At 69.2% G+C, this 53,532-nt stretch carries 43 protein-coding genes and 1 pseudogene; 17 read left to right on the top strand and 27 right to left on the bottom strand.

The genetic code is table 11. The annotated features are described in order from the left end of the window. Window positions 1–193 precede the first annotated feature (193 nt). Window positions 194–403: pseudogene (locus tag VG296_RS20370) on the bottom strand (hypothetical protein); the annotation flags it as partial. Window positions 404–616: 213 nt separating this feature from the next. Between VG296_RS20370 and VG296_RS20365 the strand changes: the two are divergent. After that, window positions 617–1,681 carry a polyprenyl synthetase family protein gene (locus VG296_RS20365; protein WP_325567923.1) on the top strand — a complete coding sequence of 355 codons (1,065 nt, stop codon included), beginning with the start codon at window positions 617–619 and terminating at the stop codon, window positions 1,679–1,681. On the opposite strand, the gene VG296_RS20360 is transcribed toward VG296_RS20365, so the two are convergent. The 5 genes from VG296_RS20360 to VG296_RS33260 form a co-directional block, all read right to left on the bottom strand. Beyond that, a complete protein-coding gene (locus VG296_RS20360) occupies window positions 1,659–2,342 on the bottom strand; it encodes an alpha/beta hydrolase (protein ID WP_325567921.1) in 684 nt (227 codons plus the stop codon). The genes VG296_RS20365 and VG296_RS20360 overlap by 23 nt on opposite strands. Before the next feature lie 42 nt (window positions 2,343–2,384). Continuing rightward, window positions 2,385–5,153, bottom strand: coding sequence for a helix-turn-helix transcriptional regulator (locus VG296_RS20355; RefSeq protein WP_325567919.1), 2,769 nt, complete (start codon window positions 5,151–5,153; stop codon window positions 2,385–2,387). A 21-nt stretch (window positions 5,154–5,174) separates the two neighbouring features. After that, window positions 5,175–6,620, bottom strand: coding sequence for an aromatic amino acid lyase (locus VG296_RS20350; protein WP_325567917.1), 1,446 nt, complete (start codon window positions 6,618–6,620; stop codon window positions 5,175–5,177). Further along, entirely contained in the window at window positions 6,617–7,729 is a 1,113-nt protein-coding gene (locus tag VG296_RS20345) for an LLM class flavin-dependent oxidoreductase (protein ID WP_325567915.1), read from the bottom strand. Before VG296_RS20345 ends, VG296_RS20350 begins: the two co-directional genes overlap by 4 nt. 84 nt (window positions 7,730–7,813) lie before the next feature. Continuing rightward, window positions 7,814–7,912 carry a putative leader peptide gene (locus VG296_RS33260; RefSeq protein WP_414641114.1) on the bottom strand — a complete coding sequence of 33 codons (99 nt, stop codon included), beginning with the start codon at window positions 7,910–7,912 and terminating at the stop codon, window positions 7,814–7,816. A 198-nt stretch (window positions 7,913–8,110) separates the two neighbouring features. On the opposite strand from VG296_RS33260, the gene VG296_RS20340 reads away from it, so the two are divergent. The 5 genes from VG296_RS20340 to VG296_RS20320 are packed head-to-tail and all read left to right on the top strand — an operon-like array spanning window position 8,111 to window position 11,372. Then, a complete protein-coding gene (locus VG296_RS20340) occupies window positions 8,111–8,245 on the top strand; it encodes a putative leader peptide (protein WP_325567929.1) in 135 nt (44 codons plus the stop codon). Between the two features lie 25 nt (window positions 8,246–8,270). Beyond that, window positions 8,271–9,125: an amino acid ABC transporter permease gene (locus VG296_RS20335; RefSeq protein WP_325567913.1), complete on the top strand. Its 855-nt coding sequence runs from the start codon at window positions 8,271–8,273 to the stop codon at window positions 9,123–9,125. Next, window positions 9,122–9,904 carry an amino acid ABC transporter ATP-binding protein gene (locus VG296_RS20330; RefSeq protein ID WP_325567911.1) on the top strand — a complete coding sequence of 261 codons (783 nt, stop codon included), beginning with the start codon at window positions 9,122–9,124 and terminating at the stop codon, window positions 9,902–9,904. Before VG296_RS20335 ends, VG296_RS20330 begins: the two co-directional genes overlap by 4 nt. A gap of 47 nt (window positions 9,905–9,951) precedes the next feature. Next, window positions 9,952–10,932 carry a transporter substrate-binding domain-containing protein gene (locus VG296_RS20325; RefSeq protein ID WP_325567909.1) on the top strand — a complete coding sequence of 327 codons (981 nt, stop codon included), beginning with the start codon at window positions 9,952–9,954 and terminating at the stop codon, window positions 10,930–10,932. Between the two features lie 35 nt (window positions 10,933–10,967). Beyond that, window positions 10,968–11,372, top strand: coding sequence for a nuclear transport factor 2 family protein (locus VG296_RS20320; protein WP_325567907.1), 405 nt, complete (start codon window positions 10,968–10,970; stop codon window positions 11,370–11,372). A gap of 95 nt (window positions 11,373–11,467) precedes the next feature. On the opposite strand, the gene VG296_RS20315 is transcribed toward VG296_RS20320, so the two are convergent. Next, entirely contained in the window at window positions 11,468–11,839 is a 372-nt protein-coding gene (locus VG296_RS20315) for a helix-turn-helix domain-containing protein (RefSeq protein ID WP_325567905.1), read from the bottom strand. Window positions 11,840–12,047: 208 nt separating this feature from the next. On the opposite strand from VG296_RS20315, the gene VG296_RS20310 reads away from it, so the two are divergent. Both VG296_RS20310 and VG296_RS20305 read left to right on the top strand, forming a co-directional pair. Next, entirely contained in the window at window positions 12,048–12,695 is a 648-nt protein-coding gene (locus tag VG296_RS20310; protein WP_325567903.1) for a TetR family transcriptional regulator, read from the top strand. Window positions 12,696–12,819: 124 nt separating this feature from the next. Further along, the gene (locus VG296_RS20305) at window positions 12,820–13,827 is read left to right on the top strand and encodes a cation:proton antiporter (RefSeq protein WP_325567901.1); all 1,008 of its coding nucleotides are present in this window, start codon (window positions 12,820–12,822) and stop codon (window positions 13,825–13,827) included. A gap of 9 nt (window positions 13,828–13,836) precedes the next feature. Here the strand turns inward: VG296_RS20305 and VG296_RS20300 are convergent, their stop codons facing one another. Next, window positions 13,837–14,769, bottom strand: coding sequence for a GRP family sugar transporter (locus tag VG296_RS20300; RefSeq protein ID WP_325567899.1), 933 nt, complete (start codon window positions 14,767–14,769; stop codon window positions 13,837–13,839). A 61-nt stretch (window positions 14,770–14,830) separates the two neighbouring features. On the opposite strand from VG296_RS20300, the gene VG296_RS20295 reads away from it, so the two are divergent. After that, the gene (locus tag VG296_RS20295; protein WP_325567897.1) at window positions 14,831–16,018 is read left to right on the top strand and encodes an ROK family transcriptional regulator; all 1,188 of its coding nucleotides are present in this window, start codon (window positions 14,831–14,833) and stop codon (window positions 16,016–16,018) included. Here VG296_RS20295 and VG296_RS20290 read toward each other — a convergent pair. After that, a complete protein-coding gene (locus VG296_RS20290) occupies window positions 16,015–18,225 on the bottom strand; it encodes a DEAD/DEAH box helicase (RefSeq protein WP_325567895.1) in 2,211 nt (736 codons plus the stop codon). The two genes, VG296_RS20295 and VG296_RS20290, sit on opposite strands and share 4 nt — an antisense overlap. A gap of 48 nt (window positions 18,226–18,273) precedes the next feature. Next, on the bottom strand, window positions 18,274–18,981 hold the full coding sequence (locus VG296_RS20285; RefSeq protein ID WP_325567894.1) for a response regulator transcription factor: 708 nt from the start codon (window positions 18,979–18,981) through the stop codon (window positions 18,274–18,276). 265 nt (window positions 18,982–19,246) lie between these two features. Between VG296_RS20285 and VG296_RS20280 the strand changes: the two genes are divergently transcribed. Further along, window positions 19,247–21,550, top strand: a complete 2,304-nt coding sequence (locus VG296_RS20280; protein ID WP_325567892.1) for a glycosyltransferase family 39 protein — start codon at window positions 19,247–19,249, stop codon at window positions 21,548–21,550. A 70-nt stretch (window positions 21,551–21,620) separates the two neighbouring features. On the opposite strand, the gene VG296_RS20275 is transcribed toward VG296_RS20280, so the two are convergent. Both VG296_RS20275 and VG296_RS20270 read right to left on the bottom strand, forming a co-directional pair. Beyond that, window positions 21,621–24,620: a choice-of-anchor D domain-containing protein gene (locus VG296_RS20275; protein WP_325567890.1), complete on the bottom strand. Its 3,000-nt coding sequence runs from the start codon at window positions 24,618–24,620 to the stop codon at window positions 21,621–21,623. Between the two features lie 22 nt (window positions 24,621–24,642). Then, a complete protein-coding gene (locus tag VG296_RS20270; protein WP_325567888.1) occupies window positions 24,643–27,537 on the bottom strand; it encodes a choice-of-anchor D domain-containing protein in 2,895 nt (964 codons plus the stop codon). A 393-nt stretch (window positions 27,538–27,930) separates the two neighbouring features. Between VG296_RS20270 and VG296_RS20265 the strand changes: the two genes are divergently transcribed. After that, window positions 27,931–29,484, top strand: coding sequence for a hydrolase (locus VG296_RS20265; RefSeq protein ID WP_325567886.1), 1,554 nt, complete (start codon window positions 27,931–27,933; stop codon window positions 29,482–29,484). Window positions 29,485–29,542: 58 nt separating this feature from the next. On the opposite strand, the gene VG296_RS20260 is transcribed toward VG296_RS20265, so the two are convergent. From VG296_RS20260 to VG296_RS20250, 3 genes are all read right to left on the bottom strand, one after another. Then, window positions 29,543–33,583 carry a glycoside hydrolase family 3 C-terminal domain-containing protein gene (locus tag VG296_RS20260; protein ID WP_325567884.1) on the bottom strand — a complete coding sequence of 1,347 codons (4,041 nt, stop codon included), beginning with the start codon at window positions 33,581–33,583 and terminating at the stop codon, window positions 29,543–29,545. 194 nt (window positions 33,584–33,777) lie between these two features. Then, window positions 33,778–34,530, bottom strand: coding sequence for a sigma factor-like helix-turn-helix DNA-binding protein (locus tag VG296_RS20255; RefSeq protein ID WP_325567927.1), 753 nt, complete (start codon window positions 34,528–34,530; stop codon window positions 33,778–33,780). Window positions 34,531–34,682: 152 nt separating this feature from the next. Beyond that, window positions 34,683–36,398, bottom strand: coding sequence for an acyl-CoA dehydrogenase family protein (locus VG296_RS20250; protein WP_325567882.1), 1,716 nt, complete (start codon window positions 36,396–36,398; stop codon window positions 34,683–34,685). Between the two features lie 127 nt (window positions 36,399–36,525). On the opposite strand from VG296_RS20250, the gene VG296_RS20245 reads away from it, so the two are divergent. Then, on the top strand, window positions 36,526–37,695 hold the full coding sequence (locus VG296_RS20245) for a hypothetical protein (RefSeq protein WP_325567881.1): 1,170 nt from the start codon (window positions 36,526–36,528) through the stop codon (window positions 37,693–37,695). Between the two features lie 81 nt (window positions 37,696–37,776). Here the strand turns inward: VG296_RS20245 and VG296_RS20240 are convergent, their stop codons facing one another. From VG296_RS20240 to VG296_RS20220, 5 genes are all read right to left on the bottom strand, one after another. Beyond that, complete coding sequence (locus VG296_RS20240) at window positions 37,777–39,003, bottom strand: FAD-dependent monooxygenase (RefSeq protein WP_325567879.1); 1,227 nt, start codon at window positions 39,001–39,003, stop codon at window positions 37,777–37,779. 237 nt (window positions 39,004–39,240) lie between these two features. Then, complete coding sequence (locus VG296_RS20235; RefSeq protein WP_325567877.1) at window positions 39,241–39,888, bottom strand: PadR family transcriptional regulator; 648 nt, start codon at window positions 39,886–39,888, stop codon at window positions 39,241–39,243. Between the two features lie 311 nt (window positions 39,889–40,199). Beyond that, a complete protein-coding gene (locus tag VG296_RS20230) occupies window positions 40,200–40,766 on the bottom strand; it encodes a YbhB/YbcL family Raf kinase inhibitor-like protein (protein ID WP_325567875.1) in 567 nt (188 codons plus the stop codon). 12 nt (window positions 40,767–40,778) lie between these two features. Continuing rightward, window positions 40,779–41,363: an isochorismatase family cysteine hydrolase gene (locus VG296_RS20225; RefSeq protein ID WP_325567873.1), complete on the bottom strand. Its 585-nt coding sequence runs from the start codon at window positions 41,361–41,363 to the stop codon at window positions 40,779–40,781. Then, the gene (locus tag VG296_RS20220; RefSeq protein ID WP_325567871.1) at window positions 41,354–43,093 is read right to left on the bottom strand and encodes an MFS transporter; all 1,740 of its coding nucleotides are present in this window, start codon (window positions 43,091–43,093) and stop codon (window positions 41,354–41,356) included. The genes VG296_RS20225 and VG296_RS20220 overlap by 10 nt, the downstream gene beginning before the upstream one ends. A gap of 70 nt (window positions 43,094–43,163) precedes the next feature. Here VG296_RS20220 and VG296_RS20215 point away from each other — a divergent pair, with 70 nt between their 5' ends. Further along, window positions 43,164–43,619, top strand: a complete 456-nt coding sequence (locus VG296_RS20215; RefSeq protein ID WP_325567869.1) for a MarR family transcriptional regulator — start codon at window positions 43,164–43,166, stop codon at window positions 43,617–43,619. A 66-nt stretch (window positions 43,620–43,685) separates the two neighbouring features. Here VG296_RS20215 and VG296_RS20210 read toward each other — a convergent pair whose 3' ends face one another. Together VG296_RS20210 and VG296_RS20205 are read right to left on the bottom strand one after the other, a co-directional pair. Next, the gene (locus VG296_RS20210; protein WP_325567867.1) at window positions 43,686–44,675 is read right to left on the bottom strand and encodes a hypothetical protein; all 990 of its coding nucleotides are present in this window, start codon (window positions 44,673–44,675) and stop codon (window positions 43,686–43,688) included. 2 nt (window positions 44,676–44,677) lie between these two features. Continuing rightward, entirely contained in the window at window positions 44,678–45,235 is a 558-nt protein-coding gene (locus VG296_RS20205; RefSeq protein WP_325567865.1) for a SigE family RNA polymerase sigma factor, read from the bottom strand. Between the two features lie 175 nt (window positions 45,236–45,410). On the opposite strand from VG296_RS20205, the gene VG296_RS20200 reads away from it, so the two are divergent. Together VG296_RS20200 and VG296_RS20195 are read left to right on the top strand one after the other, a co-directional pair. Further along, on the top strand, window positions 45,411–45,839 hold the full coding sequence (locus VG296_RS20200; protein WP_325567863.1) for an Ig domain-containing protein: 429 nt from the start codon (window positions 45,411–45,413) through the stop codon (window positions 45,837–45,839). A gap of 206 nt (window positions 45,840–46,045) precedes the next feature. Then, entirely contained in the window at window positions 46,046–47,158 is a 1,113-nt protein-coding gene (locus VG296_RS20195) for a hypothetical protein (protein ID WP_325567861.1), read from the top strand. A 121-nt stretch (window positions 47,159–47,279) separates the two neighbouring features. Here VG296_RS20195 and VG296_RS20190 read toward each other — a convergent pair whose 3' ends face one another. The 3 genes from VG296_RS20190 to VG296_RS20180 form a co-directional block, all read right to left on the bottom strand. Next, the gene (locus tag VG296_RS20190; RefSeq protein ID WP_325567859.1) at window positions 47,280–47,954 is read right to left on the bottom strand and encodes a cytochrome b/b6 domain-containing protein; all 675 of its coding nucleotides are present in this window, start codon (window positions 47,952–47,954) and stop codon (window positions 47,280–47,282) included. Further along, complete coding sequence (locus VG296_RS20185) at window positions 47,938–48,672, bottom strand: molybdopterin-dependent oxidoreductase (RefSeq protein WP_325567857.1); 735 nt, start codon at window positions 48,670–48,672, stop codon at window positions 47,938–47,940. Before VG296_RS20185 ends, VG296_RS20190 begins: the two co-directional genes overlap by 17 nt. 97 nt (window positions 48,673–48,769) lie before the next feature. Further along, window positions 48,770–49,249 carry a GNAT family N-acetyltransferase gene (locus VG296_RS20180; protein WP_325567855.1) on the bottom strand — a complete coding sequence of 160 codons (480 nt, stop codon included), beginning with the start codon at window positions 49,247–49,249 and terminating at the stop codon, window positions 48,770–48,772. Window positions 49,250–49,429: 180 nt separating this feature from the next. On the opposite strand from VG296_RS20180, the gene VG296_RS20175 reads away from it, so the two are divergent. Next, window positions 49,430–50,536: a catalase family protein gene (locus VG296_RS20175; protein WP_325567853.1), complete on the top strand. Its 1,107-nt coding sequence runs from the start codon at window positions 49,430–49,432 to the stop codon at window positions 50,534–50,536. Between the two features lie 54 nt (window positions 50,537–50,590). On the opposite strand, the gene VG296_RS20170 is transcribed toward VG296_RS20175, so the two are convergent. Beyond that, complete coding sequence (locus VG296_RS20170; RefSeq protein ID WP_325567851.1) at window positions 50,591–51,367, bottom strand: enoyl-CoA hydratase; 777 nt, start codon at window positions 51,365–51,367, stop codon at window positions 50,591–50,593. A gap of 135 nt (window positions 51,368–51,502) precedes the next feature. On the opposite strand from VG296_RS20170, the gene rpmG reads away from it, so the two are divergent. After that, on the top strand, window positions 51,503–51,667 hold the full coding sequence (gene rpmG, locus VG296_RS20165) for a 50S ribosomal protein L33 (protein WP_325567849.1): 165 nt from the start codon (window positions 51,503–51,505) through the stop codon (window positions 51,665–51,667). Here rpmG and VG296_RS20160 read toward each other — a convergent pair. Beyond that, window positions 51,664–53,271 carry an AMP-binding protein gene (locus VG296_RS20160; protein WP_325567847.1) on the bottom strand — a complete coding sequence of 536 codons (1,608 nt, stop codon included), beginning with the start codon at window positions 53,269–53,271 and terminating at the stop codon, window positions 51,664–51,666. The genes rpmG and VG296_RS20160 overlap by 4 nt on opposite strands. Window positions 53,272–53,532: the final 261 nt, after the last annotated feature.

Genomic DNA, 53,532 nt, shown 5'->3' with positions numbered 1-53,532 from the left:
CCACGCGCGTCCGTCCTTGGGTGACTTCGGCGGCTCGGGGCTAAAAGTCCCCGGCCTCATAGGTTTGACTGAAGACAGGTTAACCCGGTTGGGTGTCGGCCTCGTAATCGGGCGGATGTGATGTCCGACTCCCGGCCGAATGTTCATCTGGCCGTGCGGCCGCGTTCGATCGGATGTCCGATCAGATGTCCGATCAGGTGCCCGATGCGGACCCGGCCGCGAACCCGGACAGGTCCCGCCGTTCGATCGCCGCGGCCATCAGCGGGCCGAAGCGGTCGGGGGTGCAGGCGAAGGCGGGGACGCCGAGGGCCGCCAGGCCGGCGGCGTTGTGCCGGTCGTAGGACGGAGTCCCATCGTCGGACAGCGCGATCAGCACGATCACCCGCGCTCCCGCGGCGGTCATCCGGCGTCCGGAGCCAGGGCATGTATCTGTGCCACCGACCACCGTTGAGGTGAGCCGGAGCCGGTTTCCGGTGCCATGCCGAAGACTCTACGGGACTCCTCCGACAGAATCTGACGGGTGATGGAATCCGCCGGAATCCGACTGGAAACGACTGAATACGGCTACGTCATTCGACAGAAGCGGCTCGGCCGCCGACCGATCTAGAGTGCTGACATGACGCCCAGCACGCCCACGCCCGCCACGCCCACGCTCAACCAGTTCTCCTTCGACGCAGCCGTCCTGTCCACCGACCTGGGTCGAGTGGAGGCGCGGCTGCGTGAGGCGTGCACAACGCGGCACGGCACCGTGACGGGAGTCGTACGCCACCTCGTCGACGCAGGCGGCAAGCGGGTGCGGCCCCTGCTCGCGCTCGGCGCCGCGGCGGCCGGGAGCGCCACACGACCGCTACCCGACCAAACGATCGACGCGGCGGCCGCCATCGAGTTGCTGCACATCGCCAGCCTCTATCACGACGACGTGCTGGACTCGGCTTCGACGCGGCGCGGGGTGCCGAGCGCGCACCGGCTTTGGGGAAATCACCGAGCGATCCTTGGCGGCGATTACCTGCTCACGCTCGCCTTCGACTCAGCCGCGCGGTTAGGGGCGGACGGAACGGCGCGTCTCAACAGCACTCTCGCCGAGGCGTGCGCGGCACAGATCGACGAGGCGATGACCCTGTTCGACCATCGGCGCACTCCTCAGCAGTACAGCGATTGTGTCGCCGGCAAGGCGGCCTCCGCGCTGGCCACCGCCTGCTGGCTCGGAGCACGCAGCGTCGACGCGGGGTCGGCCGCGACCACCGCCGTCACCGAGTTGGGCAGCGCGCTCGGCCACGCCGGGCAACTGATCGACGACCTCCTCGACCTCGAGGCGGACGAGCAGGTCATCGGCAAGCCCGCAGGCAGCGACCTACGCGAGGGCGTCTACACCCTCCCGATCATCTTCGCCCTCGAAGACGACCCCGGCATCGCCGCGCTCCTAGTCGACGGAATCGACCCGACCGCCGTCCACGAGGTCCGCGAACGCGTCCGCGCGACGACCGCCTACGACCGCTGCCAAGCGCTCGTCCTCGAACACATCGCCAGCGCCCAGCACTGTCTCCAGGAGGAGACCCTGACCGGTGACGGCGTCCTGATCATGCAGGAGATCCTCAACACACTGCTCAAGGCAGCACCGCGCCAAGCGATACACAATGCTCCTGGCGGTGGTGTGCGGTTTAGGCGGCGGCCTCGCGGATGATGTCGGCGACGGTCTTCGGGTGGGAGACGTAGATGGCGTGGCTGCCGGGGGTGTCGCGGATGGTGGCACCGATGCGGCCGGCCATCGACTGCTGGGCGGACGGCGGGATCATGCGGTCGTCGGTCACGTGCAGGTACCAGCTCGGCTTGGTGCGCCACGCGGCCTCGCTGATGGTGGCGCCGACGGCCTCGAGGCCCCAGGGGACCTGCGAGTCGGCCAGGAAGGTGGCGTCGGCGGCCGACAGGTCGCCGGCGAAGGACTCGTGGAACTTTTCCCGGTCCAGGAAAAGGAACCCGTCGCGCGGCGGCAGGATCGGCGGCTGCGGGCCGTCCTGCGGGAAGCCGGAGATCAGGGAGTTGACCGACTCGTCCTTGTCCGGCGCGAAGGCCGTGATGTAGACCAGCTTGGTCACCGCCTCGTGCACACCCGCTTCGGTGATGACCGCGCCGCCGTACGAGTGGCCGACCAGCACGGCCGACCCCTCCACCTCGTCGAGCGCGGCTCGCGTGGCGGCCACGTCGGCTGCCAGCGAGACGGTGGAGTTCTGCACCACCTTCACCCGGAAGCCCGCGCCGGTCAGCTCGTCGTAGACGCCGCGCCAGCCGGAACCGTCCACGAAACCGCCGTGGACCAGCACGATGGTCGTATCGCTTGCAGACATGACCTGTCTCCTTCGTTCGAGTCCTGTCGGACACGATCGAAGCTAATACGGCCGACGCGTTTCGGAATCCGTCATATGACGTAGCCGCTGCAGCGCATCCCGCAGGGCGGAGCGGCTGGAGATGCCGAGTTTGTGGAACACGCGGTGCAGGTGGCTGGAGACCGTGCGCGGCGAGAGGAACAACCGCTCGCCGATCTGCTTGTTCGTCAACCCCTGAGCAGCGAGTTCGGCCACGGCCATCTCCCGCTCGGTCAACTGCAGGCCGTCCTGAGCCGCGGGTCCTCCGATGGCGCGCAGTTCGGCGCGGGCTCGTTCGATCCACGGCGCGGCCCGCAGTTCCTCGAAGCCGCGCAGAGCGGCGGCGAGATGGACCTTGGCGGCGCCGATCGCGGGTTCCCGGCGCAGGTGCTCGCCGTAGAGCAGCTCGACGCGCGCCCGGTCGAACACCCATCGCTCGGAGTCGGGCACCGCGAGAGCCTGCTCGAACAGCTTCCGCGCGACGTGCGACTCCGGCGTGCCCAGAGCAAACGCTGCCGTGCAGACCATGGCCTGCCGCGGGGAGATCAGCGGCAGACCCGCGGCCTGAGCCGCCTCGGCGTGAGCGAGAGCCTCGGCGGACCGGCCGCTGCGGGCGGCGGCCTCGGCCAGGTCGAGGACGAGCCAGCGGGCATGCGGATTGTGCGCGTGGAACGAGCCCGGCGCGTTGATCGTCGCCGCGTGCCGATAGGCGACGTCGAACGCGCGGTCTCCCAACGCGGCCAGGCAGTGCAGGTGGGAGACGTACCCCGCCACGGTCTGCAGCTTGCGTGGCGCCGCGAACATCAGCAGCTGCTCCACGGCCTGATCAGCCAGGACGGACTCGCCTCTGACCGCCGCGACCAGCCCGCGCGCGAAGCGTCCGAGGCAGCCGGTCAGCCCGAATCCGAGGTCGGCGGAAAGCCGCTCGCCTTCGGCCGTCGCCTCGATCAGTTCGTCCCAATGGCCGATGCCGAAGCTGTGCAGGGCGAGGAGGAAGAGCGCCTCGAACGTCGCGGTGGTCGCTCCGGCGTCGCGGCTTTCCGTGGCCAGCTGACGCAGCGGCCCGACGACGCCCTCGGCTCGATCCGAGTACAGGCCCGCGACGCCGACCCGGATGACGCGCGCGGCGTCGGTGGACCACCGAAGCTCGTCGACCGCGCCGTCCAGACGGTCGAGCAGCCGCGGGTCGACAGGCAATCGGTTCTTCACTCCCGCGTGCACGAGCGGCATGATCTCGGGCTGGTGCGCGCGCAGGCGCTCAAGCGCGGCGTCGATCTCGGTCCACAGCTCCGGCTGCCCGGCGTAGTAGCCGGCATAGATGAGCGTGTACATGGCTTCGACGATGTCGGATTCCTGATCGTGCACGTCGACGATCTGATTCAGGGCCGCGAGCAGCAGCCGGCTCGCGGTGGCGACATCGCCCTCGGCATTGAGCAGGTGATAGGCCGTGGCCAGCGCGACGGCCAGCGATTGCGAGGCGGACGCGATGTCGGGCGCGTTCCGCAGCAGCCGACGCATCTCGGCGAGATCGCCGGTGATCGCGGAGCCCAGATACGCGGCTCGGGCGGTCCGCCGGGCCCGGTCGGCGGCGGCCGGGCTGAGCTCGGCCGCGCGCAGCATCGCCATGGCCGCGCGGACGCTGTCAGCGCCGCCGTCCCGCAGCATCCGCAAGGACACGGCCTCCAGCAAGCCCGCGACCTCCTCGTCGGGCTCCACCGCGGCTTGGCCGAGGTGCCAGGCCCGATGCTGCGGCGACTGTGCGGAAGCGTCGGCGAGCACGCGGTGCGCGGCACGCCGTTCGTCGCTGGTCGACAGCTCGAATACCGCCGAGCGGATCAGCGGATGCCGGAACTCGAGCCGACCCGTACGCGGGTTCCGCTGCAGGATCCGTGCGCGTTCGGCCGGAGCCAGCGCACGTTGGCCGTCGGGCGTGGGCACGACCTCCTCGATGGTGACGCCGTTGCCCGCACCGGCCAGGACGACGAGCAGCAGCGTCCGCCGCGTGTCTTCCGGCAGGTTCTTGAGCCGGTCGGCGAAAACCGATTGCAATCTGCGGGTCAGCGGCAGCACCTCGGGGACGGACGGCGTCGGGCCCGCTGTCTCCAAGACCGTCGGGAGTTCCAGCAGGGCCAGTGGGTTGCCCTGTGCGTCGGCACGCAGCCGGCGCCGGACGTGCTCTGGCAGGGCGGGAAACGCGGCGACCAGCAGTTCGTCCGAACTCGCGTCATCGAGCGAGGCCAGGTCCAGCACCCGGAATCCGCTGCGTACGAACGCGTCGCCGGATTCCGACCGTGCCGCCACGATCATCCTGACGTCGGCGCCTTCCAGTCGCCGCATCGCGTAGATGACCGCCATGCCGCTCGCGAGATCTAGCCACTGCACATCCTCGACGACCAGCAGTAATCCGGTTCCTTCGGCGGTGGCGGCCTCCTTCAGCAGGGCGAGTGTCGCGGCACCGGCGATCAGCTGCGAGGGCATCGCACCGGATTCCAGGCCCAGCAGGACCTGTAGCGCTTGGCGGTGCTCGTCGCGCAGACCGGTGACAGAGCCGGCCAGGGGATGCAGCAGCTGATTGAGGCTGCCGAAATGCAGCTCCGCCTCGTACTTCAGCGCGGCCGCCCGCAGCACGCGGCGTCCGGTCCGGGCGGCGATCTCCGCGCCCGCGTCGAGCAGCGCCGACTTGCCCGCGCCGGGCTCACCGGCCACGACGAGCACGGGCCCGAAGTCGGTTCGTCCGGTCACGAACGACTCGACCAGGTCAATCTCGCTCGCGCGGCCGAACAGCACAGACACACGATATCCCGGATATCCCGGTCAGCCGGTGACGAGCCCCGCCAGCTCGGGAAGCAGCTTCTCGGCGGCCTCTATATCGGGGCCCAGATCGCGATCGGCGATGCCGGAGGGCAGGTCGGCGCACAGGTCCAGCGCGCGGCGCGCCGTGGGGTCGGCCGGGACGAGACCGGCGAGCCGCAGCGCCCGGACGGCGGCCACGAGCTCGCAGCCGAGCAGTGTTCTGAAATGGGCCGCGGCGTCGAGCGCCTGCTCGGCGGCCAGGGAGGCGAAGCTCGCGTCCTCCTCGACTCCCTGGGAGAGCACGACGGACTGCAGCCCGGCGGGGGTCGCGGCCGCGCGCAGCCTGCCGAGCGCCGAGGCCCCGACGTACTCCAGGATCATCGTGCCGGAGGAGCCCGCGTCGCCGTCGCCGAGGAAGGCCGGCAGCGCGCTGAATTCGGGGTCTCCCAAGGTGGTGAGGCGGGCCAGAATCAGCTTCGCCGACTGCGCGACGGTGATGACGGCCGTGTCGAGCGCGGTGGCGAGATACGCGGCGTGGAAGCCGCCGTGGTGCGCGAGTTCGCCGCCCTCGCCGTCCGGATGCCCCCAGAGCACGGGGTTCTCGGCGGGCGCGCTGGCCAGGCGGGCGACGACGTCGTCCAGGGCGTCCAGGGCGTCCAGGGCCGGACCGAGCGTCTGTGGAAGCGTGCGCAGGCCGAAGGGATCCTGGATCCGGGCGGCCGGGGCCGCGCCGTGAATCAGGGCTCGCATCCACTTGGTCACCCGCCGGGAGCCGGTGAACGGCGTGACCCGGTCCACGATCTCGGCGAAGGCCTCTGAGTTGCCGCGCACCGCGAGGAACGTCAGAGCCGCGACGATCACCGAGGCACGGGCCAGCTCCCGCAACCGCACGCAGGCCAGCGCCGCGTCCGCGATTGTGGCCGCGTTGCTGCTGATGAACGGCAGTGCGTCGTTAGCGCCGAAGTCGGTGAACGACGGCAGCGGTCGGCTGGTCGGCACCTCGCCCATCAGCGCGAGCGCGGTCGTGGCGAGCGCCGTCAGGTCGCCGGTGCCGATGCCGCCGAGCTCGCGGACCTGCGGCAGTGCGTCGGCGGCGAGCATCGCGGCCAGGCCTTCGAGCACCGCCTCGGACGCTCCGCTGCCGCCGGCCGCCAACTGGTTGAGCCGGACCGCGAGCATGGCCCGGACCCGTTCGGCCGAGCGGGTCCGGCCGCCCGAGGCGGCGTGGCTGCGCAGTAGGGCTTGAGCGTGCGCGTGTGTGGCGGCGTCCTCGATCCCGATGGAACGGTTCGCCCCGACTCCCGTCGAACGTCCGTAGACCGGACGGGTGACGGAGACCCGTTCCGCGTATCTCCGGGACCGGCCGACGCGCAGCCACGCCTCGCGAGTCACCGCGCAGCCGTCCCGCCGTTCGGCGAGCGCGGCGATGTCCGCACACGTGAGGTGCTCGCCGTCGATTTCGATCATCTGGAGGCCGAGGCTTCGGGGATCCGCGGATGTACGGGGTCTGAGGTCGGGTCCGGGACGACCGGAGCCCAGGCGAACGGCGGGTCGGGGATCTCGCGGCGCAGCACGGGCGCGATGTCGGACTGGAACAGCGCGAGCGAATCGGCGTGCTGCCGCTGGGTGAGTCCGCCCGCGTCGGCGTGCAGGTGCAGCACGCTGTGCCCGAGTTGCTCGTGGTACTTGTGCACCTTGTCGATGATCTGCTCCGGGCTGCCGATCAGCGCGGAGCTGCGCTGCACGTAGTCGTCGAAGGTCTCGAACACGATCGGCAGCCCGAGGCGGCGCTGGAAGCGCAGGTTCGCCTCGAAGACGGGGCGGTACTCGGCGAGCGCGTCCTGCGAATTGCGACGCGTGAAGAATCCCGCCGTTCCCGCGCCGACTGTCACGAGCGCGGGGTCGTGCCCGTAGTGCTCCCAGCGTTCGCGGTAATGCCGGACGAGCTCGGCATACGGCTCGATCGGGTTCGTCACGTTGGCGGAGAACAGCGGCTCTCCGTAACGCGCGGCCAGGTCGACCGACTGCCGGCTCGTCGCACTGCCGTGCCAGATGCGGACCGGCTGCTGCAGCGGACGCGGCCAGGTCTCGGCCTCGTGCAGGTCGGGCCGGAAACGCCCGCTCCAGGTGACCTTCGGCTCTCGCCACAGCCGCCGGAACAGTTCGTAGCTCTCGATGTTGCGGTCCCACTGGTCCTCGGTGGTGACGTCGAACAGTTCGCGCTGCGCCGAGCCGTTGCCCTTGCCGATGATCAGATCGAGTCGGCCGTCCGAGAGGTTGTCGAGCGTCGCATAGTCCTCATAGGCACGGACCGGATCGAGCAGGCTGAGCGTGGTGACGGCCGTGAACAGCCGGATGCGGCTGGTGCGGGCCGCGATGTGGCTGAGCACGACCGGCGGCGAGGAGGAGACGAACGGGCGTTCGTGCCGCTCGCCCACGCCGAAGCCGTCGAAGCCGAGGTCCTCGGCCAGCTCCGCATCGGCGAGCAGGCGCCTGAACCGCTCACGCGTCGAGACCAGTTCACCGGTGATCGGGTGCGGAGCGTGCACGATAAGGCTGATGGCCAGGAACTTCACGCCGCGACCTCTTCCGGTGCGATGGTGAAAGACGTTGAAAGGGCGGGTGCGGACCCGCGGGAGTCAGGCGGTCGAATCGGGCGATCAGCGACACAGCGCGCTGCTGACGCGCGCGAAGTCGACGTGCCGCCGGGCGAAGAAGTGAGGGGAGAGGGGCGCGACGGGGCACTCGGTGCCGTTCATGCGCGCTCACCACCAATCCGCTCGGGCCCTGAAACCGCTTACGTCTGCCTTTGACCGTAGGCAAGGTCGCGAATGCTGTCAATCAATGTCCGTCCGTCGGCCCCTGGAACGCTCTTGACACCCTGTCGAACCGCTCCCTATCGTCAGCCGGGAGCCGACCATCCGGCCCGGGGACGATGAGAGACGGGGGTGAGCAGCATGCAACCGTGCAGCAACACTCCCGGCGTGCGCGTGTCCGCCCGCCTCGTCGCCCGGCGCCACGTCGATCTGCTGCGCGTCAACAGCGCCCTGTGTAGCCGAGTATCTCAGTACTCATACAACTACAGCCGTTAGATCTCGAACTCACAGGGTTTTCAATATGTCGCTCACCGATGCGGCGTTGCTCGAAGCAAAGCTCGTTCCGCCGCGCCGCCCTGCCCGCTGGGTCACCGGCGCCGTGACGCTCGTGCTCGCCGCAATGCTCGTACACACACTGCTGACCGACCACCGCTTCCAGTGGAGCGTCGTCGGCCGGTACTTCACCGAATCTTCCGTCGTCGACGGGCTCGAACTCACCTTGTGGCTGACGGCCGCGACCATGGCGGCGGGCTTCGCGCTCGGCGTCGTGCTCGCCTACGTCCGATTGTGGGGCAGCCCGATCCCGCGCGCCTTCGCCTTCGGTTACGTCTGGCTGATCCGCTCGGTTCCGCTGCTGGTCCAGTTGTTGTTCTGGTACGAACTCGCCTCGCTTTATCCGAAGCTGTCGATCGGCATCCCGTTCGGGCCGTCGTTCGCCTCCGCCGACACCGCGCACCTGTTCTCCGGGGAACTCGCCGCGTTCGTCACGCTGACGCTTGACGTCGCGGCGTTCTCCTCGGAGATCGTGCGCGGCGGCATCCTGTCGGTCGATCGCGGCCAGTCGGAGGCGGCACAGGCCCTCGGGCTCGGCCGGTTCCGGGTGTTCCGGCGGATCGTGCTGCCTCAGGCGATGCCCGCGATCGTGCCCGCCGGCGGCAACCTGCTGATCGGCACGCTGAAGTCCACCTCGCTGGTCAGCGTGATCGCGGTCGTCGACCTGCTCTACTCGGTGCAGCTCATCTATAACGCGAACTTCGAGGTCATCCCGCTGCTGCTGGTGGCAACGCTCTGGTACGTGATTCTGACGACGCTGCTCTCGATCGGCCAGCACTACGTCGAGCGCTATTACGCTCGGGGCAACGGAGGCAGGAGATGAGCGCGCCGCTGCTGCGCATTCGCGGGCTGCGCAAGAGTTTCGGTGCGCACGCCGTACTGCACGGCATCGACCTCGACATCCCGCGCGGCGGCGTCACGGTGCTGCTCGGGCCGTCCGGCTCCGGAAAGAGCACCCTGCTGCGGTGCATCAACCACCTGGAGAAGCCCGACGCGGGTTTCGTCGAACTCGGCGGCGAGATCATCGGCTACCGGCCGGACCGTCCGACCGGGGGAAGGATCAGGCATCTGCGAGAACTGCGCGACCGCGATCTCGCCCGGCAGCGTGCACGCATCGGCATGGTCTTCCAGCAGTTCAACCTGTTCCCGCACATGACCGCCCTTGAGAACCTCGTCGAAGCGCCCGTGGCTCTGCGCCGGGCCTCGAAGAAGCAGGCTACTGATACGGCGCTCGAACTGCTCGACCGGGTGGGCCTGTCCGGGCGCGAACACGCGTACCCCAAACAGCTCTCCGGCGGCCAGCAGCAGCGCGTCGCCATCGCCCGCGCGCTGGCCCTGCGACCTGAACTGCTGCTGTTCGACGAACCGACCAGCGCACTCGACCCCGAACTCGTCGGCGAGGTCCTGCACGTCATCAAGGATCTGGCGCTCGGCGGCATGTCGATGATCGTGGTCACGCACGAGATCAACTTCGCCCGCGAGGTCGCCGACACCGTCGTGTTCCTCGACGCCGGACGCGTCCTCGAGACCGGACGTCCTGAAGACGTCCTCGACGGCGCGGCGCACGAACGCACCCGCGCCTTCCTCGAAGCGGTCCTCTGACCCCGCACTTCCGTCTTCTCCAGGCCTTCTCTCACCAAGGACGCATCATGCCGATTTCCCGTGCCCTCCGCCTGTTCCCGCTAACCGCCCTCGCCGTCGCGGGCGCCCTCTCCGCGTCAGCCGTCCTTGCAGGCTGCTCTTCGTCATCGGATACGAGCGCTGCGAATGCCGGCGCCGACGCGGGCGCTGCGGCCAGCACCGGATATCCCACGCAGGACGTCGTCGCGAGCGTCGCGGCGGACTCGAAACTGCACGCCGCGCTGCTGGCCGCGGACCCGAGCGCCGCCAGCGGACTCACGCTCGGCACGACCTACTCCCCCGGCCTCACCAGCCTGCCGCACGTCGGCGAGAACTCCGCCGGCCAGAGCATCGGCGCCGACATCGACCTGCGCAACGCCGTCGCGAAAGTCCTCGGCGTCACCTGGAGCGTGCAGAACGGCACCTTCGACACGATCATCCCCGGCGTGCAGAACGGCAAGTTCGCCGTCGGGCAGGACAACTTCGGCGTCACCGCCGCGCGCGAGAAGATCGTCGACTTCGCCACCTACCTGACCGACGGCCAGGCCCTGCTCGCGCCGAGCGGCAGCACCCTGAACAAGGTCACCGACATCACGCAACTGTGCGGCCTGACCGTCGGCACCGGCGCGGGCACCACCTTCCAGACGATCCTGACCTCGAATGCCGGCAAGTGCGCCGCCGCCGGCAAGAAGTGGTACACCGTGCAGTACTTCTCCGACAACGCGGCGATCTGGCTCGGCCTGAACAACGGCAGGATCGACCTCTACTTCGGCCCGACCCTCGGCCTCGAATACGACGCGGCGCACGTCCCGAACGTCAAGTTTCTCGGCCAGATCAGCTCCACCGCCGTCGGCTTCGTCACCGCGAAGGGCTCGCCGATCGCCGGGCTGCTGACCGAGGCGGTCAATGAACTGATTCGGAACGGCGAGTACGCCAGGATCCTGGCCAAGTGGTCGATCACCGGCAACGGGATCGCGAGCTCAGCCCTGAACCCGAAGGCGAACCTGTAGGATAGACAAAAAATTGTCTATTCAAGGTGGCGAGTATGGCGACGAAGCACCCGTTCCGCGCGGCCGTGGAGGCCGGGGACGAGGCCGCGCTGAACGCGTTGCTGGCCGATGACGTCGTCTTCACCAGCCCGGTCGCCTTCAAGCCCTACCCCGGGAAGCCGATCACCGCGGCCATCCTGCGCGGCGTGCTGCGCGTGTTCGAGGACTTCACGTACGTCCGCGAGATCGCCGACCCGGACGGGCGCGACCACGCCTTGGTCTTCACCGCGACCGTGAACGGCAAGAAGCTCACCGGCTGCGACTTCCTGCACTTCGACGAGGACGGCAGGATCGACGACCTCATGGTCATGGTCCGGCCGCTTTCCGCGGCCAACGCGCTGGCCGAGGCCATGAACGCCCAGTTCGACCGGATCGGCCGCGAGGCTGCCGAGGGCGTCTGAGCACCGACCGTCCCGGAGCGGCGGTCAGAGCGCGGGTGAGGTTCGGCGGGTCAGCCGTTCGCAGCGCGCCGCCTCGTCCATGACGTGGGTGGAGATCAGCAGCGTGGCCTGCCGCCGGTCGCGCAGGTCGAAGAACATCTGAGCAGGACGCGCACCAGCCGCTCCCCCAACTGCTCGCGCGGGCCGTTGCCGACCAGCGCGGGCAGCAGTTCAGCGGGGTTGACCGGCAGTTCCATGGTCGCGGTGAACACGCCCTCCTTGGAGCGGAAGAAGTGGTAGACGAGCGACGGATTGACCCCGGCGTCGGCCGCGATCGCCCGGATCGTGGTCGCGTCGTACCCCTTCCCGGCGAACAGCCGGCGGGCCGAGGTGACGATCTCGTCCCGGGTCTGCGTCGCGCCCGGGCGGCGGCCCGCCCTGCCCGGGGGCGCCGCGTCCTGCGCCGCATGCCCGCTCTGCTGCGTCATATAAACCCTATATCTTCAAAGTTCTGCGACCGCGCCCGCCGCACCGGCCCTCGTATCGGCATTCTCGCACCGCCGCGCCGTCGGCACGGGCGGACCTCCGATCTCCGCGGAAGCGCCGGGAGCCGGGGGGCGGTTGCGACACGGGAAGCCCCGGGTGCTACGTTATTCTGTATTTGATGAATTTAATCACGTCTCGGAGGTGTCCGCAGTGGCAGTCTCGAAGTCTCCGGCCGATTCGACACCCGCGGCCGGCGGCGGCCAGCCGCGGACCGGACGCCGGCCGGGCGAGAACTCCACGCGCGCCGCGATCCTGAAGGCGGCCAGGGAACTGTTCGCCGAACTCGGATTCGCGGGCACCAGCACCCGGGCGATCGCGCGCAAGGCCGGGGTGGATCCGGCGCTGGTGCACCACTTCTTCGGCAACAAGGAGGGGGTCTTCGCCGCCGCCGTGCGGGAGACCGTCTCGACCGACACCGTCCTGGACAAGCTGCCGGAGACCGCGGGCGAGAACCTGGCCGAGGAGCTGCTGCGGGCGTTTCTCGGCCTGTGGGAGGAGCGGGAGACCGCGGAGGCGATGGTCGCGCTCTACCGCACCGCCGTGGCCGCCAACAGCACGACGAACCTGCTGCACGACGCGGGCATGGCCCCGCTGATCGAGCGGATCGCGAAGCTGATCGGCGGCCGGGACGCGAAGGCGCGGGCCACGATGGTCTGCTCGCAGCTGATCGGCGTGGCGCTGCTGCGCTACGTGCTGCGGCTCGAGCCGCTGGCCTCGATGAGCCTGCCCCGGTTCATCCGGTACTCCGCGCCGGCCGTGCGCGCCACGCTGAGCGGCGAGATCGCCCCCGCGCGGTAGAAAAAATTCATCATGCGTTGAGTCTTCTATCAGAGCACGAACGCTTCAAGGATGGGCAGCGAGCTCAGGTCCCCGAATCCCACCTCGCCTCGTTGACGCTCCCCGGTCCGGCGGCTTCGCCGCGATGCCGCCCCTCAATGCCCTGGCACAGCTCGGGGTCATCCTGCTCATGTTCCTGATCGGCGCGGAACTGGCGCCAGGCACCCTGCGCCGCAGCGGTACCCGGGCGGCCGTGGTCGGGCACGCCTCGATGGCCCCGGCCCTGCCCTGCGGGGTGCTCGCGGCCTGGGCGCTGCGCTCGCGCTTCCCCTCGCCGCAGTCCGGCACCCTGGTGTTCCCGCTGTTCATCGCGCTCTGCTTCGCCGTCACGGCGTTCCCGGTGCTGGCCCGGGTGCTCGGCGAGGAGCGGCTCGTGCGGACGCGGATCGGCGGGCTCGGCATCGCCGCCGCCGGAATCGGCGACATCACCGCCTGGTGCCTGCTCGCCCTCGTGGTCGCGGCGGCGCGGCAGTCCTCGCCGGCCACCGCGGGCGTGGCGCTGGCCCTGGTGGCCGGCTTCGCAGCGGTGATGTTCGTGGCCGTGCGCCCGCTCGTGGCCCTGGCCGTCGAACGGATCGCGGGGGCCACGCCGCCGGGCCCCGGAGCCCGCGGCACGCTCTCGGCGCTGCTGGTGTGCCTGGTCCTGGCCGGCGGTCTGATCACCAACGCGATGGGCGTGCACTCGATCTTCGGCGCGTTCCTGGCCGGCCTGGAGATGCCCAGGGACAACCCGCTCATCAGGGATCTGACGCAGCGGGTGGAGGGCGTCGTCTTCTGGGTGATGCTCCCGCTGTTCTTCATGACCGCCGGCCTGCAGACGGACCTGAACCCGCTCTCCGCCTCCTCCTGGCTGATCTGCCCTCGGCGCGATGATGAACTGCCGCGGCCTGACCGAGCTGATCGTGCTTCAGCTCGGTCGGCAACTCGGCGTGCTCGACTAGGAGCTGTTCTCTATCTTCGTGCTGATGACGCTCGTGACCACGGCAATGACCGGCGCGCTGCTGCGCCGCCTGCTGCTCTCCGAGGAACGCGCCGTCATCGCCTTCGGCCAGTCGGTCGACGAGCCGGAGTCGGTGCTGGCGTAAGGGGCTGACGCAGAGCGCTAACGCACGGCGCCGATTATGGTGCCGCTGACGCCGGCCAGCAGGATTCCCGCGACGGCCTTCTTCGCGGCAGGGGTTCCGGGTTCGGGCACCTTGAAGATCCAGATGCCGACGCCCGCGGTCGGCAGCAGGCTGAGTTGCGCGATCGTGAACCCGACTCCGGTTCCCACCCGCGAGACCAGCCCGAGCAACGCGACGCTGCCGATGCCGAACAGCAGACCGGCCGCGAACAGGGCGGACATGTGACGCGGCGGCAGTTTCACGATGCCGCCGTCGCGCGCGGCGAGCGCGGCCGCCGCGACGAACATGCCGATCCCGAGCGGGAAGTTGGCGAGCTGGGATGACACGTGGGCCCATTGCGCCGGGACGAAATATCCTCCCCACAGAATTCCCGCGCCGATCGCGTAGCTGAAGCCGACGCTGTGGGCTCGCGGCGGCGCGGGAGCTAGCCGGCCGCTCGTGACCGTGCCGCTCGTACTGCTCGCACTGCTCGTATCCTGAGAGCCGATGATGAGGAAGACGCCGGCGAGCACCAGCACGAGGCAGCCGCCGAGGATCGCGTACCGTGCCGCGCTGGTGCCCTTGAGCTCGCTGAACAGCACTGCTCCGAAGGCGAACGCGACGATGATGTTCAGCGGTGTCCACGTGCCCGCCGACCTGGCAAGCCCGATCGTCTCCGTGGCCCGGAACGCGCAGAAGCTGCCGGCCGTCCAGACCATTCCGCCGGCGAGCGGCAGCCAGAACTCCCGCCAGCCGAGGCCGATCTGCCCGCCGCTGCCGCCGGCGAGCAGCGCGACCGTCGCGAAGACGAGGTTGCCGGCGGTGATGTAGAACGTCCTGGTGGACTGCTTCGCTCCCGGGATCGACTGCGCGATCGGGATCCACGAGCCCCAGGAGAGCACGATCACGAGCGAGAGAAGGAGTGTCGTCATGCGCCCCGCCCGTCTATCGACTATTATCCTCGATCACCGAGCATAAAAGGGAGCGGGCCGGATGACAAGACCTCGCGACGCGCGCTGGCCGGGAGCGCTCGGCGTGCTGGGCGAAGTGCGCCGCACGCCCGGCGTCACCCGGGCCGAGGCCGCGCGGCGGCTCGGGCTCGGCAGCGGCTCGGCGACGGAGATCACCGCACGCCTGCGCGCGCTCGACCTGCTCGACGAGGTCCCCGCGCCGGTGATCGGGCGCGGGCGGCCGACCACCTCGCTGCGCCCGCATCCGCGCGGGCCGCTCGTCGCCGTCGTCGAGGTGCGCTACGAGAGCTGGCGCTGCGCGGTCTCCGAGATCGATGGCCGACCGTCGACGGTGGTCACTCGTCGGCACGGGCACGGCGACGGGCACCAGGCCGTCCGGGAGATCGCCGACGCGCTGCGGGATCTGAGGCGGCGTCACGGCCGCCGGCTGCGCGCGGTCTCCGTCTCCGTGGCCGGCGCCGTGCGCCACGGAAGGCTGGTCCAGGCGACGACGCTCGGGTGGGACCCGGCCGACCTGTCCGGCATCCTGCCCGACGAGTCCGTTCCCCTGCTCATCGGCAACGACGCGACGCTCGCCGGACTGGCCGAGGCGCGCGGCGGCGCCGGTGTCGGGGCCGACACCGTGCTGCATCTGACGGTCGAGGTCGGTCTCGGCGGGGTGCTGATCGTCGGCGGCCTCCCGGCGACCGGAGCGAGCGGCGCGGGCGGCGAGTACGGACACCTGCCCTTCGGCGACCGGGCGACGCGCTGCCTGTGCGGGGCGCGCGGCTGCTGGGACAACGACGTCGACGGCAGAGCCCTGGCACGCCACCTCGGGGCACCGCCGCCCGAGGACCCGCGTGCGTACGCCCAGGAGGTGCTGGCACGCGTCGATCGCGATCCGCGAGCCGCCGCCGCGGCACGGCGGGTGGCCGAGGCGCTCGCGTCCGGCATCGCAGGCCTCGTCAACGCCCACGACCCGGACGCCGTCACGCTCGGCGGCATGGCCCCGCTGATCAGGACGGCGGCAGAACCCGCCTTCGACGCCGCCTACCTCGACGGCCTGATGGATTTCCGCCGCGCCGACCCGATCCCGCTGCGCGCCGTGTCCCTGGGCGAGGACGGCGCGCTCATCGGCGCCGCCGCGGCGGGCCTCGATCTGGTGCTGAGCGAGGCGGGCCTGAACGACTGGGCCGCCGACCTTTTCGTCACGGATCGCTCGGCTCGCTAGCGGCCGAGCCCCAGCCGCTCGCGTTCGGCCGCGATCACCTGGCGGGCGACGGACGGGCCGATCTCCACCGCCTCGGGCATCGTCTCCGCCGTGTCGCTGCGGCGGGCGAAGGCGTCGAAGAGCTCTTTCTTGGCCTCGAGGATCTCCAGCATGCGCTGGTCGACGCTGTCGGCGGCCAGCAGCCGGTGCACCTGGACGCGGCGGATCTGGCCCATCCGATGCGCGCGGGCGATCGCCTGGGTCTCCAGCGTGGGCTTGACCTGCGGTTCGCACAGGATGACGACCGAGGCCGCCTGCATGTTCAGCCCGACCCCGCCGGCCTGGATCTGGCTGGCCAGCACCGCGTGCCGCTTCGCCGCGCTGAAGCCGTCCACCATCTCCTGGCGCCTGGTCGGCGGGACGCCGCCGGTCAGCGGCCCCACGGCGCGCTCGCCGAGCGTCTCGCAGACCAGGTCGAGCACGTCGCGGAAGTAGGAGAAGACGACCACCTTGCGGCCGTTCGCCTCCGCCTCGTCGACGATCTCGACGAGCCGCCGCAGTTTGGCGCTGACGGCCGGATCCCCGGACGCGTACGCTGCGCGGCGCATCGCCATGAAGTTCCGGGCCGCCACCGCCTCCCGGTACGCCTCCTCGTCCTCGGGCCCGCATTCGCACCACTCGTCCACCTGAACGAGCTCCGGCAGTTCGGACAGGACGTCCTCCTGGTTGCGGCGCAGATACGCCGGCCCCACCGCGCGGCGGAACGCCTCGGATCCGGCCACCGCGTCGATCTCGCCGATCGAGCCGACGAGCTCGGGCTGGAGGTAGCCGACGAGATTGCGGAACTCCTCGACGCGGTTCTCCATCGGCGTGCCGGTCAGGAACAGCACGCGCTCCACCCGGTCCGTCCACGCCCGCACCGCGGCGGAGCGCAGCGTGTCAGGGTTCTTCACATAATGCGCCTCGTCGACCACGAGCATGCTCACGGTCACGTCCCGCGGCAGCTCGAGTCCCTGCAGCGCCTCGAACGTGGTCACGCCCACTCCCCCGCCGCGGATCCAGGCGCGCACGCCCGCCTCGCGCTTGCTGCCGTGCAGGCGGTGCGCCCGCAGCGAGCTGTGCGAGGCGACCTCGCGCATCCAGTTCACCAGGACGCTGGCCGGGCAGATCACCAGGAAGTGCCGGGCTCCCCCGGCCCGCAGATGCGCGAGCGCCGCGATCGCCTCGACGGTCTTGCCGCAGCCCATCTCGTCGCCGAGCACGACCCGCCGCTGGGCGAGCGCGAACCGCGCGCCGAACGCCTGGTACGCGCGCAGCGAGACGCGCAGGTGCGTCTCGTCGAGCTGCTGCGCGGAGATCCGGCCGGCCAGGTCGTCGGGCAGGAAACCGCGCGCGGCCCCGGGGCGCTCGTGGTCGCCCACGATTCGACTCAGGGTGCTGAAATAGTCGGCCGAGTGCTTCTCGAAGTCGTTGCGCGCCGTGGCGGGGCGCGGCGGCTTGGCCCGCAAGCGCAGCCCGGCGGCCTCGATCCGCTCCAGATCGCGCACCGTGCGGGGATCCGCGAACAGCCCGTCGAGCTCGGCGAACGCCTGCTGCGCCGCCGTACGCCGGGTGCGGCCGAGGAAGATCCTGCGCACCCGGCCGCCCAGCGGCTTGGCCGCGGCCGCGAGCCCTGATATCGCGCCGCCGAGCCGGGCCGCCGGCTCCCGTACCCGTTCGAGCACCCGGTCCGCGACCCGGGCCCGGTAGAGCGAGGAGAGCAGCGCCGCGCCGTCCGGGCCGCGCAGGTCCATGTCCGCGGTGACCCCGGTGCTCTGCTCGGCCGCCTCGGCGATGCGGCCCACCGCCTCGACCGTGCGCTCGGCGCCGACCGCGCCGATGCCGGGAACCTGCCGCAGCGTCTCGGCGCCGACGCCGACGAGATCCGCGACCGTCCGATACCCGGCCTCCGCGAGCTTGCCCGCGGGCAGCCTCGCCCCGGACACGTCGCGGAGCCGGTCGACCGGGATCCCGGTCAGCCGACCGCGCACCGCCGTCGCGTGAGAGGCCTGATAGGCGACACGTACCGCGTCGTGGAGCTCGTCCTCACCCGACCGCAGCCCGCCGATCGCCGCTCGGGCGCCCGCGGCCCGCTCCAGCAGTGCCCTGACATCAGACGCGGCGGCCGCGCGCTGCTCCCCGGCTATGGTCTCCTCGGCCACGGTCTCCCTGCCTGTCGTCGGCGGCACCGGCCCAGGCTACTATCCGCGCGGTCGACAAAGCGGGCTGAGCCGCCGTCACAGGTGCGGCACGAGGTTGTTTCTGCCGCCGGGCCTGACCAGCCCGCTCTCGTAGGCGATAACGACGAGTTGGGCGCGCTCGCTGACCCCGAGCTTGGCCATCGCGCGGTTGATATGGGTCTTGACGGTGTGCGGGCTCAGGCTCAGCCGCCGGGAGATCCCGTCGTTGGTCAGGCCGCCGGCCACCAGGGCGAGGATCTCGCGTTCGCGCGGGGTGAGCGGCGAGAGCAGTTCGGGCCGTTCGCGCCAGCGGGGCTCGGAGATCTGCTGGAAGCGCTCCATCAGCACGCGGGTCGCCGACGCGGACAGCAGCACCTCCCCGGCCGCCACCGTCTCGACGGCGCGGACCAGTTCGGCCGGGTCGGCGTCCTTGCCGAGGAATCCGCTCGCCCCGGCCCGGATCGCCTCGGCGACGTACTCGTCCACCTCGAACGTGGTGAGGATCAGCACCTTCACATCGGCGGTGCGGTGGTCCGAGGCGAGCAGCCGGGTGGCCTCGATGCCGTCCATCTCGGGCATCTGGACGTCCATCAGCACGACGTCGGCCCGGTGCTCGCGCGCCAGGGACACCGCGTCGGCGCCGTTGTCCGCCTCGCCGACCACCTTCATGCCCGGCGTGCCGTCGATCAGCAGCCGGATCGTGCCGCGCAGCAGCGCCTGGTCGTCGGCGAGCACGACGCGAATCACTGCCTTCGCCACTGCCACATCAGCATGCTCGCGCACGTTGATGAGAGGCTTCTGAGCGATACGGGCCGGACGTACCGCGATCGCGGTATCCGGAATCACCGCGCCAGTGCGACGACAGCGGCGGGAGCGGCGCGAAAGGCTGTCGGCGCACACCGCGGCGCGGACGCAATGAGGCGGACGAATCCCGAATTCCCGAGGACCCGTGTGCGTTCCCGCGTCACCCACCGCGAGACACTCGTGATCCGCGCCGACCGTCCCGACTCCTTGTCCATTGAAGGAAGTAATGACGTCCAGCGCCGAGACCACCGGACCGACCACCACCGGCCCGCAGCCGATCAGCACCGAAAGCAGCACCAGCACGAGCACCGCGGAGGAACCTGAGGCTCCGGAGGGCACGGCCGTTCGGCGGTGGCGCTTCTGGCGCTCACCGGAGGACCAGCCGCCCTGGGCGAGGCCGATCCTGCTCGTCATCGCCGCGCTCGCCACCGCCCTGTATTCCTGGAACATCACGTCCGCCGGGTACGCGCCCTTCTACAGCAGCAGCGTCAAGAGCATGTCGGTGAGCTGGAAGGCGTGGCTGTTCGGGGCGATGGATCCCGGCGCCACGATCACCCTCGACAAGATCCCCGGCGCGTTCGCGATCCAGGCGCTGTTCGCGCGCGTCTTCGGCTTCAGCGAGTGGTCGGTGACGCTGCCCCAGGTGCTCGAGGGCGTGATCGCGGTCCTCGTGCTGTACCGGATCGTACGCCGCTGGGCCGGTCCCGCCGCCGGACTGATCGCCGCGGGGCTGTTCACCTTCACGCCGGTGGTGGCCTCGATGTTCGGCCACTCCATGGAGGACGGCGCCCTCAACTTCTGCCTCGTGCTGGCCGCGGACCGGCTGCAGGTGGCGGTGCTGCGGGGCCGGCTGCGGTCGCTGATCTGGGCGGGATTCTGGGTGGGCGTCGGCTTCCAGATGAAGATGATGCAGGCCTGGATGGTGCTGCCCGCCTTCGCCCTCGTCTACCTGCTGAGCGCGCCGGGCGCCGTACGCCGCAGGCTGTGGCACACGCTGACGGCGGGCGCCGTGTGCGTCGCGGTCTCACTGACCTGGGTGGTCATGATGGAGGTCGTCCCGGCCCAGGACCGGCCGTACGTGGACGGCTCGACCAACAACAGCGCGATCGCGATGGTCTTCGGCTACAACGGCCTGGAACGCTTCGGCATCAACATCCCCGGCGCGGTCGTGTCCGCGCTCGGCAGCGGTGGCGGCGGGGGCGGCGGCGCGGGCGGCCGAGGCGGAGGTTCCGGTGGTCTCCAGCGTCCCGGTTCCGAACAGGGCGCCTCGGGATTCCCGGGTGCCGCCGGTGGCGGCGGCTCCCAGGGCGCGCCCGGCGCCGCGGGGCAGAGCGGCGGCTACGGCCAGTTCGGCGGCGGAGCCGGCCGGGAGCTCGCGGGAGGCGGTGCAGGCGGCGGAGGCGGAGGCGGTGGCTTCGGCGGCGGCGGAACCAGCTCGAAATGGCTGAAGCTGTTCCAGGGCAGCTACGCGGAACAGATCGGCTGGATGATCCCGCTGGCCCTGCTCAGCATCGTGCTCGGCCTGTGGCGGCGGCGTAAGGCCGAGCGGACGGACGTGCTGCGCGGCGGCTTCATCCTCTGGGGCGGCTGGCTGGTCGTCATCGGCCTGGTCTACAGCGAAATGAGCAGCATTCCGCACACCGCCTACATGTCCGTGCTCGCGCCCGCGACCTCCGCCCTGTCCGGCGCCGGGCTGGTCATGCTGTGGCGGGCGTACCGTGCGGGCGAGCGCCTGGGCTGGCTGCTGCCGGCGGCGGTGGCCGGTCAGACCGGCTGGACCTGGTACCTGTGGTCCGGCTACGCGGGCTTCGTCCCGTGGTTGCGCTGGCTGGGATTGCTCGTCGCGTGCGCGACGGTGGTGGTGCTGGTCGTGGCCCGGCTGCAGGGGCGTGTGCGCACCCGGTTCGCCGCCATCGCCGCGGCCGCCGCACTGGCCACCACCTGCGTCGGCACCGTGGCGTGGGCCTCGACCGCCTTCAACGTGAACAACGACGGCAGTGCGTTCGACGCCGGCGCCGGTCCGCAGGGCGGCAGTTCGAGAAGCCTCGGCGGCGGCCTGACGGCGTCCGCCACGCTCACCAGCGATCAGTCGAAGCTGTGGGCGTATGTGAAGGCGCGTCAGGACGGCGCCGAGTACCCGCTCGCGACCATCGGCTGGAACAGCGCCCAGGACTACATCCTGGCCACCGGCGAGACCGTACTGCCGATCGGCGGCTTCTCCGGCCAGGTGCCGGAACCCACGCTGAGTGCGTTCACCACGCTCGTGCAGCAGGGCAAGGTGCACTACGTGCTGAGCGGCGGTGCGGGCGGTGCGGGCGGCGGCGGGGGCGGAGGCGGAGGCTTCAGCGCCGGCGGCGGCACGACCGTCACCGTCAGCAGCCAGATCCAGTCCTGGACCCAAGCGCACTGCACCGCGATCCCGTCCACGGACTACGGGGTCGCGAGCACCGGCACCGGCCAAGGCAGCGGTGGACTGGGTGCCGGCGGCGCCGGACCGAACAGCAGCGGCAGCCTTTACCACTGCGGATGAAACGAACGGGCCCGTCGTGATGGACGCCAATCCATCACGACGGGCCCGTCTCGTGCGACGTGCGGGACTACTAGTAGATGCCGAGCTCTGAGACCTGAGCTCCGTTCTGCACGCTGTTGGCGGTGAAGCTGAGTTCGACGTACTGCTCACTGGTGCCCGAGGACAGCTTGATCGTGACCGTGTTACCGGTCGACGGGTTGAACGTGTACGTCGCCGAGGCAACCAACGTTGTCCAGGTGCTGTTGTTGGTGCTGCCCAGGATCGAGAACGTCTGGGTCCTGGTCTGCCAGACGCTCAGCGGCGGCAGATCCACGACCACCGAACTGAGCGAGTGCGTCGCGCCGAGGTTGACAGTCAGCGTCGAGGGCCAAACGCCGTCGGTGCTCTCCCAGTACGTGCCAGTGTTCCCGTCGTCCGCGTTCGCGGGCACGTAGTTCTGCGTGTGGCTGCTCGCGGTGATCGGCGCGTTCAGCGCGAGATTGGTCGTGCTGGTGCTGGTTCCGGTCCCCGACAAGGCAGCCGACAACGACGCGTTGGTGGCGTTGCTCGCCACGGTCAGCGTCCCGGAGGCCGAGCCGGTCGCGGTCGGGGTGAAGGTCACACTCGCGGTGCACGAAGCGCCCGCCGCGAGCGAAGTACCGCAGTTGTTCGTCTGCGCGAACGGACCCGAGACGGAGACCGAGGAGATGGTCGCCGCCGCGCCGCCGGTGTTGGACACCGTCACCGACTGCGCGGCCGTCGTGGACCCGACAACCTCACTGCCGAACGACAGAGAGGCCGGGGACGCGCTCAACGTGGCACTCCCGCTCGAGCTCACCGTCGACATCGTCACCTTGCTCACGATGAGCGTCTGGCTCGGCGTGGTCACCGCGAGACGCAGGTCGGCGCCCATGTTCTGGGCTCCGTCGAAATGAGCGCCCGTCAGCTGCACGGTGGCCGTGGCCCACGTACCGGTGCCGGGACTCGTGACCGATGGGCCGTTCTGGTAGGCGTTGGTCGCCGTGTCGTACTGCGCCATGAAGCCCTGACCGGACGAAGCCCAGTACGTCACCTGCAGATTGACCGTCGACGCGGTGGCCACCGCGCTGAACGGATCGAGCTGCAGGTAGACGTTGGCGCCCCCGGACCCGCTCTGCGATGTCGTCCAGGTCTCCACCGCCGGCGTGCCGCTCTGCGTGATCTGGGTCAGGTTTCCGTCAGCGCCCTGGTTCGTCTGGCCGATGCCGAGGAACGACAGACCCCCGCTCGTCGACCCGGGAGTCGCGGTGACCGTCGTGGCGCCGGTCGTGCTGGTCGGACAGGTCGCCGACGCCGTGCCGGACGGCGCGGCTCCGGCGACCACGTTCCACTCCGCCAGCGATGCGGCCGCGATGCCGGCCGTCGCGCAGATCGTGCCGTCGGACTGCACTGTTTGCGGCACTGCGTTGCCCGTCGCCGCGTCCACCAGGTGGTAGGTGCCCGAGTTCAGGTTCAGCCCGCTGGGGACGATCGCGATCTGGTTGTCGTACGCGGTTCCGGACGTGATGTTCGCCAACGTGAGGGCGGCGCTGGTATTGCTGCTGGCGACGGTGGGCACGACCTGGAGCACGCTCGCGTTCGCCAGTTGCGCGTACGCAGGGGCGTAGGAGGCCATCTGCCCTGCCTGGGTGAGCACCGTCCCACCGCCGTTCTGATACGCGGTCAGATTCGCATCCACGCCGTTCAGCGGATAGACCGCCTTGAACTGCGACAGGCTGACCGCGCCGTTGTTCACCTCCTGGCTGGTCACGACCGCGAAGCCGGACTGGTAGTTCTCCCACATCGCGGTGAGCGCGTCCTCGACGCCGGCCACACTGCCGCCGGAAGTGTTGCCATAGCCCTGCGAGAGGTCCATGTAGACCGCGGCCGGCTGCTGCGGATACGAGCCCGACATCCCTTGCAGCGTCGAGACCCACTTGAGGTAGATCGGGAAACCGACCGTGTCCTTCTGCGTGCTGTCATGGATGAAGAAATCCTCGCCGGCACCGTCCGGAAGACCCATCGCGTAGTTCGAGAGCCACTGAACCGCCTGCGCGCCGAGCTGTGTGCTGTCGCTTGGCGCGGTCCACTCCTGGGCGACCTTCACGCCGTACGCGCGGGCCAGACTGCCGAACGTGAGGGTGAGCCCCGGCGACTGCGCGGCGTCGTCGACGATCGCGACGTTGTACTGCTTGGCCAGTTTGAAGAAGACGTCCGGGTTGTTCGCGTACGAAGGCGCGTTCCCGAGGTGCCCACCGTAGTAGTAGTACAGCGGCGTGCTCGCGGTGATGTTGCGCACGTCGGCCGTGAGCTGGTTGTACGTCGTCTGCACGCTCCAGGCGCGGAAGGCCTGGTAGACGCCGGCCAACGCCTGGCCCGGATCGGCCGCCGGGACCTGGCTGAACGACGTGTACGTCGTGCTGAAGTCCGAGTTGAACGTCGCGATCGTGCCATAGGTGGCCGGCAGATACGTGTTCTGGAATTCGGTGATGTCAGCGCTCGCCCAACCGCCGGGGGTGCCGTTCAGGTCCCACTGCGCGTCGAGGAAGCCGTAGTTGAGGATCGAGCCGCCGTAACCGGCCTCACCGGCGATGTGCTGGATCGTGTCCGTCACGTACGTGAAGTACTCGGACTGCTCAGTCGTGTTCCACCAGGCCGGCGCGGAGCCCGTGGCTCCGGTGTCGCTGACCTCGAAGTCGGTGATCCACGACGCGGGGCTGCCGCCCCATCCGGACTGCCAGAAGATCGGGATCAGCTGGATCCCGGCCGCGGAGGCGTTGGCGAGCTCGGTGTCGAGTTCGGTGAAACTGAAGGTTCCGGCGGAGGGCTCGATCGTGCCCCACGGCATGTTGATCTCGGCGGAGTTCAGGCCGTCCGCCTTGAGCGCCGCGAAGCTCGCCTCCGACCACGCGGTGCCATTGTTGTCCCACTGAAGCTGCGTGGACCAGATCGGTGTGACCGGCGAGGCGGTGGCCGCGTGCGCGTGGGACGCGGCGGCCACCTGGAGTCCGCCGGTGGCCAGTGCGCCGGCGGCGGCGAGCGCCACGAGTGAAGATTTCCGTTTGAGGGTCATCTTTGAATTCCTCTCATCCACGTCAGAGGCCCGTGACATCGAGTTCGGAGACCTGGGCGCCGTTCTGCACACTGTTGGCGGTGAAACCGAGCTCGACGTACTGCTCGCTGGTGCCCGAGGGCAGGCTGACGGTGACCGTGTTACCGGTCGACGGGTTGAACGTGTACGTCGCGGAGGCGGCGAGCGTTGTCCAGGTGCTGTTGTTGGTGCTGCCCAGGATCGAGAACGTCTGGGTCCTGGTTTGCCAGGCGGTGGACGGCGGCAGATCCACGACCACCGAGTTGAGCGCGTGTGTCGCACCGAGATTGACGGTCAGCGTGGACGGCCAGGCGCCGTCAGTGCTCTCCCAGTACGTGCTCGTATTTCCGTCGTCGGCGTTGGTGGCCACGTAGTTCTGCGTGTGGGTGCTCGCGGTGATCGCAGCCTTCAGCGCCAGGTTGGTCGGGGCGTTGCTCGCGCCGGTCCCGGTCAGGCCGACTTTGGTCGGGCTGTTGTTGGCGTTGCCGGTCACGGTCAGCGTGCCGGTGCGGCTGCCGGTGGCGGTCGGGGTGAACGTGACCGTCACCGTGCAGGAGGCGTTCACCGCGAGTGAGCCGCAGGTGTTCGTCTGGCTGTAGTCACCGCTCACCGTGACGCCGGAGATCGTCGCCGAGGCGGTGCCGGTGTTCGTGACGGACACCGACTGGGTCGCCGCCTTGTTCCCGACAGTCGTGCTGGGGAACGTGAGCGAGGCCGGGTTGGTGCTCAGGACCGGGCCGGAAGCGGTGCCGGTGCCCGAGAGAGTCACGGTGTTGGTTTCGCCGCCCGCGTTGACGGTCAGCGTGCCGGAGCGGCTGCCGGTGGCCGTCGGGGAGAACGTGACGCTCGCCGTGCAGCTGCCGTTCGCCGCGATCGACGAGCCGCAGTTGTTGGTCTCGGCGAAATCACCGCTGACGGAGATCGACGACACCGAGGCGGCCGAGCTGGTCGGGTTGCTGACCGACACGCTCTGCGCGGCGCTGGTCGAGCCCGTCACGACCGAGCCGAAGCTGAGCGAGCCGGGACTGACCTGCACCGTGGATCCCGGGTACGGCGGGTAGACCGGGGTCGGCTTGGTCGTGGTGCAGGTGGCGGGCAGGATCCCGGAGTTGCCGCCGTCATCGGTGATCTTGAAGCTCCCGCTGTCGCACGTATAGCTCGGCGAGTTGCCCAGATTGGCCTGGGCGACGTCGGTGGCGGTCACGTTGGTGAAGGACACCGAAGCGCCGGTCTGGTCCTGTAGGGCGAATGTGCCGGTGCCGATGATGCTCACGTTGCTGAGATCGACACCGTTGACGGTGCCCTGGATCCATTGGATCGCCTCAAACGGGCTTTGCTCGATCAGGGCATTGCTGACGTTGATCGGCCCGGCGATGGTGGCCTGCTGGGCGTCGAACCAGAGCGCGCCGTCGCCGAACTGCCAGTTGTCGTCGAGGTCCCCGTCGCGGATCAGCGTGTTGTTCTCGACCGTGTACAGGCCGACCGGCGTCGAGGTGAACCGCTGCGCGACGGTTATGCCGCCGCCTTCGTTGATGCCGGTGTCCACGACGAGGTTGCCGGAGATCGTGTTGTCGTTGCCGCCGTAGGCCGCGATGCCGTTCGCGAGCTGCTGCAGCTGAACGGTGTTGTCGGAGATCGTGTCCTGCGAATCCGCGCCGATGGCCGAGTCCGACCAGAGCGCGAGGCCGTCGTCACCGGTGTTGCGGATATTGCTGTTGGTGATCGTCGAGCTCGTCACGCTGCCGTGCAGGTTGATGCCGTCAGCCGTCGTGTCACGGATCCGCATGCCGCTGAAGGTCAGATTCGTCATCGGCCCGTCCATCCAGGCCCCGACCTTCTCGTGCTCGATCCAGATGTCCGAGACGGTCGAGTTGCTCATCGCGCCGCCGATGCCGTTGACCTGCGCGCTGTCGACACGCTGTTGCACGTCGCCGAAGATCGCAAAATTCGACAGGTGCACGTTCGTGCTCGCCGCCAGCGTGTTCGTCGGGGTCCCGTTGCCGTAGAAGCCGGGCGCGGTGCCGGTGACTGTGGAGTACCACATTCCCGCGCCCTCGACGGTCACGTTGTTGACGATGATGTGGGCCGGAACGTTGTAGGTGCCTGCCGGGATCCACACCGTGCCACCGGAACCGGCCGCAGTGATCGCCGCGTTGAACGCGCTGGTCGCATCCGTAACACCGGTCGGGTCAGCGCCCTCACTCGTGACCGAGACCGAGCCCGCCGGCTGAGCAAGCGGCGCGGCCACGTTCTGGAAGTCGGCCAAGTCGATCGTGTACGAGGACGCGGTGTCCTCCGAGTCGACCTGCAGTCTGAAGGCCGTACCGGCCGGATACGTCGTCGTGAACCGGCGGTGCGTCTCGTCGAAGAAGTGGTGCGCCTTGGTGCCCGGGGTGTTGGTGAACGGGTAGGTGCCGTAGTACCAGCTGTACGCGTTGGTCAGCGAGAAGTCGGTCTGCTTGGTGCCGTTGACGTACAGCGAGAGCGGCGCCGTGTAGACCGCGCCGGTCGAGGTGTCCGGGATGCTGTACCGGAAGTCGATCGAGTTCGTCGCGATCGGTGTGGTGAACGTGACGTACTGGCCGGCGCCCTGCAGGGTCACCGCCTTGCGACCGGACGCCTCGTCAGCCAACTGACCCTGCGTGTAGCTCGGGCCGATGACCGTCCCGTTCGTCGGCTCGCTCTCCGCCTCGACCTCGACGTACGGCAGGTTCGCGCCACTGCCGCCGGTGGCGGTCGAACCCGCGCTCGCTGCCGCGGTCGTGGCGGTGCTCGACGTCGTGCCGGCGACCGCGGCGTCCGCCACGGATATCGTCGCCGCGGCCAGGCCCGAAGCCAGCAGCGCGACGCCGCCGGTCAACGCGACGGCTCGTCGCAGCCTTCGGATGATCTGTGACAACTCCTGCTCCTTTCGCCGCGCAAGCGATGGCGGAAGCCGCCGCGCCATGCGGCAGGTGGGTAGAGCCGCGTCGCGGGGACGCGACGCGATCGCCGGAGGGCGCGGCGATTTACCGGGGACCGTAACAGCGTCGACACATGTCCGCAATATACGGACACCTAACTGTCGGTTTTTGCCAACAACGTCAACTATTTCCATTGACCGCAAGTACATTTGCGAATCAGCCCCCGACCCCTTGACCCCTGACGACCGTTCAGCGATCCTGGAAAGTTCGCCCTGGCGACGGCCGTTCCTCGAAAATTACGCAAAACGCAACAAGGCAGACTATTGCCATATATCCGTACGGGATGCACACTTGGCCATGTCCCTGACATACCCACGTTAGGTCAAGACATGACTATATTTTCCCTTACTCGCTCACGTGCCACCGGCGTGGCCGCCGCGGTCACCGCCGCGACCGTCGCCGCGGCGCTCGGCCTGTTCGCCGTCACGAACGCCCCGCACGCGCACGCGGCCACCGCCAAGCACCGGGTGCTGTTCGACGACGCGCACGCCGAGACGGCCGGCAACGCCGACTGGATCATCAGCACCGCGATGCCCGACCCGACCGTGCAGAACCCCGATCCGCAGGCCGAGACCGACTGGACCGGAGCCATCTCCTCCTGGGGCGTGGCGCTGCAGAAGACCGGCGGCTACTCCCTCGAGACCAACACCAAGGCGATCACCTACGGGGACACGTCGAACCCGCAGGACCTGTCGAACTTCGACGAGCTCGTGCTGCCCGAGCCGAACACGCTGCTCACCGCCGCGGAGAAGACCGCGGTCATGAAGTTCGTGCAGAACGGCGGCGGACTGTTCCTGGTCGTCGACCACACCGGCAGCGACCGGAACAACGACGGCTACGACTCGCCCGCCATCGCCAATGACTTGATGAAGAACAACTCGGTGGACGGCAACGACCCGTTCGGCCTCTCGGTGGACCTGCTCAACATCGTCAGCGGGTTCCCGAAGGCGATCAGCGACTCGTCCAACGCGGTGATCAACGGCCCGTTCGGCACCGTGACCGGCGGCGCCATCTACAACGGCACCACCATGACGCTGCACACCGCCGACAACCCCAATGCCAAGGGGCTGGTCTACGTCGCCAACGCCACGCCCGGCGGAAGCACCGGCGCCTTCTTCGCCACCAGCACCTTCGGCAGCGGCCGGGTGGCGATCTGGGGCGACAGCTCGGACATCGACGACGGCACCGGGGAGAGCGGCAACACCCTGTACGACGGCTGGAACGACCCCAACGCCACCGACGCGCAGCTCGGCCTGAACGCCACCGCGTGGCTGGCCGGCGGAGGCACGTCCACCACCTCGCCCACGCCGACCACGACGCCGACCGGCACGCCGAGCCCGACCCCGACCTCCACGGCGTCCCCGACACCCACCCCGACCCCGACAGGCACCGGCGGCTCGTCCTGCACGGCGGCCCAATTGCTGGGCAACTCCGGCTTCGAGACCGGCTCCGCCTCGCCGTGGACGGCCTCGTCCGAAGTGCGGATCAACAGCTCCGCCTCCGAGCCGGCGCGCTCGGGATCATACGATGCCTGGCTCGACGGCCGCGGGACCGCGCACACCGACACCCTCTCCCAGCCGGTGAGCGTGCCGACCGGCTGCTCCACCGCGGCGCTCGACTTCTGGCTGCACATCAACACCGCCGAGACGAGCACGACGACCGCCTGGGACAAGATGTCCGTCGAGGTGCTCGACAGTTCGGGCAGCGTTCTCAGCACTCTGGGTACGTTCTCGAACCTCAACGCGGCCAGCGGCTACGTCCGGCACAGCTACAACCTCGCGGCGTACGCGGGACAGACCGTGACGCTGGAGTTCACCGCGACGGAGGGCTCGAAGCTGCAGACCTCCTTCGTCCTCGATGACACGTCGGTGAACGTGTCCTGATCCGGTCCGGCGCGGCGGCGGAGATCCCGCCGCCGCGGCGGCACGTCGTTCGTTGCGATCAGCTCGCGGGCATCAGTTGGGCCATGTTGAACTCGGCCACGTTCTTGTTGTCGCCGATTCCGCCGCCCCACTCCAGGTAGCCGTTACGGACTCCGGTGTCCACGTTGTTGAGCATCGTGGAGATCGAGAACACGGTGTTCGGCGTGGCGCTCACCGAGGTGAGATCACTCCAGGGCAGCGCCACCTGGTACAGCGTGGTGTGGTTCGTATCGTCCCTGGTGACGTTGACGGTCGCGTCAGTGACCTGTCCGGAGCCCTGGGACGGGCTGGTCCACCGGTAGAGCTGTGAGCCGGAGGGCGTGAGCGCGGCGCCGTACTCGTAGTGCCCGTTGACCGAAGCGGTGCTCGTCGTGGCCGACGATCCCGGCACATCGGAGGTGGCCGCTACCTGCAGGCTGTCACCTTGCCAGATGTTTCCCCCGGTGTAGAGCTGTGAGAAGGCGGCCTCGGTGATGTCCGCGGTGATGTAGAGGTTCGTGGCATCCCAGTTGAACCACATCTTGCCGGACAGGTAGGACGAGCCGCCGTAGGGCAGCGAGCCGACCAGCGATCCCCAAGTCCCGTCCGCGGTGGTGGCCAGGTCGACGTAGGGGCCGTCCTGAACGTCCGCGACCGTCCACGAACTGCCCAGGCTCTTGTAGACCACGGGTAGGAAGGTGACGTGCCCGGACAGGGCCTCCGAGGACAGGCCGCCGGAGATGACGCTCGTCACCGTCAATGGATAGATGGTGGCGAAGCTGATTCCGGTCACCGGCACGGTCACGGTCGCGGTCGATCCGGCGGCGATGGTCGCGCTGACCGGCTGGGTGCCCGAGTTGCTGCCGAGCTTCCAGTCGATCCCGGTCACCGTCGTCGGAGTGTCTGACGGGTTGTCGAGCACGACCTGCAGCGACCCGGCGGCCGGGCTGGTCCCGGTGATCACCGGAGTGGCCTTCTCCGGGGTGGCGCCGGAGGTCACCGTTTCCGCGTTGACCGCGCCCTCGGTGTACGGTCCGGCCGCGCCGGTGAACGCCGTCGTCGCGTCCAGTTCAGTCTGGGTGCCGGGACTCGCGGTGCCCGGAATCGTGACGTTCCAACTGGCCGTCACCTGCTGACCGGGGCCGACGCTCGGCAGCGATACCGGAGTAGACGCGGCGACCGTCCAGCCGCTCGGCGCGGTCAGGCCGAACTGGAGGCCGCGTACGGCCTGGGTGCCGGTGTTGGTGAAGGTCTCGGTCGCGGTCATCGTCGTGGCCGGTTTCACGATGGCCGGCGCCTGCAGAGTGAACGGGTCCTGCACCACGATCGGGGTGCTGCCGGTCACGCCGTTCACCCGCACCAGGATCGTCGCCGCGCCGGGCGCGCGCATGGTGACCACGCCGGCGTCGCTGACCGTTGCGACGCGCGGGTCGCTGCTGGAGTACGTGACGTGGGCGTGCGACAGGTCGGCGAAGGACTGGTCGTTGTCGACCGCCTCGACGATGTTGCTGGCGCTGGCGTGGTTCTGCTCCAGCGACGAGTTCGTGTCCGGGGCGATCCACGGGTTGGTGCCGGTCAGGTCCAACGTCTGGCCGGGCTGGAAGGCCACCTGGTCGGGCTGGACGGCGACCGACTGCACCTGGGGCGTGATCGCGCCGTGCACGGTCACAGTGCCGGAGCCGACCGTGCCTGCCGCGTCGGTGGCGACACGGAACTGATACGCGCCGTCGGCGACGACCTGCTTCAGGCTCGTCTCGTCCCATGTGCTGAGGCTGGATACCTTCACCGACAACGTGATGTGCTGGGTCTGGCCGGGCTGCAGCACCTTCGTCTTCTGGAACCCGGCGAGCTGCTCGTTCTCGACGTCACTGCTCGCGGCTCCCGGCGGCGCGACGTACAGCTGCGCGACGGTGGTTCCGGCCGCGGCGCCGGTATTGGTGACGTCGAAGCCGACCCGCACCGTCCCGTCCGCGGACGCGGTGGCCGGGCCGACGTTGATGTTGGAGTACTTGTACGTGGAGTAGGACAGGCCGTAGCCGAACGGGTAGGTGGGCGTGCCGGTGAAGTACATGTAGGTCCGGCCGAGCCCGCCGGTCTGGGACGGAGTCAGCCCGTAGTTGTTCATCGCCGCGAGCTGCGAATCATTGGCGTACCAGGTGAAGTTCAGGTGCCCGGCCGGGTTCTGCTGACCGAAGAGCACCTGCGCGAGCGCGGTGCCCTGGCTTTCCCCGTTGTACCCGCTGAACACGATCGCCGGGAAGTCCTGCTGCGCCTGCTGGATGTCGTACGGACCGTCGGCCTGCATCACCAGCGCGGTCCGCGGGTTGCCGAGCGCCGAGACCTGACTGATCAGGGAGTCGTAGTTCCCCGGCAGGGCCAGCGTGCTGCGGTCGTTGCCCTCGTCGGCCACGCTCAGATCAGATCCGGCGACCACGATCACCAGGCTGGCGGTCTTGATCGCGGCCTGCGTCGCGGCCGAGCACGAGGCCGCCGTGGTGGCCGTGGTCGAGGTGCCGCAGGCGTCGAACGTGACGGTCGCCGCCGGGTTGGCCGCCTTGACCGCCGAGGTGATGCCCTGTACGGCGTTGACCTGCAACGTCGGATCGCCGGAGTATCCGCCGAGCGTCACCGTGTTCGCCAGGTTCCCGACGACGACCACGCTGGACAGCCCGGCCGGGTTCACCGGCAGCAGCTTCGACGACGTGCCCGACACATTGTTGTTCTGCAGCAGCACGATGTCGTTCGCAGCGATCTGCTCCGCCAGTGTTTGGTGAGCCGGGCTCTCGATCTGCGACTTGGTGATGGAGGTGTACGCGACCTTGCTGGCCGGGTCGAATTCGCCGGTCTCCATCCGCGTGGTGAACAATCGGGTCAGGGCCGAGTCGATCACCCCGGACGACAGTATCCCGAGGTCGATGGCCGCGTTGATGTTCTGCGACGTCAGCTCGCCGCCGGCGCAGTTGAGCTGGGTTCCCGCGCGGATCGCGTAGGCCTGCCCGCCCGCCGCAGCGGAGATCTGCTTGCCGGTGCTCGTATTCGTCCACATCGTGCCGTTGGTCGTCCAGCCCGGCGGCGCCCAGTCGTGCGACGACGAGCTGTAGATGTCGCCGATCGCCCCGCAGTCGGAGGTTGTGTACCCGGCGAATCCGTAGGTCGCCTGCAGCAACTCGTCAACCGTGTACGTATTCGCCGGGGACGGCGTCCCGTTGACCGCGTTGTAAGACGTCATGATGCCGGAGACGTGCGCGTTCTCCACCAGGCTGGCGAACTGCTTGGTGTAGTAGTCCCGGATGTTCGCGTCGGTGGTGTTGGAGCTCCCGGTGTGCCGGGAGTCCTCCACGTTGTTCAGCGCGTAGTGCTTGGCGGTGGCGGCGACCTTCAGGTACGGGGTCTGAGACTGGCCGGTGATCGTCTCGCCCTGGTAGCCGTCGACGAACGCGTCCGCCATGGTGGACGTGAGGAACGGGTCCTCGCCGAACGACTCGTTCGTCCGACCCCACAGCGGATCCCGGTCCATATTGACGTTCGGCGCCCAGAAGGTCAGCGACCCGTAATCCGCCGCCGCCGGGCCCAGGTTGTTCTGCCCGGTGCCCCACAGCGATTTGTCGAGGAAGCCGCGAACCTCATCGGAGATCGCCGACGTCTCCTGGTAGGTCAGCTGCGGATCCCAGGTCATCGACGAGGCGAAGTTCACCGGGAAGCTCGTCGCGTGCACGCCACCGGCAACGCTGCCGCGATTGGTGTCCGCACCCAGCGTATTGACACCGTGCTGGCCTTCGCTCCAATACGTGTACTGCTGCACCCCCAACCGAGGGATCGCCGGGGCACTGTTCGTCTGCAGCTGCGCGACCTTCTCGGAGAGCGTCATCCGCGATACCAGGTCCGCGGCCCGCTCGGCGAACGAATAGTGCGTGTTCAGGTAGACCGGCAGCCCCGCGGTGGCCGCCGATGCTCCCGACGCCGAGGCCGTTTGCGCGGCGGCCGCCGGACCCGCCTGTGCGCCGGCCGGGATGGCCGCGACGAGGCTCGCCGCGCACACGGCGGCGAGCAGTCGCGGCCGCGGGGACCTGAGCACCTTCATAGCTGACTCCTCGGAGGCTGTCTGTGGGTCGCTTCCAGAAGGTGTATCTACAACCGATAGTGTTATCAACGCAAGATCGCCCGACAATCTTTGCGGGTCTGGCCTCCGACTAGGCGATATGACACTTCGCTTTGCTTCGATAGCGTTCAGATCGACCGCGACTGTAAATTAATTCGGTCCCACACGGCGCACTGTCACAGTCGAGTGGACGGCGTGGCGCGAGGGCTCTTCGCCGCGAAGATGCTGTGATGCGTCACCGTTGGATGAGCAGCCGACGGAGCGATGGTCGGGGAGGTGGGGCTTCCAGCCAGCAGCGCCACGGTGATCGCGCCGGCCACGGCGATCACCCCGACGCCGCTCGCCGCCGCGCTCCGGCGGGTTCTGCCTCGCCGATTGCCTTGCTCACGCACCTGCTGCGCGGTCAGCCGAGGGTGCGCATGCTGGTTGGCGAAGTCGTACACCTGGTCGACGGGGCCCGCATACGTGCGCGGGAATCCATCGCCGTCATTCACCGCGCGTAACGCGGCACGGCCGCGGGCCAGGCTCGCCATGGCCGCGTTGGCTGTCACACCGGTTTCGACCGCTATGTCCTCGATACTCAGGCCGCACAGGTGGCGCAGGACCGCGGCCCGGCGCTCGTCCTCGCCGAGCGAACGCAACGCCTGCACGAACGCGAGCTGCTCCACGCCGGGCGGCACGACGTCGCGCTCCACGTGGATGCCGCGGCGCGACCGCACCCGGAAGACCGTAAGACGCCACGCCACGGTACGGATCCACGAGTCGGGTGCCGTCTGCAGGTCGAAGTGCGACCGCTGGTCCCAAGCCCGGATGTACGCCTCCAGAACAACGTCCTGGGCCTCTGCCCAATCGCCGGTCAGCGCGTATAGCTGGCCGACCAAGCGGGAGTACGACACCGAAAAGAAGGCATCGAACTCCTCTTCCCCCATCACGCGCGCATCTCCTGTGGCTCCCCTGGCGATCCCGTACCGGCAGATCCGGTCGTAGATATACGCACGGGAGCCGCGTCCGGTGACAAGCGATCACCGTGACGTGCGCCACTTTAGAGACGCGCGCGCGTCTGGGGGGTGTGCGCTCGGGGCTACGCCCGCATCTCGTAGGCGCCCGAGAGCCCGGCGACCGTCTCCCAGATCCGCCCGAAGCGCGCCTCGTCGACGACCGGCTTGCGGACCGCGCCGAGCGCCCACGCCTGCTGCGCGTCGGTCGAGGAGGCCTTGCCGTGCAGGGCGATCGCGTACTCGGAGAAGTCGCGCACCAGGAAGTCGAAGATCTGGTCCACCAGCTCTCGCTCCAGGCCGACCAGCGCGGCCTGCTCCAGGATCAGCTGGCCGTAGACGACCAGGGTGAACAGGTGGCCGAGGTTGAGCAGGAAGTCCAGGTCCTTCTGCTGCTCGTCGCTCGGCGGGCAGGTGGTCAGGAAGTGCACGAGCGCCTCGGCCTGCTCGGTGAAGCGGGCGACGTTCGGCACGTCGGCGGCGTTCCGATACGCCGTGCGCCAGTCGTGGAAGCGGACCTTGCCGAGGCCGCGCGCCGGGCCCTGCCGGAACAGGAAGTCGTCGTCGCCGGCGTCGAGGCGGGTCGGGACCTCGGCGTACTCCTGGGGCGTGAAAAGGTAATTCGGCATGAACTTCAGCACGAGCGCGAGATTGACGTGGACCGTGCCCTCCAGCTTCGGCAGTGCCCTGATGTAGTGCGTCGCTTCGTTGAAGTACGTGTCCTTCTCAAAGCCCTTGGCGGCGATCACATCCCAGAGCAGGTCGACAACGCGCTCACCCTCCGACGTCACCTTCATCTTGGTGATCGGATTGAACAGCAGGTATCGGCGGTCCTCGTCGTTCGCCGTGCGGAAGTAGTCCACGGCTCGGGCGCTGAACAGCTTCATCGCGATCAGCCGGGCGTAGGCGTCGACGAAGCCCTGGCGGACGTGCGGGAAGTCGGTGACGGGGTGGCCGTAGAGGATCCGGTTGTGCGCGTGGGTGATCGCCTCGTAGAAGGAATGCTCGCTGATTCCGACCGAGGCGGTGCACAGGTTGAACTTGCCGACATTCACCGTGTTCAGAGCGGCGCTGAAAGCCTCGGGCCCCGCGTGCAGGATGTCGGCCTCGGCCACCGGATACTCGTGCAGATTGAACTCGCTGACGAACATCTGCGAGGCGACGACATTCCGCACGAGTTCGAACTTCTCGTGCCGGCTGTCGACGGCGAAGAACACGTAGCCGTCGGGGCCTTCGACGTCCGCGCGGCGCCCGAACACCGAGACCATCCCGGCCACGTTGCCGTTGCCGATGTAGTACTTGCCACCGGTGGCGAGAAAACCGCCCTGGCCGTCGGGGGTGAGGATCATGTCGGTGGAGTAGACGTCCGCGCCGTGTTCCCGCTCGGACAAGCCGAAGGCGAAGACATGGCCCTCGTCCAGCAGCGCCACAGCACGCTGCTTCGCCTCGGCGTTGCCGCTCATCCAGATCGGCCCGAGGCCGAGGACGGTGACCTGCCAGGCATACCAGTACGGCAGACCGTAGAACCCGAGGATCTCGCTCAGCGCGGCGTTGCGCGCGGTGTCCCAGCGCTTGTCCGCGGCGCCGCCGGCTTCGGCCGCCGGGGTGTTGAAGGTCGCGAACAGCTTCTCCTCGGCGACGAACTTCAGGAAGTCGTCGTACCAGACGCGGTCCAGGTCCTCGGCGAGCAGGCGCTGCTTGCCCCGGCTCTCGAACCAGTCGACGACGGCCGTGAGCAGCCGCCCGGTCTCCTCGTCGAACACCGACGGGTCGAAGGCGCGGGGATTGAAGAGCGTGGTCATGCCCCGAATGCTACCAGCGGGTAACTTGATGGCGGAAGAGCCGCCGCCGACCGAAGCCAAATGCCGAGTACGCCTGCGTGAGTGCATTCGGTCGTCGGGTGACCCTTCGTGTTGCTAGGGTGCGGCCATGCAGGGTGTGGGACTCGGTGCGGCCGGTGACCGGGCGCGGGTGGAATTCGGCGCGTACTTCGCCGACCACCAGCGCGAGGTCAGCATGCTGGCATACCGGCTGTGCGGGGAACCGCATGTGGCCGAGGAGATCACGGCGGACGCGTTCGCCGAGGCTTGGCGGTGCTGGGACGAACTGACGCGCGCCGGGAATCCGCAACCGGAGGCGATGCGCGCGATCGTGGAACGGCTCGTACAAGGGCGCGTGCGCACGGCCGGGCCTATGCAGGTGTCGAAGGGTGCTGTGGAGCCGGACGGCGCGCGCGTCCGTGCGCTTCTGGCGGAACGCATAACGCTGATTCCTTCGCAGGACGCGCCGACGGTCGTCATAGCCCGGATAACCGAGCCGGTCGAGCCGAGCGAGCCGGAAGCGCCCGCCACCAGGTTCCGGCGACCGATCGTGCTCAGCGCGGTGATCGCCACCGGCGCCGTCGTGGTGCTCGGGGCGATCGCGATGGCCGCCTCGAAGGGCAGCGGAGCCACGCACGCGAACCAGTCGCCGCTCTCCCTCGCGGCGACCGGCACGATCGACGCGGGAGCGACGGGATCGCTCACGACCGGCGCCGCGGCAAGCGCCAGCCCCTCCCGATCAGCCTCGGCCAGTCCGAGCCCATCCTCCACCAGCGCCTCTCCGACGGCGACGCACTCAGCCAGCGCGACGCCTTCTCCCACCAACGCCGCCACCTCGGCTGCGGCTTCCACAGGCGCCGCGGGCGGCTCGGCAAGCTCCAGGGCGACGACGTCCGATGCGCTGTCGGCTTCCGCGTCGGTGAATCACGGCAGCAACGGCTCATGGACCCAGCTCAACGTCTCGACCTCCGTCGACCAGACTCTCAGCGCACTGACGATCACGATCACGGTCGCCGACTGCCCCGGCCTGTCCGCGGCGGGCGCCTGGGACTCCGGCTCGGGCAGCCAGTTCAACGAGACGACCACCCAGAACGCCGACGGCTCGATCACCTACGTGTTCGAATTGGCCTCTGGCGACGAGGTCACTCCCGGCGGCATCACGTTCGCGGCCCAGTTCAGCCACGCCTATCACAGCTGGAACCCGTCCGCCGACACCTACTCCGTTACCGCCGAGGTGGCGGATTCCAATGCCACCGGCAGTTTCGGCGGCGCCTTCTGAAAGGGCGTGCCGACGCCGGACCGCTCGTGAGCGGCACGGCGGCGGCACTCGCATCGCCCGCAATCAATGACCTGGCGGCGTCTACCTCACGGCCTCGGTCTCGGCGCCGACCGGTGCGTCCCAGTCGATCCGGTACCGCTGCTCCGACCCCATCGTCCTCTCGAAGTTCATCAGCTTGAAGAAGATCGGCATCATCGCGTGCATCACCTTGCGGGCGACGGGTCCGGGGGTCTTGGCGCTGTTGGTCCGGGCGCCGCGCTTCGTGATCCGCTCCACCCGCTCGCGGCGCAGCCCCTCGTACGCGGTGAATGCCGCGGCGGCGTCGGGCAGATCACGCAGACACCGCGCCAGTTGGATCGCGCTCTCGATCGCGAGCGAGGCGCCTTGGCCGGTGCTGTTCGAGGGCGCGTGGACGGCGTCGCCGACCAGCACCATCCGGCCGCGGTGCCAGTGCGGGACCGGAGGCATGATGTGGATCGCCCCGGTGATGTCGAGGTTCTCCGCGGTGGTACGGCTCGCCAGCAGTTCGCCCGGCACGTCGCCCGCGTACGTCTCGCGCAGCGTCCGCAGCCACTGCTCGGCCGGGATCGCCCGGGCCTCGGTCAGTGACATGTACGACTTCGAGGGCAGGTTCGCGCCCCAGGTGATCCGGCCGTCCGCCATCTTCCAGTAGAGGTAGTACGCACGCCCGCCGAACGCGAACGTCGCGACGCCGGGCTCGGGGTCGAGGTCGGGACCGGCCTCGACGTAGCCCTGAAGGGCGAGCATGCCGGTGTAGCCGGCGCCGGGAGCCTGCGGATCGATCAGCGTTCGCACGGTGGAGCGGACGCCGTCGGCGCCGATCAGGATGTCGGCGGTCGCGCTTGAGCCGTCATCGAACCGCGCCGTGACCGAGTTCGGGCCCTGGTCGGCGCCGATCAGCCGCTTGCCGTACTCGAAGCGGACGCCCGCCTCGACGGCCCGCTCGCGCAGCACCCGCTGCAGGTCGCCGCGGCCGACGACCTGCAGCGGCTCCACGTCGGCCAGGCTCGGCAGCCGGCGGCTGTTCTCGCCGACCGCCATGACGGTCCCGACGATCGGCGTCGCCACCGCGCGGACCGCGGCGTCGGCGCCGATGAGGCCGAGCGCGGCCATGCCGTTGGGGGCCAGGGCGAGGCTGCCGCCGATCCCCTCGGTGGGAGCCGGGTACGCCTCGTGGACGGTCGCCTGGATGCCCGCCTTGACCAGGGCGGTCGCGGTGACGGGTCCGGCGATGCCGCCGCCGATGACGAGTGCCGTGCGGACCTTGGTGGATGTGTCTGTGTACATGGATCTCTCCCGTGAATGCGTTGCGTCGGTGATCGGGGCACCGGGGACGCGCACGGGGACCTGGCTATCCTTGGGTTGCCACCTCGTGGCCGGGTCCGTTTCGCGCGGTCTGCGGTGCGAGTGCGTTGCGAGGGGTCGGCAGCGTGCTGCCATCCCGGGCCCCGGCGGCGGTGTTGGCGCACCGCCTCGGGGCCGCATCATCTCGCCAATCCATCGGCGTGGTTGCTCAAGGGCTGCTCAATCCGTGTCGAGGCCCCTCTCCGCGAGCTCGGCCAGTTCCGGGGGCAGTTCGCCGGTCGCGTGGTAGGCGTTCCAGGTCGCGAGATCGGGGAACGTTCCCGAGGTCAGCTCGTCGAGAAAGGCGCTGGTCCAGGCCGCTTCGGCGGCAAGCATCGCCAGCGTGAACTCGTCCTCGACGAGGAAGAGGCGAGGCACGTCCCCGAGGTGCTCGGCAAGCGTGGCGCGACGAGCGGCGATCGACTCCGCGAGCGCGCCGAGCCTGGTCCGCAGCAGGGCGATCACCTCGTCCGGCGGCAGGACCATGTGCACCGACAGCCCGGCGGCGAACCTCGGATGCTCGGGCTCCGGCGTCGAGAGCAGCTCCCTGGTCCAGTCGAGCATCTCCTGCCGCCCGGCCTCGGTGATCCGGTACACCGTCCGCTCCGGGCGAGCCCCCTGCCGACTGGTGCCCACCACCTCAAGGAACCCGTGCTTCGCCAGGTTCTGCACGACGGTGTAGAGCGAGCCCCACTTCACGTCCATGTCCTGGTCCTTGCCGCGCGTGCGGATGAGCGAGGCGATCTCGTACCGGTGCATCGGCCGCTGGACGACCGTGGCCAGCACCGCCAGGGCCATCAGATTCTCGACCTTGCGCTTGGCCGCCATCGTCCCCACCTCTCACCCGTATTACTCGTCGACAAATATACGTCGGCGAGTAATTGAGCGCAAGCCCACTCCCGGGCGCATCTGGCCACACTTCAAGCGCTACATGGCCCTAGTCGAATCTGCCCCTACCAACGATCCGGCCGGCACTCACGTCGACGCGGAGAGGCCGACCGAGGAGGAACCCGCCGCGCGCGTGCGACTGCCCGCGCAGCGACAGGCTCCTGCGCGGGTAGTCGTCGGCGGAGTCAGGCGTGCCCAGCGCCGTGCCCGGCGGCAGGCGCAGGCGCTCGTGGCCGCGGCGGCCCTGGGGGCTAACGGATTTCGTATGTTCCGTCCAGCCGGGCACGGCCGATGACGTGTCCTGAGATGGCGGCGATCACCTCGTCGAGGGCGAAGCTCGCGGGCAGTTCGGGGGCTTGGTCGAGGGCGAAGAGCTGGAAGGCGTAGGTGTGCGGACCGTGTGATCGGATCGGCTTGGGTCCGGCCCAGCCGCGGTGGCCGAGCGCGCCTTTCCCGTGTCGGACGCCGGGAATCGGGCTGGGGTTGGCGAGGGCGTTCTCCGGGATGCCGGTCAGCGAGGGGTCGATGCCAAGCGTCAGCGCGTGGGTGGCCGGCTTGCCGAGCGGGACGTCGGGGTCTTGCACGATGAGCACGAGCTCGACGGTGCCGGCCGGCGGCCGCGTCCAGTCGAGGGCGGGTGAGATGTTCGCGCCGACGAGCCTGCCGCGGTGCTTTTCCGGGATCGGCGCCTCGTGGTCGAATGCGGGGCTGGTCAGGACGAAGTTCTCCGGAGCCTGCAGGTCGGGGCGGGCCCAGCCGAGCGTGTGCCGGCCGGCGCGCCGGTTGTGCAGCGCGAGGCCTAGGGGATTCGCGGGCATGACTTCGATTCCTTACTGGACGTGAGCCTGGCTGCCGCGGAGCGCGCGGTCGAGGAAGTCGATGATCTCGGTGCTGGTGGCGGTCTCGCCGAGCTTGGGGAAGACGCGTTCGAGGCTGTGCCGGTGGGAGTCGGGGTCGTGGTCGGCCATCGCGTCCGTGGCGAGGACGAGGTGGTAGCCGTGGTCGTGGGCGGAGCGCGCGGTCGACTCCACACCGGAACTGGTGGCGACGCCGACGAGCACGATCTGGGTGACTCCGAGGTCGCGCAGCAGCGTGTTGAGACCGGTGTCGTGGAAGGCGTTGCGGCGCCGCTTCGTGATCAGGTGGTCGCCCGGCTGCCGCTCGAGTTCGTCGATGATGTCAGCCCAGCCCGCGGGAAGCGTGTCGATGCTCCGGCCGCCGAGGCTGTCGGCCTCCGTGCGGCCGGGAGCGCGGCCGGTGACGTTGACCAGGACGACGGGGAGGTCGTGCATGCGGAATGCCTTCGCCAGGGCCACCGCGGGCGGCACGACGTGCGCGATCGGGTCGGAGACGATCCCCTTCTGCAGGTCGATGACGACGAGGGCGGCCGTGGGGTCGAGAGTGCTCAGCGGCATGGGTTGGGCTCCATGGGATCAGGGTCGGCCGGCGGCTTGTCGCCGCCGCGCATCAGGGAGACGATCGCGGCGATCACGCCGAAGGCCGCGGAGACGGCGAACACGAGGACCAGTCCATCGTGGAAGGGCCCTGAGATGATGTCCGGGAAGAACTCGCGCCCGGTGAGCACGTTCCTGTTCGCCGGTGTCAGCGAGGACAGCGCACCGTACCGCGAGAGCAGGTAGTGGACGGGGTTCACGCCGAGCATCGCCGCGAACAGGGACGAGACCGGCGGGAGGCTGCCGATCTGCGCGGCGACGTGGTGCGGGACGCCGTGCTGCGCGAGCCCGTTGGTGAGCGTGCGCGGCAGGGCGCCGGCCAGGCCCGCGATCATCAGGGAGAAGAACACCACGATCGACAGTGACGTGCCGGAGTTCTGGAACGTGGTGCGCATCCCGGACGCGACCCCGCGGTACTCGGCCGGGACGCTCGACATGATCGAGGACGAGTTCGGCGAGCTGTACATCCCGATGCCCACGCCGTTCAGCGTGATCAGCAAGGCGAACGCCCAGTACGGGAAGCTCACCGGCAGCATCAGGAGGCCGACGAAGCTCAGGGCGAACACGAGCATGCCGCCGGAGGCGAACCAGCGCGCCCCGAAACGGTCGGACAGTGTGCCGGACAGCGGGCCCGCGATGAAGAATCCGCCCGTCAGCGGCAGCAGGAAGATGCCCGCCCACAACGGCGTCCGGCTGTAGTCGTACCCGTGCAGCGGCAGCCAGATGCCCTGCAGCCAGATGATCAGCATGAACTGCAGACCGCCCTGCGCGAGCCGGGCGATGAATCCGGTGAGGTTGCCGGCCGTGAACGCCTTGATCTTGAACAGGTCCAGCTGGAACAGCGGCTCCGCGACTCTCCGCTCGATCGCCACGAACACGGCCAGCAACGCCGTGCCGCCGACGAGACCCGCGACCACCACCGGGTTCGACCAGCCCATCGTGTGACCGCCGTAGGACTGGATCCCGTAGGTGGCCGCGACGAGAACCGCGCTCAGGCCGATCGCGAAGGTGGCGTTGCCCCACCAGTCGATCCGCGACTTCCGCCGCGCCCCGGTGTCGCGCAGCCGGAAGTACGCCCACAACGTCCCGGCGACGCCCACCGGCACGTTCACCCAGAACACCGCCCGCCAGTCCCACGCCGCGAGCAGCCCTCCGGCGGTCAGCCCGACGAACTGCCCGGCGAAGGCCGCGGACTGGTTCACGCCAAGAGCGAAACCGCGCCGCTCCCGCGGGAACGCGTCGGTCAGGATCGCGGCCGAGTTCGCCGAGAGCATCGAGCCGCCGAACGCCTGCAGGAAGCGCCAGCCGATCAGCCACAACGCCGCGTGCGAACCGGTGAAGGGATCGAGCGAGAGCAGGATCGAGGCCACCGTGAACACCACGAAGCCGAGGTTGTAGATCCTGACCCGGCCCAGGATGTCGCCGAGCCGGCCGAGATTCACCACGAACACCGCCTGCACCAGCCGGTAGCCCATGATCATCCACAGCAGGTAGGCGATGTTCGCCGGTGCCAGCGGATCCAGATGAATGCCGTTGAAGATCGCCGGCAGGGCGATCAGCAGGATCGACCCGTCCAGACTCGACATGAACACGGCCATCGTCGTGTTCGTCAATGCCACCCACCGGTAGCGGTCGGCTTCCGCGGAGCGCGGCCCGACCGTTCGCGGCGACCTGCCCATCCGTGTACGCATCACTTCTCCGGCGCGGCACGCCAATTACTTAGGTATAAGAAAGAACTGCTTTTAGGTATACTAAGGAACCATGGAGAAGGATGCAACCGAGCCGCAGTCCGTGCCGGCCGAGGAGGCCGACCTCGGTGGTCAGGTGCGCTCCGCCGTCGGACGCCTCTATCGCCGTTTCCGCAGCGAGCGCCCCGAGGGCGGTCTCGGAGACGCGGCGCTCGCCGTGCTCACTCGTCTGCACAAGCTCGGACCGCAGAGCCTGACGGACCTCAGCGAGCACGACCGGGTCTCCCCCGCCTCCATGAGCCAGATCGTGAACCGGCTCACCTCGGCCGGCTACGCCGTGCGCACCAGCGACCCCGACGACCGCCGCAGAGTCCTCTTCAGCGCCACCGCGGAAGGCGACGGACTCGCCAGCGCCGCGCGCGCGCAGCGCAACGCCTGGCTCGACGAACAGCTGCGCGCCCTCAGCCCGGAAGACCGCGCGGTGATAGCCCGTGCCGCGGCACTGCTCAGCGGCATCGCCGACGCCTGACGGCGATGAGCCCGGCCGAAGCGATGAGGATCGCTTCGGCCGGGCTCTTCGCGTCGCCGCTTTCAGTCAGTCGCAGGACCCGCCGTAGACGCAGAGGTGCGAAGCGATGGTGGAGAGCTGCGCGGCGTCCTCGTACGACGTGGGCAGCGTGGCGGTGCTCTCGATGGAGACGTAGGCGATGGTGCTGCCCCGCAGGACGAAGTACTCGCGGTTGTAGGGCGACATGTCCACCGGACCTGCCGAGGTCTTCTTGACGCTCAGCCAGGCGGCGCTGCTCACCCCGTCGCCGCCGGTCTTCGTGACCTGCACGTTGCTGCCGGTCACCAGGCAGGTGGAGGTGTACTGGCTCTGCAGCCAGGTGAAGGTCTGCTGCGCGGACGCGGCGTCGGTGAAGAAGAAGATGAACTGGCTGCCGGCGGTTCCCGTGGTCGCGGTGAACTCGGTGTGCTGGGCGCCGATGGTGCGGGGAAGGAGCTTGGCCGGGTCCGCGCACATCGTGAGCGCCTGGAAGGTGGCATCCTTCGGGACATAGAACACTGTCGGCGTGAGCTGCTGACCGATGGGCGAGGTTCCCTGGGCGCTGGCCTGCATCGCCGTCCATTGGAACGTGCTCGCGAACGGCATCTGAGCCGGGGTCAGCCACGCCGCGTCGACCGCTTGATGCGGGTCCGCGATGACGGACTGGCTCGAGGCTGACGAACTGGACGTGGCTGGGCTGGAAGAGGCCGGGCTCGAGGCGGCGGTAGTGCCGGTGCTCGCGCTGGTGGTCGGACTTGCGGTCGAACCTGCGGTCGGCGTGGTCGTGGTCACGCTCGCGGTGACGTGCGGGCTGCCGCCCGTCAGGTGCGGGGTGCCGCCGCCGTTCGAGGAGGTGGCGAAGTACGCCGCCGTCGCGCCGACCGCGACGAGCACGACGGATGCGGTGGACAGGGCGATTCGCTGGTGCACGGTGCGCTGCCTTCCCCGGATTCGGGCGACCGTGGGCCCGGCGGTGTGCGCGGCTCGCGCCACGAGGTCCAGGGCGTCGGAGAGTGTGGCGTCGAAGTCCTTGGACACGGTCAGATCCCCCTTCGACGAGGCTGGGACGGGGCGGACGGCGGCGCGGCGGCGCCGGGTTTCTCGAGGCCCTCCGCGAACTCGGTCAGATGCGGTGCCAGGGCCTTGCGGCCGCGGGCCAGGCGCGCCTTGACGGTGCCGGTCGGCGTGCCGGTCTCGGCCGCGATCTCCTCGACCGACAGGCCGACATAGTGGTGCAGCACGATCGCCATCCGCTGGTCCGCGGAGATCTTGCGCAGTGCGGCGATGAGGGCGATGTGGTCCGGGTTCAATCCGGGGACCTCGGCCGCGGGCTGCTCGCGGTGATGCGCCTTGAGCCGGTTCACGGCCTTGCGCCACGAGGACACCGCGAGCCGGGTGGCGACGGTGCGCACCCACGCCTCCGGGCTGCCGACCTCGGTCGAGATCGTGGCCCACCGCTGCCACGCCCGCGCGTACGCCTCCTGAACACAGTCCTCTGCCTCGTGCAGGCTGCCGGTCATCGTGTAGATCTGGCTGATGATGCGCCGGTGCGTAGCCGTGTAGAACGCGTCGAAATCATGGTCGAGTCCGATCGCCATCCCGCCCCCTCCCCACCCCTGGTGCCGCGTTCCCGGTCGCGGCCTCAGTGAAGATACGTGCGGCGGGGCAGGTGGGTTTCATCACGGTTCGGCCGCGTCCGCACCAGTGCCGCGGAACGAGGTCACCTGGGCGGATATATCAGCACTTTCCGACGTTGAACCGACCTGCTTCCGGATGCGTGGCAACGTACGGGGATCGAAGCAGCCGACCGTCGGTCGGGCGGTCGGCTGCATCCCGACCCCCGTCCACGATCAGACCGGGCGTCTAACGGACGGAGGTTCCGGTGAGACGAACACGGAGAAAGGCACTGACGAAGATCGCGGCCACTGGGGCGATGGCGGCAGGGCTCGCCATGGCCGAGGCGGGACCGGCCGCGGCGAGCTACCACTGTCCGATCCAGCGGACACCTGGGCCCTGGTCGCGGGAGCTCTTCCGCCCGGACTGAGCTTGGTCACCGCCGACGGGCCGCGTGACGCGAACAACCACGCGAACAACCAACTGTCCGGCACACCGACCACGCCGGGCAGCTACAGCTTCACCATGCGCCTGACCGACTACCTCGGCCAGCAGGCCACCCAGCAGTTCACCCTCGACATCCAATAGATCCGACCCGCACGAGCGCCGTGTGTGTGGCACGCCGACTACGACATTCGAGCGGGCGCACCGACGACGCGCCGATCACCTCTGCGCGAGTCGGAGCGCCCGCGGCGAAGCTTCTGCTGACGACACGTCAGCGCATGGACAGAACACGAAGATCGGCGGCAACAGCCTACGACCGGCGCGGCCGCCCTCAGCGAGAGGAATATGTCATGGGACGAGTACATGCGCGCCGAGGCGCGCTGCTCGCGGCCGCGAGCCTGGCCGCAGCCGGCCTGACCGCGTCTCCGGCCCTGGCCGCGCAGACGTCCGCACACGCCGTGGGCACCACGTCGACACTGGTCGCCTCGACGGTGCCGGCCAACGGGGACGTGAACCCGTACGGAGTAGCGATCGTCCCGCGCTCGACCGGCGACCTGCACCAGGGCGACGTGCTGGTGAGCAACTTCAACGCGGTCTCGAACCTGCAGGGCACCGGCACCACGATCGTGCAGATCTCCCCGAAGGGGAAGCGGAGCACCTTCGCCCAGATCGATCCGGCGAAGTTGCCCGGAGCCTGTCCCGGCGGCGTGGGCCTGAGTACCGCGCTGGTCGTGCTGCGCTCGGGCTGGGTCGTCGTCGGCTCGCTGCCGACCACGGACGGCACCTCGGCCACCGCGAAGGCGGGCTGTCTGCTGGTGCTCGACAACCACGGCAAGGTCCGGGAGACCATCGCCGGGCATGGCATCAACGGACCCTGGGACATGACCGCCCTGGACCACGGCGACTTCGCCGATCTGTTCGTCACCAACGTGCTGAACGGCACGCTCGCCGCCGGCGGCGCCACCGTCCACCACGGGACGGTGGAGCGTCTTTCCCTCGCGGTCTCCGACGACCGGCCGCCGGTTCTGCTGAACCATCAGGTGATCGGCTCCGGGTTCGGCGAGCACACCGACCCGGCCGCGCTCGTGGTGGGCCCGACCGGACTCGCGCTGTCCGACGAGGGGACTCTGTACGTCGCCGACAGCGTCGGCAACCGGATCACCGCGATCCCGAACGCGCCCTGGCGATACAGCGACGCGGGCACCGGGCACACCGTGACCTCGAACGGCGCCCTGAGCACCCCGCTCGGCCTGGCGCTGGCGTGCAACGGCGACATCCTGGCGGTCAACGCGGGCAACGGCAACCTCGTCGCCACCACGCCCGGCGGCCACCAGGTCCAGACCGTCACCCTGGACAGCTCGGGCAACCCGCCCGGCGCCGGAGCGCTCTTCGGCCTGGCGGTCACGCACGCCGGCGTGTATTACGTCGACGACGCGACCAACACCCTCGACCTGCTGCACTAGAACTGCTGTAGAACTGCCGTAGAACTGCTGTAGAACCGCCGCGAACTGCTGCGCAGAAAGCCGCGGCATCCCCGCTGCCCCCGCGCCCTCGGTGCGGGGGCGGTACGCCGCGCCGTCCGGGTCAGCGGCGTTCCGGACCGCCGCGAGCTTGAGCCGCAGCCTGCTCCCGCTCGGCGACCTCTTTCGCCCAAAGCTCGTGCTCCTGCTCGGCCCATCGGCGCGGGACGGTGCCGTATCGCATTCCGGCCCGCGCGTGCCGGTCGCCGATCGCGAACCAGACGTGGCCGATCACGACGAACCCGATGGCCACGGCGAGCCAGTCGTGGACGAACGTCGCGCCGGTGCGCGTCGAGACGCTCGCGAGGCTCTGGAACCACATGATGACTCCGGTACCGGCCATGACCAGGATCGCTCCGCACTGGAACGCGGCGTTGAGCTTCTGGCCGGCGTTGAACTTGCCGACCTTCAGTCCGTACTCGTCGGATCGCCCCCGCTTCCAGGCTCTGCGCCGAAGCCAGAGCCGGTCCTGCGCGGTGTGCCGGTTCAGACGACGTACGTCGGCGCGGTAGGCCTTGGAGAACACGCCGGCCGCCATCGGGAACGGCAGCGCGAAGCCGCAGTACAGGTGGACGACGGCGATGAACTGGCGATGGCCGGTATAGATCGCCAACTGGTCGTTGTAGAGGATCGCGCCGGTGGCGATGAGCGCGAGCATCAGCGCGGTCGTCACCCAGTGGACGTAGCGTTCCGCGCGGGTGAAACGCTCGATGCGGTCACCGTCACCTGGTGGGAGCATCGTTCCTCCCGTTCGACGCGCCGACCCAGCCGTCGATCGCGTAGCCGAACCCCTCCCAGTAGCCGGGCTCGACCCGGTCCACCACCTGGATCTCGGAGAGCCACTTGATGCTCTTGTACCCGTACATCGGCGCCGCGTAGAGCCGGACCGGGCCGCCGTGGTCGTGCGTCACCGGTCCGTTCAACATCCGCAGCGCCACGATCATGTCGGGGTCGCGCGCCTGGTCCAGGGTCAGGGACTCGGTGTACGTGCCGTCGAACGACACGAAGCGCAGGGCCTTGGCCTGGGCCTTGACCCCCGATGCGGCGAGGATGGTACTCAGCCGGACACCGCTCCACGGGACGTCCGGCACCCGCCAGCCGGTAACGCACTGGAAGTCGGCGACGATGTCGGTCTGCGGCAGGGCGGCAAGATCGGTCAACGAATACTGCCGCTCGGTGTCCACGAGGCCGGTGACCCCGAGCCGGTAGGTCGCGGGGTCCGCGACCGGGACGCTGCCGGTGACGGAGTAGTACCGGAAATTGGCGCCGAACGGCAGAACGTTCAACACGCCGGTCGGGTCGTGCTCGGCGATCTTGGCCAGAGTGTCGCTGATCGACCTGCCGGTCGCGACCCCCACGGCACCCAGCGCCAGCACGGACAGGACGACGCGGCGCCCGATCGGCTTGCCCCGGTCGGGCAGCTCGGGTCGCTCGCCGGTGCCGCCGCCGTCAGCCACGACTCCAGCCTAGTCCGCACGCTGCGGGCAGGACCTTGCCAGGAGCTTACGGTTCGTGCCGATCTTCGTGCTGATCGAGAATCTCCGACCGTGGCCTTCAGTCGGACAGAACGTAGATCAGCTCGGTCACCGTCGCCTGGCGGCCCTCGGCGAACGCGTCCTCGCTGCCGATGCGGACGAATCCATTGCGTTCCAGCACCCGGATGGAGCCGGCGTTGTCCTCGACGACGCGGGCGTGCAGCGGTCGGACCGTGAACTCTTCGAGCAGCGCAGCGACGGCCGCGGTGGCCACGCCCCGGCCCCACACGTCCTTCCGGATCCAGTAGGTGAGTTCGATATCGCCTTCGATCGGGAAGGTGCCCACGCTGCCCACGATGTCGCCGTCGAGCTCGATGACCTTCGTGGCGATCGTGGCGTCCTTCAGGAAATCCCGCCACCTCTCCAGGTAGGCGTCACGGTCCCGGGCCGTCTCACCGATGAAAGCAGCCTGATGCTGGGCCTCGTCGTCGAGTTGGATCTCGAACATGAGGGGTAGATCGTCCTCCCGCAGCGGCCGTAGCGACAGGATTCCAGACATGCCGTGCGCCATCGCGTTGACTCCACACTGAACGGATTGCCGATCATCGATGCCTGCGACCCTAACAGCTCCGCGAACGGCAACCGCGCAACTACGTCATGTGGCGGATGCGGTTCACGCGGTATCCCTTCTAGAGTGCGTCCAGCGAGTGATCACCGGTCGCACCCACCTGGAGGCAGCGTGAACCCCATCCGCTATAAGGATCTTCAGACGGACTACGGGCCGCAGTTCGAGACCGACCTGGAGTCCGTCATCGCCGAGGTCGAGCAGGCCGTGCACGGCTCTGTCGAGGCGGAAGGCGAGAAGCGGGCGGTGCGGTTCGCCCACGCGAAGGCGTACGGGCTGCTGGAGGGCGAGCTCGAGATCCTGGAGGTGGCCGACCCGAGCTACGCCCAGGGGATCTTCGCGACGCCCGGACGTCACCGCGCCCTCGTCCGCTACTCCAACGGCCTCGGGCACCTCGGCCCCGACGCGCACCTGGGGACGGCGTGCGGCATGGCGATCAAGATCTTCGGCATCCCCGGCCCCTCCCTCTCGGACGAGCCCGACGCCGGGACGATGGACTACAACCTGATCAACCACCCGGTCTTCTTCGCGAACACGGCGCGCGACTACATCACGATCAGCCGGCTGTTCAACGATCTGCCCGGCGGACTGGTCGATCGCTCGAAGCGCGCCACCTGGCTGCATGCCTTCCTGACCCGCGACGGGCAGCTGCCGCCCGAGCAGTGGCTGTGGGATGAGCTGTTCGCGATCTCCAGCCTGTTCACCGTCGCGATGCCGAACCTGCTGCGCACCGCCTACTGGTCGATGGGGGCCGTGCGGCACGGCGACTACGTCGCCAAGGTCAGGACGCTCCCGACGACCCGGCACCCGGTCGACGCCGCGCGCACCGTCGACCTCGCCACCTCGCCCGGCCCCGAACCCGTGCGCGAGGCGCTCGTCGAGGACGCCCGTACAGAGCACACTTTCGACCTGCAGGTCCAGCTGTGCGCCGACCTTGAGGCGATGCCGGTGGAGAACACCTCCGTCCCCTGGTCCGAGAAGCTCTCGCCGTTCGTGACGGTCGCCCGGCTCACCCTGCCCGCCCAGGACGTGTCCGGGCCGGACAACCTCGCGCGCGCCGACGCGCTGTCCTTCACCCCGTGGCGCACCCCCGCCGAACACCAGCCGGTCGGCCAGATCCAGACCGTGCGACGACGGGTCTACGAGCGCTCCTCGATCCTGCGCCACCAGCTCAACAGCCAGCCCAGGAAGGAACCCGCCGGACCCGACGACGTGCACTGAAAGCAGGTCTCCCCTGGGGAGCTCTCGCTCTCCCCTGAGATCCGTGACCGGGTGTCAGCGGCCCTCGAACTTCGGCGGCCGCTTCTCGGCGAACGCGGCCATCCCCTCCTTCTGGTCGGCGGTCGCGAACGCGGCGTTGAACAGCCTCCGCTCGAAGTGCACGCCCTCGGCCAGGGTGGTCTCGAACGCGCGGTTGACCGCCTCCTTGACCATGGTGGCGGCGACCGGGGACATGTCGGCGATCGTGCGCGCCACGTTCAACGCCTCGTCGAGCAGGTCGGCGGCGGGCACGATCCGGGAGACCAGGCCGGCGCGCTCGGCCTCCTCGGCGCCCATCATCCGCCCGGTCAGGCAGAGCTCCATCGCCTTCGCCTTGCCGATCGCGCGGGTCAACCGCTGCGTGCCGCCCATGCCGGGCAGCACCCCGAGCTTGACCTCGGGCTGGCCGAACTTCGCGGTGTCGGCGGCGAGCAGCACGTCGCACATCATCGCCAGTTCGCAGCCGCCGCCGAGCGCGTACCCGGCCACGGCCCCGACCACCGGCTTGCGCAGCCGCGCGAAACGGTCCCAATCCGCGAACTGGTCCTTGAGGTACACGTCGACGAACTCGAGCGAGGCCATCTCCTTGATGTCCGCACCGGCGGCGAAGGCCCGCTCGGAGCCGGTCAGCACCAGGCAGCCGACCCCCGGGTCGCGGTCGAACGCCTCGGCGGCGGCGACCACGTCTGTCATCAGTTGCGTGTTGAGCGCGTTGAGCGCCTCGGGACGATTGAGCGTGATCAGCCCGATCCGGTCGCGCTGTTCGACGATGATCGTGTCGTACTGGGTCATGCAGGACTTCCTACCACGTCGAGGACGGGCGCGGGCTCCTGGAACGAGGCTCCCGGAATGAACAGGGCGGGGTGTGCGTTACTCCATCGCAGGAACTAGATAGAAACGATAACCATTGCACCTATGAGGAGTGTCGTGGCCCGCAACGAACTGCGCCCGATCACCAGGCTCCGGTCCACCGCCGGAACCGGATACACGTACGTGACCCGCAAGAACCGCCGCAATGACCCCGACCGGCTCGTGCTGCTCAAGTTCGACCCCGTCGTCCGCCGCCACGTCGAGTTCCGCGAAGAGCGCTAAGACAGGAACTCCAGCGCACGCTCCCGCATCTCGACCTTCCGGATCTTGCCGGTGACGGTCATCGGGAAGTGGTCGACGAGGTGCACGTAGCGGGGGATCTTGAAGTGCGCCAGCCGCCCCTGGCAGAACTCGCGAACCCGTTCCACGGTGAGCGGCTCGACGCCCGGCCGCATGACGATCCAGGCCATCAGCTCCTCGCCGTACTTCTCGTCGGGGACGCCGATGACCTGGACGTCGGCGATGTCCGGGTGGCTGTAGAGGAATTCCTCGATCTCGCGCGGATAGACGTTCTCGCCGCCCCGGATGACCATGTCCTTGATCCGGCCGACGATGTTGACGTAGCCGTCCGCGTCCATGGTCGCCAGGTCGCCGGTGTGCATCCAGCGCGCGGCGTCGACCGCCTCGGCGGTCTTCTCCGGCTCGTCCCAGTAGCCGAGCATCACCGAGTAGCCGCGGGTGCACAACTCCCCCGGCTCGCCGCGGCCCACCGGCAGGCCGCTGCCCGCATCGACGATCTTGACCTCGAGGTGCGGCATGACCCGGCCGACCGTCTCGGTGCGGCGTGCCAGTCCGTCGTCGCGACGGGTCATCGTGGACACCGGCGAGGTCTCGGTCATTCCGTAGCAGATGGCCACCTCGCCCATATGCATCTGATCCGCCACCCGCTTCATCACCTCCACCGGGCACGGCGAGCCCGCCATGATCCCGGTGCGCAGGCTGGACAGGTCGAACTCGCCGAACCGCGCGTGGCCGAGCTCTGCGATGAACATCGTGGGCACGCCGTAGAGCGACGTGCACCGCTCCTGCTGCACGGCCGCCAGCGCGGCCTCGGGCTCGAACCCCGGCGAAGGCAGCACGATGCAGGCGCCGTGCGAGGTCGCCGCGAGGCAGCCCATCACCATGCCGAAGCAGTGGTAGAGCGGCACCGGGATGCAGATGCGGTCGGCTTCCGTGTAGCCGACGCCCTCGCCGACGAAGTAGCCGTTGTTCAGGATGTTGTGATGCGACAGTGTCGCGCCCTTGGGAAAGCCCGTGGTCCCCGAGGTGTACTGGATATTGATCGGATCGTCGAAGGTGAGCGTCGCCGCCCGCTCGCGCAGCTTCGCCGGATCGGCCGCGCGCCCGGCCGCCACCAATTCGTCCCAGCTGGGTTCGCCGATGAATACCGCATGCGCGAAACCGGCCTCGACGAGCATCGCCCGATAGTCGCTGGTCTTGTGTGAGACGGCGCTGACGATCAGCCGCATGCCCGACTGCCGGATCACGTAGCCCAACTCGTGCGTACGGTAGGCCGGATTGACGTTGACGAGAATCGCGCCGATCTTCGCCGTCGCGTACTGGGTCAGCACCCACTCGGCGCAGTTCGGCGCCCAGATCCCGACTCTCTCGCCCTTGCCGATGCCCGCCTCGATCAGGCCGAGCGCCACATCGTTCACGGCGGCGTCGAACTCCGCATACGTCCAGCGACGCCCCGAGGCCACCTCGACCAGCGCCGCACGGTCCGCATGCCGCGCCACCGTACGCTCCAGGTTCGCCCCGATCGTCTCCCCGAGCAGCGCGACGGCGCCGATACCGGAGGAATACGACAGCACTGTCTCATCCATAACCCTGAGAATCCCGCATCCCCCGCCCGAGGGCCAGCCCAAGCGGTCGATGGCCCGATCCCGACGGCAACGAGCTTCCGCGTGGTGGGCCGGCGCCCCAGGACGCCGTGGCTTCCGGCCGGGGCGCCGGCCCTTTCACGCGTTCAGCACTTGCCGTAGTTGTCGGCGCCGGGACTGACGTTCGAACCGGCGAGCCAGCCGGTCCGCCCGGTCTCGTTGTCGTGGATGTAGAACCAGGTCTGTCCGGCGCTGTTGCTCCAG

The organism is Actinospica sp., assembly GCF_035552695.1.
Lineage (GTDB): Bacteria > Actinomycetota > Actinomycetes > Streptomycetales > Catenulisporaceae > Actinospica.
Note: the sequence above shows the minus strand (reverse complement) of the source record. Positions and strands in the feature narration are given on the sequence as shown.

Excerpts from the sequence above, each read along its gene's own strand:
- VG296_RS20280 (WP_325567892.1), top strand. The coding sequence starts at position 19,247 with ATGACGTCCAGCGCCGAGACCACCGGACCGACCACCACCGGCCCGCAG.
- VG296_RS20205 (WP_325567865.1), bottom strand. The coding sequence starts at position 45,235 with ATGGCGATCGGACTCGACCATGATTTCGACGCGTTCTACACGGCTACG.
- VG296_RS20240 (WP_325567879.1), bottom strand. The coding sequence starts at position 39,003 with ATGTACACAGACACATCCACCAAGGTCCGCACGGCACTCGTCATCGGC.
- VG296_RS20340 (WP_325567929.1), top strand. The coding sequence starts at position 8,111 with ATGCAACCGTGCAGCAACACTCCCGGCGTGCGCGTGTCCGCCCGCCTC.
- VG296_RS20220 (WP_325567871.1), bottom strand. The coding sequence starts at position 43,093 with ATGCGTACACGGATGGGCAGGTCGCCGCGAACGGTCGGGCCGCGCTCC.
- VG296_RS20190 (WP_325567859.1), bottom strand. The coding sequence starts at position 47,954 with ATGCTCCCACCAGGTGACGGTGACCGCATCGAGCGTTTCACCCGCGCG.
- VG296_RS20255 (WP_325567927.1), bottom strand. The coding sequence starts at position 34,530 with ATGGGGGAAGAGGAGTTCGATGCCTTCTTTTCGGTGTCGTACTCCCGC.
- VG296_RS20360 (WP_325567921.1), bottom strand. The coding sequence starts at position 2,342 with ATGTCTGCAAGCGATACGACCATCGTGCTGGTCCACGGCGGTTTCGTG.
- VG296_RS20215 (WP_325567869.1), top strand. The coding sequence starts at position 43,164 with ATGGAGAAGGATGCAACCGAGCCGCAGTCCGTGCCGGCCGAGGAGGCC.
- VG296_RS20195 (WP_325567861.1), top strand. The coding sequence starts at position 46,046 with ATGGGACGAGTACATGCGCGCCGAGGCGCGCTGCTCGCGGCCGCGAGC.
- VG296_RS20265 (WP_325567886.1), top strand. The coding sequence starts at position 27,931 with ATGACTATATTTTCCCTTACTCGCTCACGTGCCACCGGCGTGGCCGCC.
- VG296_RS20275 (WP_325567890.1), bottom strand. The coding sequence starts at position 24,620 with ATGACCCTCAAACGGAAATCTTCACTCGTGGCGCTCGCCGCCGCCGGC.
- VG296_RS20170 (WP_325567851.1), bottom strand. The coding sequence starts at position 51,367 with ATGACCCAGTACGACACGATCATCGTCGAACAGCGCGACCGGATCGGG.
- VG296_RS20260 (WP_325567884.1), bottom strand. The coding sequence starts at position 33,583 with ATGAAGGTGCTCAGGTCCCCGCGGCCGCGACTGCTCGCCGCCGTGTGC.
- VG296_RS20350 (WP_325567917.1), bottom strand. The coding sequence starts at position 6,620 with ATGATCGAAATCGACGGCGAGCACCTCACGTGTGCGGACATCGCCGCG.
- VG296_RS20335 (WP_325567913.1), top strand. The coding sequence starts at position 8,271 with ATGTCGCTCACCGATGCGGCGTTGCTCGAAGCAAAGCTCGTTCCGCCG.
- VG296_RS20315 (WP_325567905.1), bottom strand. The coding sequence starts at position 11,839 with ATGACGCAGCAGAGCGGGCATGCGGCGCAGGACGCGGCGCCCCCGGGC.
- VG296_RS20320 (WP_325567907.1), top strand. The coding sequence starts at position 10,968 with ATGGCGACGAAGCACCCGTTCCGCGCGGCCGTGGAGGCCGGGGACGAG.
- VG296_RS33260 (WP_414641114.1), bottom strand. The coding sequence starts at position 7,912 with ATGAACGGCACCGAGTGCCCCGTCGCGCCCCTCTCCCCTCACTTCTTC.
- VG296_RS20325 (WP_325567909.1), top strand. The coding sequence starts at position 9,952 with ATGCCGATTTCCCGTGCCCTCCGCCTGTTCCCGCTAACCGCCCTCGCC.
- VG296_RS20230 (WP_325567875.1), bottom strand. The coding sequence starts at position 40,766 with ATGCCCGCGAATCCCCTAGGCCTCGCGCTGCACAACCGGCGCGCCGGC.
- VG296_RS20160 (WP_325567847.1), bottom strand. The coding sequence starts at position 53,271 with ATGGATGAGACAGTGCTGTCGTATTCCTCCGGTATCGGCGCCGTCGCG.
- VG296_RS20300 (WP_325567899.1), bottom strand. The coding sequence starts at position 14,769 with ATGACGACACTCCTTCTCTCGCTCGTGATCGTGCTCTCCTGGGGCTCG.
- VG296_RS20245 (WP_325567881.1), top strand. The coding sequence starts at position 36,526 with ATGCAGGGTGTGGGACTCGGTGCGGCCGGTGACCGGGCGCGGGTGGAA.
- VG296_RS20200 (WP_325567863.1), top strand. The coding sequence starts at position 45,411 with ATGCGTGGCAACGTACGGGGATCGAAGCAGCCGACCGTCGGTCGGGCG.
- VG296_RS20250 (WP_325567882.1), bottom strand. The coding sequence starts at position 36,398 with ATGACCACGCTCTTCAATCCCCGCGCCTTCGACCCGTCGGTGTTCGAC.
- VG296_RS20330 (WP_325567911.1), top strand. The coding sequence starts at position 9,122 with ATGAGCGCGCCGCTGCTGCGCATTCGCGGGCTGCGCAAGAGTTTCGGT.
- VG296_RS20235 (WP_325567877.1), bottom strand. The coding sequence starts at position 39,888 with ATGGCGGCCAAGCGCAAGGTCGAGAATCTGATGGCCCTGGCGGTGCTG.
- VG296_RS20305 (WP_325567901.1), top strand. The coding sequence starts at position 12,820 with ATGCCGCCCCTCAATGCCCTGGCACAGCTCGGGGTCATCCTGCTCATG.
- VG296_RS20180 (WP_325567855.1), bottom strand. The coding sequence starts at position 49,249 with ATGTCTGGAATCCTGTCGCTACGGCCGCTGCGGGAGGACGATCTACCC.
- VG296_RS20295 (WP_325567897.1), top strand. The coding sequence starts at position 14,831 with ATGACAAGACCTCGCGACGCGCGCTGGCCGGGAGCGCTCGGCGTGCTG.
- VG296_RS20365 (WP_325567923.1), top strand. The coding sequence starts at position 617 with ATGACGCCCAGCACGCCCACGCCCGCCACGCCCACGCTCAACCAGTTC.
- VG296_RS20225 (WP_325567873.1), bottom strand. The coding sequence starts at position 41,363 with ATGCCGCTGAGCACTCTCGACCCCACGGCCGCCCTCGTCGTCATCGAC.